The organism is Enterococcus villorum (assembly GCF_007990225.1).
GTDB lineage: Bacteria > Bacillota > Bacilli > Lactobacillales > Enterococcaceae > Enterococcus_B > Enterococcus_B villorum.
The window spans coordinates 1-53,518 of record NZ_BJWF01000016.1 but is presented as its reverse complement, the minus strand read 5'-3'; the positions used below and the strand labels follow the sequence as shown (position 1 = coordinate 53,518).

Below are 53,518 nucleotides of genomic sequence, written 5' to 3'. Positions count from 1 at the left end.
TTTGAATTATAGTACAGCTTCAATCGAGTCAATCATTTTTATAGGTATCGTTTTCGGAGCAAAGCGTTCTACCACATTTCCATCTTTATCAACTAAGAATTTAGTGAAATTCCATTTGATTGCATTTGATAATGTACCCGGTGCCTGTTTTTTTAAATATTCGAAAAGAGGATCGGCATTAGACCCGTTAACATCAATTATCTGATGCATTGGAAAGGTGACGCCGTATGTGGTTCGACAAACCTGAGCCGCATCACTAGCAGTGGCTACTTCTTGCTTGAATTGATTGGAAGGAAATCCTAGAATAACTAAACCTTGTGATTGATAGCGTTCATAAAGTTCTTCTAACTGCTCAAATTGTGGCGCTAATCCACATTTTGTGGCAGTATTGACGATAATCATTGGGTGTCCTTTGTATTTATCTAATGAATAAGTGGTTCCATTTTCTAAAGTGACTGTGAAATCATAGATGTTCATAAAAATCCCTCCTTATTAATAATTCCAAAAGCTCTAAACGTCCAACAAAATCACTTGTTTTCGTTTAGAGCTTGGTTTAAAACGATGTTTATTTATCAGTCATAATTTTTAGCGATTTTAGGTTCGAGTACAAAAAGATAAACATAAAAGAATAGTTTTGAACACTATAAATATAAAGTATGATCTACAGTGAACTTTATCTTAACGATTGACTCAACCTTTATGCTTCGACTTCTGACCATTCATCACGCTTTTCTAAAAATTCACGAGCTAATTCTTGAGCACCTTCTAGTGTATGACTTGCAGCCCAGCCACATTGTTTTTCATTACTTGCAGGTACTTCTGTTGCTTCGAGCACGTCTTTCATTGTTTTTTCTAAAACATCTAAAATATCTTCATAACTTTCGTGGTTTAAAACAGTTAGATAAAAACCAGTTTGGCAACCCATTGGAGACCAGTCAACGATATAGTCAGCATGATTACGAATTAATTCTGCAGTTAAATGTTCTAAAGAATGTAAACTTGGCATATCCATGTGTTCTTTATTTGGTTGTTTAAAACGGACATCATATTTAATGATGACGTCTCCGTGTTCACCTGTCTTTCGATCAGCTACTCTGATATATGGTGCTTTTACCTTCGTATGATCAAGGTTAAAACTTTCAACATTCATTTTCATGTCTTATTGCTCCTCACTATTGGTAATCGATTTTGTTTATAGAGATCAAATAAAGAGTAACTTGATTTCTACAAATAGGTAACATCCATTTAGATTCTATCACTTATTTCTTTCAAGGTGTAGCAATCTGAAATGTTTTTTGCTTTTCTTTCAGAGTTTAGCTTTCTTTTACTGATCCAAATGCTTGGTTTAAGTCATCCAATAAATCATCGACATATTCGATTCCTACAGAAAGGCGGATAAGTCCATCTTTAATACCTGCTTTTTCTCTTTTTTCTTTTGGAACAGAAGCATGAGTCATAACGGCGGGGAGTTCGACGAGACTTTCTACTCCCCCCAAACTTTCAGCTAAAATGAATAATTGAAGCGACTCAACAAAAGGAATTGCAGCTGGTTCATTTTTTAAAGTAAAAGAAACCATTCCGCTAAAACCACTCATCTGTGAACGTGCGATTTCATGATTTTGATGGGAAGACAAACCTGGATAAAAGACTTCTTCTACTTCGGGATGTTTGTTTAATAATTCTGCTACCGCAAACGCATTTTTTTGATGTTCTTCCATTCGGACACTTAATGTCTTGATTCCTCTTTGGAGTAACCAACTATCTTGGGGGCCTAATACTCCACCAATCGCATTTTGATAATAACCAATTGCGTTGGCTAATTCTTGATCGTTAGTAGTAACTAATCCTGCAACAACGTCACTATGGCCACCTAAATATTTTGTGCCACTGTGTAAAACGATGTCGGCCCCTAGTTCTAAAGGCTTTTGAAAGTAAGGAGTGGCAAAGGTGTTATCCACAATTGTAATCAACTGATGTTTCTTTGCCAGTTTGTTGCTTTTTTCAAGATCAGTGATTTTTAATAAAGGATTGCTAGGCGTTTCTAAATAAAGTGCTTTGGTGTTCGATTGAATCGCTTGTTCTACTTGAGACAAGTCACTTGTATCGACAATCGTATACTCTAAACCGTTCTTAGTAAGTACTTTATCAAATAAACGGAAAGTGCCACCATATACATCGTCACCAAGTAAAATATGATCTCCAGCTTGGAAAAGGGAGAAAACGGCATGAATACCAGCTAATCCAGAAGCAAATGCAAAGCCTTTTACTCCGCCTTCTAAATCAGCAATTAATTCTTCTAACGCAAAGCGTGTTGGATTACCAGAGCGAGAGTACTCATATTGTTTTGGATTTCCTACGCTATTTTGTCGATAAGTCGAGGTTTGATAGATGGGCACGCTGACAGCTCCTGTTGTCGGGTCTTCGCTAATGCCACCATGGATAAGTTTTGTTTGAATATGCATTGTCTATTCCTCCTAATTTTAAAAAGCTCAATTGAAATTTTACAGTAAAGTGCAGGTGAATGGCTTAGAGATAAATCGCTTTAGATAAGTAACGATCAGCAGTGTCTGGGAAAATAGTCACTACTGAACTTCCTGCAGGTAATCGTTGGACTTCGTGTAACGCAGCAGCAAAAGCAGCTCCGCTAGAACTACCAACTAATAAACCTTGATTTTTTGCTAGTTGTCTTGTATAAGCAAAGCCTTCTTGATCTGAAATTGTTTCAAATCCATCAATTGAAATGTCTGAAAGAAAAGGAGGGACAAACTCCACACCAATTCCTTCAATCTTGTGGCTATGGGATTTTCCCCCGTTTAAAATGGATCCTTCTGGTTCGACTCCAATTAATCGAATCAAAGAATTTTGTTCTTTCAAGTATCTAGCCACTCCAGAAAAAGTACCGCCACTCCCAATACCAGCGACAAAGCTAGTAATTTTTGTCCCAAGTTCCTTACTGATTTCTGGTCCTAATGTATGATAATAAGCTGCAGGGTTTTCTGGATTTTCAAACTGCATGGGTAGAAAACTGTGTTTGATTTCTTTTGCTAATTCCTTACTTTTTTTAATCGCACCGGTTATGCCTAGATCGCTTGGTGTATGGATAATGGTTGCTCCTAATGCTTTCATTATTTGTTGTTTTTCTAAACTGAACTGTTCTGGAACTACAAAAATTGTTTTTAGATGAAAGCTTAAAGCAGCTAAGGCTAATCCAATTCCAGTATTGCCAGCTGTTGGTTCAATAATTGTTGTATCTGCTGTTATTTTCCCTGTTTGCACCCCGTGTTTAATCAAATAATAACCCAAACGATCTTTGATGCTACCACCAGGATTTAAATACTCCAATTTCGCGTAAATGGCTGAATGTTCAGGCATTGGATAATCTTTATTGGTAAATTTAAAAACAGGTGTATGACCAATTATATCTGTGAGCGTTGTAATAACCATCATGACCTCCTAAAAAGTATAAAATAAAAAGGAACTGACTATTCAATCAGCTCCTTGGAAAAATCATTAAATAAGTATTGTACGAAAAAGAAGAGAAAAACAATACTGATTTATGAGGGGCTATTAATAGACATGACAAATCGTATGCTGCTTTTTTGCACCATACAACAACAAAGATTCATTTGTTTTCGTTTGCTGTTTGTCATGTGGAACCCCTCCTAAAAATAATTTCATTAAAAATAGCATGAAAAAAAGAGAAAGTCAAAGATGAAATCTTAAAAATAGATAATTTCCTAGTTTTCTAAGCGGTTGTCTGATACAATAAAGTTGATTATGATTAAGATAAGAAGGAGCAAAAATAATGATCTCAGCAAGTGATTTAAGAGCCGGTATGACATTTGTTCAAGACGGTAAATTAATTAAAGTTTTAGACGCAAGCCACCATAAACCTGGTAAAGGAAATACAGTGATGCGTATGAAATTAAAAGACGTTCGTTCAGGTGCTACTTACGATACAACTTTCAGACCAGAAGAAAAATTCGAAAAAGCCCATATTGACACAAAACCAGTACAATATTTGTATACAATGGACGATACAGCTTTCTTTATGGATTTGGAAACATATGAACAATATGAAATTCCAGTAGAATCAGTGGAAGAAGAAATGAAATACATTTTGGAAAACATGGAAGTGAAAATTCAGTTCTTTGGTAGTGAAGTGATTGGTGTCCAATTACCAACAACAGTTGTCTTACGTGTAGTGGAAACTCAACCTTCTATTAAAGGTGCGACAGTAACAGGATCTGGTAAACCTGCTACAATGGAAACAGGACTAGTAGTCAATGTTCCTGACTTCATCGAAACAGATGAATTACTTGAAATTAATACAGCAGAAGGTTCATACGTGAAACGTGCATCTAAATAATTTTTAAAAGAAAGACTTTTGAACAAGCTCATTAAAATGGGGTTTGATCAAAAGTCTTTTTTTATTATAGTTTTTGTTGGAAGCAAAAGAGAAATCAGTTGATCCATTACAAAAAAGAATGAAGAGTACGAAGGAGTAGTGTTTTTTACTTGCTATTTTAAACATTAAGTTTTAATATAGTTTTGAAAACTAGATGTAAAAGTCTTATAAACAGTTTATAATGGAATTAGTGGAACTAGTCAACAATGATTGGAGGAAATACAAAATGGAAGTGGAGTTTAGTCGGAAGTATCAGATTGTGAATGAAGTGTTGAATGCTGTCACTCATGGAATTGCCGCATTATTAAGTATTATTTGTTTTAATATGTTGATGCAACGAGCACATTCAACGCTCGATTATATTGCTTTTATTATTTATGGGAGTTCGTTGTTTTTGCTTTTTTTTACTTCTACGCTCTTTCATAGTCTAATTTTTACGAAAGCAAAAAAAGTATTTCAAATATTTGATCATTGCTCAATCTATTTATTGATTGCGGGAACCTATACACCTTTTTGTTTATTGATTGTGCAAGGACTTTCTGGTGTTTTATTGCTTAGTGTGATTTGGGCAACGGCTGTTATTGGGATCATTTATAAATGTTTGACATTATCCAAGGCCAGCCAAGTCTCTAAAGTGTCAACGATTATTTATAATGTTATGGGCTGGGGGATCGTGATTGTTTTACCTAAACTTTATGAGAATATCAATTTTACGGGATTGATACTTTTGGTTGCAGGTGGCTTAGCTTATTCTATTGGATCTGTTTTTTATAGTATGAAAAGTAAGAAATTTACTCATGTTATTTGGCATCTATTTGTCATGTTAGGTGCATCTTTAATGTTTTTAGCTGTGTATGTTGGTTATGTTTTATAACCAACTTGTCCTCATTTGATGAAAAAATTAAATTTATAAAAAATGAGAGAATTTGAGAATAACCTCAAATTCTCTTTTTTTATTTATGCAATATTTTGTATGAACAAGCATTTTTTTAATAAAAGTGAAGATATAGTAGACAATTTATAAGTTTTTGTTTAATATTATTCAAATAAAATTAAAATATTTATTAAAAATCTATTTGTTTTTGATAAAAATCATTTTTGAAAAGAGGTAATTCTAAATGTCAGAGTTAATGATCGGTGAAATTCCTGCAAGTTAATTAGTCAAGCAATATCAAAGCCCCCTTTATGTGTACGATGAGAAAAAATTGAAAGAAACGATAAAGGCATTTAAAGAAGGATTTCAATCCGATCATTTTAAGACAAAGGTATTATATGCTTCAAAAGCATTTCAAACAGTCGCAATGTTAAAGCTGATTCAATCTTATGGATTAGGTTTAGATGTTGTCAGTGGTGGTGAAATCTACACTGCTTTGAAAGCCGAATTTCCAGTAGAAACGATCTACTTTCATGGAAACAATAAAACGCCTGCTGAACTACGTTATGCTATCGAAAATGGAATAATTCACTTTGTGGTAGATAATCGGATGGAAGTGGAATTATTGTCAATTCTTAGTCAAGAATATGACAAAAAATTACACGTGATGATCCGTTTAAATGTGGGGATCGAAGCGCACACGCATGAATATATTGTAACAGCTCATGTTGATTCTAAGTTTGGGATGCTTTACGAAAGTGAAAACTGTCAACAAGCCATTCAAATCGTGCAAACGAGTGATCATTTAGTTTTGGAAGGATTTCATGCTCATATTGGTTCGCAAATTTTTGAAATGACGGCTTGGTTAGCTGAAATCGATAAATTAGTCGGTTATCTAAAAGAGTTTGATGAAGAACTTTCACTGAATCTCGGAGGCGGTTTTGGGATCCGTTACACCGAAAGTGATCGACCTTTACCAATTGAGGAAACGGTGAAAGAATTAGTTCGCTACACGGAAGAGGCACTACAAAAACAAGGGGTAACCATTCAGCAACTAATGATTGAGCCAGGAAGAAGTATGGTAGGAGAAGCAGGAACCACGCTTTACACGGTAGGCTTTATCAAGCAAACTCCTCATAAAAAATACTATTTTGTTGATGGTGGAATGACTGATAACATCCGTCCCGCACTATATCAGGCAACTTACCGATGTGATCTTGCAACAAAACTGACAGCAGCGAAAACAGAGAAAGTGACAGTAGCTGGAAAAATGTGTGAATCGGGCGATGTTGTGATCCAAGAAACTTTCTTGCCACCTGCTGAGCCAGGCGATATTTTAGCCGTTTATGCGACAGGAGCTTATGGATACTCTATGAGTAGCAATTATAATCGTGCTTTGACACCAGCAGTGGTTTTTGTCAACGGCGATACGTCTAGATTAGTTGTACGTCGACAAGAATATGCAGATTTGTTAAGAGGTGAAGTTCTATGATCATCCATAAATACAATGGCTGTGGCAATAACTTTATTGTACTGGATTATGAGGAAGAAACAGATTATAGCCAATTTGCCGAAAAATGGTGTGGAAAAGATCAGTTTGATACCGATGGATTGATTGCAGTCAAAACCCAGCCACTAGAAATGATCTATTATAACAAAGACGGAAGCCGTGCACCGATGTGTGGCAATGGTATTCGCTGTTTTGCTCGTTATGTGTGGGAAAAGAACATCGTGAAAAGTTTGCAATTCGATGTACAAACATTAGCGGGGACAATTTCTATCGAAATCTTAGAACAAGAGCCATTTTATTGTGTGGCTCAAATGGGTACGCCAGATTATTCTATCAAACGCTTAGCAGTGGCACAGACAAATTCAGATTCGATCGTTGATCAAACATTGATAATTGATGAGGAAGAAGTTCAGCTGACTTGTTTATTTATGGGAACCATCCATACGGTTGTCTTTGTAGAAGATGCACAGGCGCAATTAAAAAAAGACTTAGGAGAAAAGATTTGTCATCATCCGATGTTTAAAGAAAAAACAAATGTGAATTTTGTTCAGCTAATTAGTGAAACAGAAATGTTCGTTCGTACGTATGAACGCGGTGTTGGTTGGACACTTGCTTGTGGAACGGGTTGCTGTGCGGCTTATGTAGTTGCTAAAGATCACGGTTATTTATCAAAAGATGAAGTGACTGTTTATCTGGAACAAGGTGCATTAGTGATTACAGGGGACCAACAAATTCAGATGATGGGACCAGCTGTAGTGGAATGGTCAAAAGAATTGGAGGGATGAGCTATGTTGAAAGGTTCAATCGTAGCATTAGTTACACCAATGAATAAATTTGGTGAAATTGATTATGAGGGACTTGGAAAATTGATTGATTTTCACCTGTTAGAAAAAACAGATGGTTTATTAGTACTAGGAACAACCGGAGAAGGCTCTACTCTTTCAGATGAGGAAGAAGAGGAAATTTTACGATTTACGGTAAAAAAAGTCAATCAAAGAATTCCTGTCATTGCAGGTGCCGGATCCAATAATACGAAAAAAGCAATCGAAAAAGTAAAACGTTTTGCTGCACTTGGCGCAGATCAATTACTTGTGATCACGCCTTATTATAATAAAACGAGTGATGCGGGTCTATTGGCTCATTTTACAGCGATTGCGGACCAATCACCTTTACCTATTCTTTTATATAATGTGCCATCAAGAACAGGAATGACTATCCCAATCCCTATTCTTAAAAAATTAGCAAAACACCCACAAATCATCGGTATCAAAGAAGCTTCTGGGGATATTGCTTATGTAATGGAAGTCGGACGTCTGATAGAAGAATCATTTGTTCTATACAGTGGCAATGACGATACGATTTTACCTGTATTAAGTGTAGGAGGGATCGGTGTGATTAGTGTCTGGGCGAATATCCAACCTAAACGAGTCCATGATTTAGTAGAAGCTTTTGAGCAAGGAGAAATGAAAAAAGCCCAGCGTCTTCAACTGGAGGCATTACCATTAATCCATGCTTTATTTAGCGAAACAAACCCGATCCCAGTAAAAGCAGCGATGGATTTAATGGGGCTTCCTGCTGGGCCCTTACGTTTGCCGCTTGTTCCTTTAGCAGATGAAAAAAGAGCGCAACTTGCACAAATTTTGGATTAGAAAGGGCGGGATCGTTGATGAAAATTGGTGTGATAGGAAATGGAAAAATGGGGCAAAAAATCCAAGAGATCATTGGTAACTATGGGCATGAAGCTGTTCTTCTTGAAACGTCATTAAGAAGAGCTGCGACAGTCGCTTTTCCTGAAAAAGTAGAAGCGCTCCTTGATTTTTCTCATCCCAATAATCTAGAGAAGATACTTTCTTATAGCATTCAGCATCAACTTCCGATAGTTATCGGAACGACTGGCTATAGTGAAACACAATTACAAACCATTCAAGAAGCGGGGCAAACCATCCCAATCTTATACGGTACAAACTTTTCATTAGGTATCTTAGTGATGAACAAACTTGTAAAACAAGTAGCAAAAACACTGGGAAATTGGGAAATCGAATTGATTGAAAAACACCACGATCAAAAAAAAGATGCACCTTCTGGAACAGCAAAAACATTAATTGCCAGTCTGCAAGAAGCAAGAAAACTGACCCCGGTTTTTCAATGGGAAGATCAACCACGAACAACAGATAAAATTGGTGTACACAGCATACGGGCTGGTTCCATACCAGGAGAACATGAAGTGTTGTTTGCTACAACCAATGAAGTCTTATCTATTAAGCATGAATCCTTTTCCAATCAGATTTTTGCGGATGGCGCAATCAAAGCCACACTTTGGTTAAAAGATCAATCGGTAGGATTTTATCACCTAGAAGATATGGTGAACATTTAAAGGAGTGAAAAAGAGCATGGACGCACAAGAAATCATTCAATTTATTCAAAAAGCAGAGAAAAAAACACCAGTAAAAGTATATCTGAATGTCACTGAACCAATTGAATTTGAACATGGCAAAGTATTTGGGGAAGGAAAGAGCCAAATCGTTTTTGGTGATTATAATGAAATTGCGCCAATTCTACAAAAAGAATCAGAAAAAATCATTGATATTGAGATAGAAGTAGCGGCTAGAAATAGTGCGGTTCCTTTGCTTGATTTAAAAACAATGAATGCTCGAATCGAACCGGGTGCGATCATCCGGGATCAGGTATCCATTGGGGATCATGCGGTGATTATGATGGGCGCAATTGTTAATATTGGCGCTGTAATCGGAGAAAATACTATGATTGACATGGGGGCAATCTTAGGTGGTCGAGCAATGGTGGGAAAAAATTGTCACATTGGCGCAGGAGCAGTTTTAGCTGGTGTGATCGAACCAGCTTCGGCAAAGCCAGTAGTGGTAGAAGATGGTGTATTGGTTGGGGCAAATGCAGTCATCGTTGAAGGGGTCCATATTGGGGCAAATGCTGTAGTAGCTGCCGGAGCGGTAGTTCTTAGAAGATGTAGCAGCAGATACAGTCGTAGGGGGGACACCTGCACGTGTTTTAAAAATAAAAGACGATCAAACGAAAAAAAATACCGCACTAATTGCTGCACTACGCGAATTATAGAAAGGATGAAAAAGATGCGCGAAATAGATACCTGTATTGTGGGAGCGACTGGCCTAGTCGGACAAATGATGTTGAAAGTGTTAGAAGAGTATGACTTTCCAGTTGGACGATTGAAGCTTTTAGCTTCCAAACGTTCGGTTGGTAAGAAGTGTCTATTCAAAGACGAAGAATATACGGTGGAAGAATTAACAAAGACATCATTTGAAGGGTATGATTTAGCGCTTTTTTCAGCTGGAGCGGGAATTTCTCAGGAATTTGCTCCGATTGCAAAAGAACGAGGACTACTCGTTATTGACAATTCTTCAGCATGGAGAGAAGATCCGACTATTCCTTTGATCGTACCAGAAGTAAATCTCATTGACCATGAGATGGATCGATTAATTGCTAACCCTAATTGTTCAACGATTCAAGCTGTTTTACCTTTAAAAGCTTTGCAACAAACTTTTGGCATCAGTCGTGTTAATTACTCTACGTATCAGGCGGTTTCTGGATCTGGACAAAAGGGAATGGAAGATTTATGGGCGACGAGAAATGGGCAAGCGCCTACCCTTTATCCATATGATATTAGTCAAACAGTGATTCCAGAAATCGATGTAGCCTTAGAAAATGGGTATACCAAAGAAGAACAAAAAATGATGAATGAAACTAGAAAAATTTTGCATCTACCTGACTTGCCTGTTTCCGCCACCTGTGTCCGTGTGCCGATCGAAGTAGGGCATGGGGTATCGATAGCCGTACAGTTAGAAGAACCATTTTCAATTGATGCCATTCAACAATGTTTACAAGACTTCCCTGGAATACAAGTAGTAGACGATCTACCCACACATCGTTATCCAACAAGCGTGCTAGCCAAAGGGTGTGATGACGTATATGTTGGGCGAATTAGGCGTGATATGGCAGTGGAAAATGGGGTATTGCTTTATACTGTAGCGGATAATGTCCGTAAAGGTGCTGCGGCCAATGCCGTGCAAATAGCGACAGCTTTGCTCCCTCAATTAATGGAGGTAGCAAAATGAAAGTAGCAAAATTTGGTGGTTCTTCGATGTCTCATGAAGACCAATTTAGAAAAGTAAAATCTATCATTACTTCAGATTCAAAGAGAAAAGTAGTGGTTGTTTCTGCTTTAGGAAAACGAACCAAGAAAGATGATAAAGTAACAGACTTATTGTATTTGATTCATGCCTACCTTCAACATGGGGTTGATTGGACACCTTTGTGGGAAAAAATTTGTGAACGATTCATTCAGGTAAGAGATGTCTTAACATTAAATTTTCCAATCGAAAATGAATTACAACACATCCAAGAAAAGTTAAAAAAAGAAAAAGTTTCACAAGATTATTTAGTCAGTCGAGGCGAATACTTAACTGCTCAATTAATGGCAGAGTATATAGGCTATACGTTTGTGGATGCCAAAGAGTTGATTTTCTTTGATTATTCAGGAGAAGTTGATGAAAAAAGCACATCACTTGCTATCACAAATGCTTATCACGAAGGAAAACGATTAGTAGTTCCCGGCTTTTATGGTTCCAATCCAATGGGAAAAGAGAAACTATTAGGACGTGGTGGTAGTGATATCACTGGAGCGATTTTAGCAAAAATGTTACAAGCAGAATGTTATGAAAATTGGACGGATGTCTCTGGTATCATGATGGCAGATCCACGAATCATTGATTCGCCGAAAGTGATCGAGGAAATTTCTTTTAGAGAATTGCGAGAAATGGCCTATATGGGCGCAAATGTTCTACATGAAGCTGCTATTTTTCCTGTTCAAGAAGCAGGTATCCCTATCCAAATAAAAAATACCAATGAGCCAGAAGCCAAAGGGACGAAAATTTCAAATTATGAAACCGAAAAAGAAAATGGATTAACAGGCATTGCCGGAAAAAAAGATTTTCTTTCCATTACATTATTTAAACGGCATATGTCAGATGAGATTGGTTTTATTTGGAAGGCCATGAGTATTTTTGCTAATCATGGCATTTCCATCGAACACATTCCTTCAGGGATCGATAATATTGGTGTGGTGGTTTCTGCTGAGGCGATCGCAGAGAAACTTTTTTTGATTACTAAAGAATTAAAAGAAAAATTAGGAGTTGAAGAAGTCGAAGTTATTGAAGATTTGGCATTAATCTCAGTAGTCGGAGGGCCCCACAAAGAATTAATTGGCTTATCAGGAAAAGTATTGTCAATCTTGAATCAACTTGAAATTCGCACCTCCATTTTGTCGCAAGGAGCCCAAGAATTGAACTTGATTATCGGTGTCAAAAACACGGAATATGAAACAGTGGTACAAGGAATTTATGAGGGGATGGTGAATGCAAGTGCTAGCCAAACATCGCATGGCGTTACATCAAATTCCTGAAATAGGTTTTCACGAGTTTAAAACCAAAGCATATTTATACGAGCAAATCAAAGATAGTGGGGGAATCTTACACGAAATAGGAGAAACTGGATTGTTATTGTATTTTGACAATCAGCAAAAAGAGACCATTGCTTTTCGTACAGATATTGATGCGTTACCAATCAAAGAAGAAACGGCACTTCCTTTTGCATCCATTCATGATGGTTTTATGCATGCTTGTGGACATGATGGTCATATGGCCATGTTATTGGGGTTAACAGAGTATCTCTCTTTGAACAAAAAGGAGTTACCGTATAATGTTGTTTTGATTTTTCAGCCTTCAGAAGAAATTTCGGGCGGGGCGGAAAGTGTCATTCAAAGTGGTCTATTGGATCATTATCAAGTTCAAGCCATTTTTGGGTTTCATCTCTGGCCAGGTTTGCCAGAAGGAGAAATTTATTCACGACCAGGTGCGTTTATGGCACAAAGCAGTGAAACAGATATTATCATCAGTGGAAAATCAGCGCACATTGCATCTAGTGAGTCTGGTATTGATAGCATTGAAGGAGCAGTAGGATTTATGAAAGAAGTTTATGCCTTTGAACAAGCTCTGCCAAAAGAATGGTTACATCTAGTAAAATTTGGACAGATCAAAGGTGGAACGATTCGGAATGTACTAGCGAGTGAAGTCATTATCTCTGGAAGTATCAGGTCTTACAGCCAACAAATTCAAAATGAAATAAAAACACAATTATCAATTTTAGCAGAAAAATTTCAAAAAAAATCGAATGTGTCGATTCATTTCCGTTATAATGATGGATATCCAGCAGTCATCAATGATCCTCACTTATATTCAGCTTTAAAGCGCTCAGAAAAATTGCATGAACTTGAACAACCTGTTTTACAAGCAGAAGATTTTGGTATCTATACTCAGAAGTATCCTTGTGTTTTTTTCTTTTTAGGTATAGGGAATACACCCGCACTTCACGATGCACAATTTGATTTTAATATGTCTGTTTTAGAAAAAGGTGTTGCTTGGTACAAAACGATCCTTAATACGAACGGACTTGTGAGTATTTCACGGAAAAAGGATCAGTAACAAAGAAAGGGGAAATAAATGAATTTAACGAATCGTTTTAATCGAAGACTTGCAAAAGTTGAAATATCAAAAATCAGGAGCTTTGATCAGCAGATTTCTTCCATACCCGACATCATCAAATTAACCTTAGGAGAACCTGATTTCGATACACCGCAGCATGTCAAACAGGCAGGAATGACTGCTATTGCAGAAAATTATTCCCATTATACTGGTATGAGAGGACTTCCTGAGCTATGTGAAGCTGCTTGTTTGTTTCAAAAAGAACGCTATGGATTGGACTATGATCCACAAACCGAAGTACTAACTACTGTCGGTGCAACCGAAGCAATCGCCGCATCATTATTATCTATTTTAGAAGAAGGAGATAAAGTCTTAATCCCTGCACCAGCCTATCCTGGTTACCAGCCAATTGTCGATTTAGCAGGAGCTGAACTGATTACGATTGATACGTCAGAGACCGATTTTATTTGCCAACCAGAACAATTAGAATCGGCTTTTGAAACCTATGGTACGTCAATTAAAGCGATTATTTTGAATTATCCAAGTAATCCAACAGGAACATTATTGTCTTCAGAACAAATGGCTAAATTAGCAGAAGTCATTAAAAAACATCCTGTTTTTGTGATCAGTGATGAAGTGTATTCAGAACTGAATTATATAGGGGATCATGTCTCAATGGCTTCTTATCTTCCTGAACAAACTATTGTAATTAATGGGTTGTCTAAATCTCATGCCATGACAGGATGGCGTATTGGATTTATCTTTGCCTCAAAATATTTGATTGATGAAATCATTAAAGTCCATCAATATTTAGTGACTTCCGCTACTACAAATTCACAAAAAGCTGCGATTGAAGCACTGACAAGAGGTATGTATGATGGTGAGAAAATGAAAGAACGCTACGTTGAAAGACGAGATTATCTTTTAGGTGAACTGACTAATTTAGGTTTTAAAATCTCTCCACCAGATGGGGCGTTTTATCTGTTTTGCAAATTACCAGAAACGGTTACCTTAAATTCTTGGGGATTTTGTCTAGAATTAGCAGAAAAAGGTAAGGTTGCTTGTATCCCAGGGTCTGCTTTTGGTCCAGAAGGAGAAGGATATATTCGCATTTCTTATGCCAGCAGTCTAGAGGAGTTAACCGAAGCTTGTCATCGGATCAGTGAATTTTTAACAAAACAATAAATGAGTAAATAAAAGCTTTGTTCAGGGGAAAGTGAACAAAGCTTTTATTTTTTAACTTTATATAAATAGACATGCGTGATAATTGAGGTAGAAAGTAGAAAAAGAAGTTCTGTAAATATAGTACACGATAAATTTCCTATTATTTAACGAACAATAAATTTTTAAGAAAAAAGTTGACTACTCTTTTATTCTAATGATTTCTCTGTTCGCATTATTTTTATGATATTTTAGAACGCATAACTTTTGATTTATAAAAAATCGAATGTTATGTTTAATTTGTTTAGAATAATTCTAAATAATTGAACAAGGGGGTTTCATTAATGGAAAAAACTAAAGTTATTATTGTCGGCGCCTCACACGGGGGGCATCAGTCTATCTTAGAATTGCTCTCTAGGTATGGTGAAGATGTAGAAATTACTTTATTTGAAGCAGGAGATTATGTTTCTTTCATGTCTTGCGGAATGGAATTGTATTTAGAAGATCAAGTAACAGATGTAAATGATGTACGAAATTTTAGACCAGAAAACTTTCCACAACCTAACGTTCATATATTGAATAATCATGAGGTAAAAGCAATAAATGCAGATGAAAAAACAGTAACGGTTACTAGTCTAGAAGATCACACTTCTAAAGACTATGAATACGATAAATTAATTTTAAGTTCAGGTGTAAAACCGAATTCACTGCCTGTTCCGGGCGCTGATTTGGAAAATGTATATTTGATGCGTGGCTATAATTGGGCAACAAAAATCAAAGATAAATTAACTGATCCGGCAATTAAAAATGTAGCGGTTATTGGCGCAGGTTACATCGGGATCGAAGCTGCAGAAGCCTTTCGCAAAGCTGGAAAAGAAGTCACTTTATTAGATGTGATTGATCGACCATTAGGTACTTACTTAGATAAAGAAATGACGGATATTTTAGAAGAACATTTAAAAGAGAAAGGAATCAAGGTTGTAACAGGCGCAAAAATCAAAGCCTTTACAGGCGATCAAAAAGTAGCCGCTATACAAACAGAAAATGAAGAAATGGCAACTGATTTAGTTATCCAAGCAGCAGGAGTAAAAGCCAATACGGAATGGCTAAAAGGAGTAGTAGATCTCGATGATCGAGGATGGATCGTAACCAATGAGTATTTACAGACAAATCTTCCTGATGTTTATGCAGTAGGCGATGCAACGCTGGCTTATTCAATCCCAGCACGAACTAAAATGCCGATTGCGCTCGCTACCGTGGCGAGAAGAGAAGCACGGTATGTAGTGAAACATCTATTTGAAAAAATCCCAAGTCAACCATTTGGCGGAGTAGTTGGTTCTTCGGCATTAAGTGTTTTTGATTATCATTTTGCAGCGAGCGGGCTCAATAGTTTTACTGCTTCAAAAGCTGGTGTAGCAATCAGTACAGCTTATTATGAAGACACATTACGTCCTAAATACGTTCCTGAAAAATATGGCAATACTAAAGTTTCGATTCAGTTGTTCTTTGACCCAATCACGCATCAAATTTTAGGTGGAGCTGTTTTATCGACTTATGATGTGACTGCCCAAGGAAATGTCTTAGCTTTAGCGATCCAACAAAAATTAACGATCGAAAACTTAGCAGAAGCTGACTTCTTCTTCCAACCGGGCTTTGACCGCCAATGGAGCATGCTCAATCTAGCTGCCCAACAAGCATTAGGGGAAGAACCATTTGTGGAATAATAAAGTGGACATTTACCGTTTATACAGAGGTGGTAAAGAGTGGATAAACGGAAATCGAAAATATGAAAAAGAACGAATGAGTGGCGTCTTCAAGGAGAGGTTAGGAATATGAATGTAACCTGCTATCCAAAAATTTCTTACTTTCTCTAGGTGTCATAGTGTACTATTGTGTGACGTTTTGTTGCTTATTTTGGGTAAGAGAATCATTCATTACGCTACTTTTTAGATTCATTCACTAAGCTAGTTCTTTTTATGTCATTAGGCATTCATCACCTTTTCTCTAACATTAGGTGATGGATGCCTTTTTATATACCGGTGCCATTAGATACTCCAAAAAACATAAATAAGAGGTAGTTCCAGTTTTTTCTATATGTACATGGATAGTAAAAAAACACATGATTTAAAAATGGTTGTTTTGTTAACTTTTGCTGTTAAAAAATAAAAGAGCTATACTAGCATATGAGAGTTATGCGAAGTTCACATATGAACGAAAGGTGTTTTTTATGAAAAAAATTATTTTATTTTTGCTTTTATTTTTAGCAGCTATTGGTATTGATTATGAAATAAATTCGATTAGTGTGATTCATCTATCAAATGTAAATGCCTTATTTTTATTGGTTGCCATTTTATTGCTAAGTTTGTATATCATTCCCGTTATTTTTTTGCTTTCTTGCTATAAAAAATATTTTTCTACCCCCATATATCTTCTAAGTATAAGTTTAGTTTTTGGTTGTTTTATTCCTGGGTGGATGGCCGCGTATGGCAATGAAACAGCTAAATTCGTAACGGATTTTTTTATTCAAGGATCTTCAAGTTTAAATGCGTGGATTAATGCCCTAACAACCTCGTTGACAGAAGAGATACTAAAAGGTGCCTGTGGAATAGGTGTTATTTATCTGCTAGGGAAACGGAATTTATCCGATGTTTTTATTATTGGAACCTGTGTGGGTCTAGGGTTTCAAATCGTAGAGGATATCTCTTATATCGTTAATCAAGCGAGTGAATCAATGAAAGAGATTTTTCCACAAACGATGTTACGAATTTCTGGTGCTCTTAGTTCTCATTGGGCTTACACTGGTTTATTTGTTTTAGGTGTGTTTTGTTTAAGGAATAAAAATTGTGGTATTTCATCTAAAAGAAAATATTTATGGGTGCTAAGTCCAATAGTCTTACATTTTCTATGGAATTCGCCTTTAAATGAATGGATGCTTGGTGATATACCAATGGTTTCAGCACTCTTGACAACTGTAACGCTACTATTGATTATTCAAACGGTTCACTACTTTTTACAAATAGAAAAAGATCATAAAACAGTGAAAGTCTGAAAAAATTAATTCTCTTTGCTAATTTTTCGTGGTCGCTCATCGTTTCCTATTGTTTGAAAAAGAATGGTAGTAGTTCATTTGTTAATATATTTATTTCTTGAAGCGACCACCAAAAAATGGTCTGAGTATCTTCTTTTGACGAACACTTAAAAAAATAAAACCATCATTTGAAACTTAGTAAAGAAAATGATTGACTTCTTTCAGAAATCACTCTATACTAAAATTATTCTTATATCAGTTTGGAGCGATTATTATGAAAATCACACGTAACTCACAACTGAATAATTATTACTTTAGCTATTTTAGATAGGTTTGTATTCATAAAAATTATGGGTACAAACACAGCATTTGTTTGTATCTATGATGGCTAAGGATGTTTGAGATGACTTGCTCGCCGCATAGATGAAAAATCTATAGTGGCTTTTTTATTTGATTATTTCAGGGCCCACTGTAGATTTTCTAATCTACGGTGGGCTTTTTTTATACATAAAGGAGGAACGAGACGTATCTAAATTGAAGTAAAAAAGCAAATAAATAGTTGGTTTGTGAGAATTTGTGTCGCTAGATGAAGTATTTAGAAACCGCAATAGGTAACATAAAATAAAAAACAAAGGGAGTTATTCTATGATTTTAATTATTAAACCAGGTGTCCAAAAAAATGAGTTGTTGCCAGTGATTACACGCATTAAAGAAGAAGGGCTAGACGTCCAAATTAACCATGGAAAAGATCGTTTTGTCTTAGGATTATTAGGAGATCCTAAAGTAATTCGTGATGTTCCATTTGAAAGATATGACATTGTTGAACGTGCGGTTCCGGTTTCTAATACGTACAAATTAACTTCACGAGAATTTCATCCACAAGATACGATCGTTAACGTAGATGGTGTAAAAATCGGTGATGGTAGCTTTGTAACTATGGCTGGACCATGCTCAGTCGAAGGAGAAGAGCAAATCATGGAAACAGCTCGAATGGCTAAAGCAGGAGGGGCAAAAATTTTACGTGGGGGAGCCTACAAACCAAGAACGTCACCGTACGCTTTTCAGGGATTAGGAGAAGATGGACTGAAAATGATGCGTAAAGCTGCTGACCATTACGGCTTGAAAGTGATTACTGAAGTAATGGATAAAGCGCATATTGATGTGGTTTGTCAATATGCTGACATTATTCAAATTGGCGCAAGAAATATGCAAAATTTCCGTTTATTAGAAGCAGTTGGTAAAACTGGCAAGCCGATTGGATTAAAACGAGGGATTTCCGGTACAATTGAAGAGTGGTTGAATGCAGCAGAATACATCGCTGTCCAAAATAATTCAAATATCATTTTCATTGAACGTGGGATTCGCACTTACGAAACAGCTACTAGAAATACCTTTGATTTAAGTGCTGTTCCATTGATTAAAAAATACAGCCACTTTCCAATTATCGTTGACCCAAGTCATGGAACGGGTGTATGGGATCTAGTCACACCAATGGCACGAGCAGGAGTAGCCAGTGGGGCTGATGGGATGATCGTAGAAATTCATCCTGATCCAATCAATGCTTGGTCTGATGGACAACAATCATTAAACGAAAAGAATTACTTGAATATGATGAAAGAAGTGGACATTTTAGTAGAAGCAATGAAAAAAATCAATGCTTTATAGAAAAGAGGAACGCTTATGTTAGAAGTTATCTTGCCAGAAAAAAGCTATGAAATTGTTATTGAACGGCAATCGCTAAATCAAGTAGCGAATTGGCTTGAACGCCTATGGAAAGATAAAAAAATTGCGATCATCAGTGATGAAAATGTTTTCCCACTTTATGGAGAAAAAATAAAACAGCAACTGAAAGAACGTTATGAAGTGACGACATATGTTCTACCAGCAGGTGAAAAAAATAAATCACTTGAAATGGCCACAAAGTTATATGATTTTCTAGCAAGCGAGCAGTTCACGAGAAGCGATGGCATCATTGCTTTAGGTGGTGGGGTAGTAGGTGACTTGGCTGGTTTTGTGGCATCAACTTATATGCGCGGGATTGCTTTTGTACAAATACCAACGTCGTTACTCGCACAAGTTGATTCTAGTATAGGTGGTAAAACAGCGGTCAATGCACCAAAAGCCAAAAATATGATTGGGACATTTGCCCAGCCAGATGGAGTACTGATTGATCCAGAAACACTGAATACTTTACCGGAAAATAGGATCCAAGAGGGGATCGCTGAAATCATCAAATGCGCAGCGATTAAAGATGAAAGTTTATGGAATGATCTCACTCAATTTTCTGGGATCGAAGATTTATTGGCTCATAGTGAAACAGTGATTGAAAAAGCTTTGCGAGTGAAGAAAGAAGTGGTGGAAGAAGATCCATTTGATCAAGGAAACCGTTTGTTGCTTAATTTTGGTCATACGATTGGTCATGCCATTGAAAATACTGCAGGATATGGACAAATTAGTCATGGAGAAGCGGTGGCTATTGGGATGGTTCAAATCAGTCGAACTGCTGAAAAAAGAAAAGAAATGCCTGATGGAGTTACGGCACAACTTATTGCGATGAATCAAAAGTATCATTTGCCTGTTTCCTACAAGCCATGGAATGAACAAGCGTTGTTTCAAGCAATTACCCATGATAAAAAAGCAAGAGGAAAAAATTTGAAAATTATTTTGTTGGAAAAAATTGGCAAAGGAAAAATCCAATCTATCCCAATGAAAGCAATCAAAAATTATTTAGAAGAAGGTGAGTAAATGCGCTACTTAACTGCAGGAGAATCACACGGGCCAAAACTTACAGCGATTATTGAAGGTGTTCCAGCTGGTTTAACAGTCTCCATTGAACAAATCAATCAAGAATTGGCCAGACGACAAGGCGGCTACGGTCGTGGTGGTCGTATGAAAATTGAAAAAGACCAAGTGGAAATCACTTCTGGATTACGGCATGGGAAAACATTAGGGTCGCCTCTTACGATGACGGTAGAAAACAAGGATTGGAAAAACTGGCAAACAGTAATGTCGGTCACTCCTGTTTCTGAAAAAGACGAAAATTTGCGACGTGTGGCAAAACCACGTCCAGGACATGCTGATTTGGTTGGTGGTATGAAATATCAACATCATGATCTAAGAAATGTGTTAGAGCGATCTTCCGCAAGAGAGACTACGATGCGGGTGGCGATCGGCGCACTAGCTAAACAAATTTTAGCAGCGTTAGATATCGAGATTGCCAGTCATGTTGCTATACTTGGTGGAATCAAGGCCATGGTTCCAATGGTCTTACCAGTCGCTGAAATCAAACAAAAAACGGCAATGTCAGAAGTAAATATGGTGGATTTAACAGTGGAAGAGCAAGTAAAAGAGTTAATCGATACGACCAAAAAAGCAGGAGACACTTTAGGTGGAGTGGTGGAAGTACGAGTGGAAAATGTGCCTGCTGGTTTAGGTAGTTATGTTCAATGGGACAAAAAATTAGATGGGAAATTAGCTCAAGCCATGCTAAGTATCAATGCATTTAAAGGAGTAGAATTTGGGATCGGATTTGAAGCAGCTTCTCTTCCTGGATCAAAAGTGATGGATGAAATCGTTTGGGAAAAGAGTGGTTACCGAAGAACGACGAATCATTTAGGCGGTTTTGAAGGAGGCATGACAAATGGCGAACAAATCATTGTGCGAGGAGTAATGAAACCTATTCCTACTTTATACAAACCGTTGATGAGTGTAAATATTGACACCAAAGAACCTTATAAAGCCAGTGTAGAACGCTCAGATAGTACAGCTGTTCCTGCCGCTTCAGTTGTGGCAGAACACGTCATTGCAACAACGATTGCTATGGAGATTCTTGATCATTTTCCAGCAGACAATATGCAAGAATTGAAAAAGGCTGTTGAGAATCACCGTAAAATGATTCAAGAATTTTAAACGGAGGTAATGATGGAGAAAAAGGTATTTGTCATAGGGTTGGGTCTGATTGGTGCTTCTTTATGCCGAGCAATCAAAGGGTCATCACTGACACTATATGGTTGGGATCATTCAGAAGAAACCAGAAGAATAGCAAAAGAAACACAAGTAGTTGATCATGTCGTTACAGGAATAGAAGCAGCTAGTCAAATGGATGTTATTTTACTGGCAGTTCCGATACAAGCCAGTTTAGAATACCTCAAGCAACTAGCTAGACTTTCACTAAAAAAGACAGTACTAGTGAGTGATACCGGCAGTACCAAAGTGACCATCATGGAGCTTGCACGAACTTTGCCATTTGATTTTATCGGAGGACATCCCATGGCTGGCTCTCATAAATCAGGCGTAAAAGCAGGAAATCCTTATTTATTTGAAGAAGCCTATTATATCTTAACGAATGACTGTCAAAGTGATCGTATGGAAGAATTAATGTCTCTTTTACAACCAACACGAGCGAAGTTCGTTCATTTAGACGCAAAAAGCCATGATGAAATCGTCGGTGTATTAAGTCACCTCCCTCATGTCGTTGCTGCTGCTTTAGTGCAAGCAAGTGAGAACTTAAATCAAAAATATCCTCGTGCTTCTCAACTAGCTGCTGGTGGATTTCGTGACATTACACGGATTGCTTCTTCGGATCCAAACATGTGGACGGATATTTTAATAACCAATCAAGAAATCGTGTTAAAGCTACTAACAGATTGGCAAGTAGCGATGGAGAACTTGAAGCAAGAACTAACGAATAAAAACCAACAAGCAATCCATCAGTTTTTCACTCAGGCAAAACAAACACGGGATCAACTTCCGCATAAAAAACAAGGAACAATTCCGGCTTTTTATGATTTATATGTGGATATCCCTGATATCTCTGGCGCAGTCGCCAAAGTGACGACAGCATTAAGCCAAGCAAATATCTCTATCATCAATTTAAACATCCAAGAAACGAGAGAAGATATCTTTGGCGTATTGGAATTATCTTTTAAAAATCAAAGTGATTTATTAAAAGGAAAGACACTTATTGAAGCTGAAAATTTTCATTGTTGGATAAGGAGTTGAAGCAATGCGATTATTGACAACAAAACATGGAATCAACGGTAAAGTGGTGATCCCTGCGGATAAATCGATTTCTCACCGTAGCATTATGTTTGGTGCGATCAGTCATGGGAAAACAATCGTTAAAAATTTTTTAAAAGCAGAAGATTGTTTAAGTACAATAGAGGTGTTTAAACAACTGGGAGTAAGGATTACAGAAGAAAACGAACAAATAATAATTGAAGGAAAAGGATTTGAAGGTTTAACTGCTCCAAGTGGCCGATTAAATGCGGGCAATTCTGGTACCACCATGCGTTTAGCATTAGGAATTTTGGCTGGACGACCGTTTACTTCTGAGATTGCTGGAGATGCTTCTTTAAACCGCCGACCAATGCAACGTGTGATGCAACCGTTGCGGGAGATGGGAGCAGAGTTACATGGAATCGAGCATGCTGATTTGCCACCACTTCGAGTGACAGGGGAAATGTTACAGGGCATTGAATATGCCATGCCGATTGCTAGTGCGCAAGTAAAATCAGCGATTCTTTTTGCTGCTTTACAAGCACACGGAAAAACAACCATTATCGAAAAAGAAAAATCAAGAAATCATACGGAAGAAATGATCAACCAATTTGGCGGTAAGATTAAAGTAACAGGCAAAGAGATCATATTAGAAGGACCTCAAAACTTAATTGGTCAAGAAGTCACGGTTCCTGGCGATATTTCTTCAGCTGCGTTTTATTTAGTCGCAGCAACTATTTTACCAAATAGTGAGGTGTTGCTAGAACAAGTTGGTATCAATCCTACTCGTACAGGTATCCTTGATATTTTGGCGCAAATGGGAGCAATGATTGAAACAAAACGGATCGATCAAAAAAATCAAGCGGCTGATTTGGTTGTACGTTCGGCTGCATTAACTGGTTGTGAAATTCAAGGCGAAATTATCCCAAGATTGATTGACGAATTACCCATCATTGCATTGGCTGCTACTCAAGCTTCTGGGACAACAATTATTCGTGATGCACAAGAATTAAAAGTGAAAGAAACCAATCGAATTGATGCAACGGCTGAAGAATTAACAAAAATGGGCGCAAAAATTGAACCAACAGAAGATGGGTTGATTATTCATGGACCAACAACATTACATGGCGCAAAAGTTAACAGCCACGGTGATCACAGAATTGGGATGATGCTTCAAATTGCTGCTTTGTTGACAGATGAGCCAGTTGAATTGATTAACCCAGAAGCTGTAAATATTTCTTATCCTGATTTTTTCTCTGATCTAGCGAAATTAATTAAGGAGGAACCTGCATGAACCCCATTGTTTTGATTGGTTTTATGGGTGCGGGAAAAACAACGGTCGGTAAAAAACTAGCAAGCAAACTTGGGAAATCGATGATTGATATGGATGATCAGTTAGTCAAACGTTTAGGCTGTCCTATTGACTCTTACTTTGCCACTTTTGGAGAAAGTGCCTTTCGCCTACATGAAGCAACGCTTTTAAAAGAAGTTTTACAAAAAGATGCGATTATTGCTACAGGTGGAGGGGCTATCTTATCAAAAGAAAACCAATTATTGCTAAAAGACCAATGTACCGTCTATTTAAAAGCAGAAGCAGATATTTTGATTGAACGGATACGCCAAGATCAAAAAAATATTCGACCTCTTGCTTTAAAAAACAATGATTTAGAACTAAAAAAAATGATAGTAGAACGTGGGAATTTATATGAACAGTTGGCAACTATTACGATTGATACTTCACAAAAAATACCAGAAAAAATTATTACAGAAATCATAAAGCGGGTTGAATATGATGAAAATCGGTTATCTAGGTCCTAAAGGTTCATTTACGTACAGTGCGGTAAAAAATTATTTTCGAAAAGGAGAATTTCTTCCTTATCAATCACTGATTGAGTTAATTGATGCACAACGAAATCAAGAAATTATGTATGCGATGGTTCCCATTGAAAATACGATTGAAGGATCTGTTCTTCCTACGCTTGACCATGTTTATGAGACGCTACCATCCATTCAAGGAGAAGTGGTGTTACCAATTCGTCAACAATTAATGGTTCATCCGTCACATAAGGACGACTGGAAAAAGCTGACGAAGATTTGTAGTCACCCACAGGCATTGGCACAATCCCAACTTTTTTTACGTACGCATTTTCCCAAAGTCGAGATTGAACAACATGGTTCGACTGCTCAAGGGGCGCAACAAGTAGCTATGCACCCTGAACAATGTATAGCAGCTATCGGTTCTAAAGAAGCTGCGGAGGAATTTGGCTTAGTGATCGTACAAAAGGACATCCAGATGGTTTCGACAAATGAAACCCGTTTTTGGTTGTTAGGAGACACATCAATAGATGCAACCTTGAAAGTAACAGGCTACAAAGCTACGTTATTTATTGATTTACCAGAAAATAAACCAGGTGCGTTGTATCAAGTGTTATCGTTTTTTGCCGAACAACAATTAAATCTAACTAAGATAGAATCTAGACCGCAAAAAACGCATTTAGGGGAGTACTTTTTCGTCATTGATGTGGCTATTGAAAAAGAAGAAAACAAACTAACAAAGATCATTCAGGCATTAAATGAAAAGTCATTTTCCACCCATTTGATGGGTTGTTATCCTGTGTATCATACCAGTATCTAATCGTACGGATAAAAAATAATAAACAAAAAGCGCACAAACAGATGATTTGCACACTTTGTTGAATTCCTTTAGGCTTAAATTAAGCGATAAGAAAGGAAGAGAAAAAATGGCAAAAAAAGTTGCAACAATCGTCACTGATTTAGTGGAAGATGTTGAATTATCTTCACCAAAGGAAGCTCTGGAAAAAGCTGGACATACAGTCACGTTGATTGGTTTTGAAGCAAATCAAACAATCAAAGGAAAAAAAGGCACAGAATTCAAGGTTGAAAAAAGTATTGCGGATGTTTCTCCTGAAGATTTCGATGCGCTTTTGATCCCAGGTGGTTTTTCACCAGATCAATTACGAGCAGATCAACGTTTCGTTGATTTTGTTTCTTACTTTTTAAAAAATAATCAACCGTTATTTGCTATCTGCCACGGCCCACAATTATTTATTCAAACAGGATTGACTAAGGGACGAACAATGACCGCTTATGATACGGTACGTCCAGATATTGGTTATGCGGGAGCAAATGTGAAAGACGAATCAGTAGTCGTTGATCAAGCATTGATTACTAGCCGAAATCCTGACGATCTGCCTGATTTTAATCAAGCGATTGTCGAAGCTTTAGCTTAACAAAAAGGACTTCGCTAAACTAAAAGATAGATAAACTAAAAAGTAGCGACTCATGTATAAAGTGAAAACATGAGTCGCTACTTTTTTGCTGATTAATTATTGCTATTTTTTTGAATTACTTTCCAATTAGTCAATCAAAATTTCATTAATTAGAGAGTAAATATAAATGACTATTTCCTGGTTCTAAACGAGAATCATTTGTATGTAAATGTTCACCATCAAAAACTTGATACGAATCATTTTTTGTTTTACAAAGTTCTTTTATTTTTCTGACTGTATTTGTGCCTTCGACTAAAACACCAAAGTCATGTTCGCAGGAATAGTTATATACTACTGCAGAGGGATGCTTGGTAATGCCCATTTCTCGTGCAATTTTTTGATCAGAGAAAAAGACTTCTTTGACAAATTCTGATTGACGGTCTTCTTTGAACATCGAAATATCACCGCCGACTTCTGCAAAAAGATTTTCTGCAAGTGCTGGAGAATAAGGTATTTGATGACATCCCACAGCTTCTTGTAACTTAATTAAAAATTGCCGCCCTTTTTTCTTTCCTTGAAACTGGGCAGCTTTGCAGTCTAGTGCAGCAGAATAAGTGGTTGAAAATAAGTGATTACGCGCAGCTAGATCTTTTTTAGATATCCCGTTGCGTTGCATGACATCCCCGATTGTCTGCAAGTTAACTAAAGGAAGGAAACGAAACTGCATTTTTTCTTGTGATGATTCTCCGTACTCTTCTTCGATAAATTGTAATAATTGTTGCTCGAGTTTAAAACAACTTTTCCCCAAAGGATTAACAAATAGATAGATTTCGATCATATGAATCTCCCCCAAAATAGATTCTATACAACTCGTGAATTCTTTTATTCACAACGTATAACTTAACAGAAAAGTGAAAAAAAATGAACTTAAGTGCCTTGTGAAAATGATAGAACTTTAATCTTTCGCTTCGATCATCCGCTGAATTTTATTTTTAGCAGGACGATAGGGAAGAAAAAAGCTCTTTAAAAATGCTAAAAAATCAGCTTTGCCAACTATTGGATCAGTTACTTCTAATTCTAATTCAAAGTCATGCAATTGTTTTCCAAAGCTTTCATCAATAGCCAATAAACCCTCTTTAATGTGAAACTCTGCACGTTTAGTCGTTAATTCACCTATAGCGTGCAACTTTTCTGACTGAATATTTAGCTCCGCTAGTTTTTGAAAGACCACACCGTTTAATGGTAATTTTTGGTGTTCAATGAAGGAAATAGCTTCCTCTTTTTTCAGAATGTCCGTTGTTTCAAGCTTGCCTTTTTTTGTGGGAGATTTTAAGGTATATTCTGCATGAGTTTCAAGCAGTCGGATACGTAACCCACACTTTTTTTTGGCTAATTGTGCATCAGTTGTATCAAAATAAACATTCGTTTGAACTGTAAAATCAGTTGCTTTTAATTGGTAATGTTGAATCAATTGTGCGTATTCTTTTTGTGTCAGCATGGACTTATATTCGATTTCTAACATTTCAGACATAGGTATCGCTCCTTTTATTCATTTTGCCTAAATTTTCTCTTTTGGTCAACACAAAAAGTTGAGAGGTACGAAAAAACGACATTTATATGTTAAAATAAAAAAGAATGCTAATAAAGTAGAGGGATCAGCTATGGAACGAGATTGGGAAGAATTTTTAGCACCATATGAACAAACTGTATCAGAATTAAAAGTAAAATTACGTGGCATAAGAAAGCAATTCAGAGAACAAAATCGCCATGTCCCGATTGAATTTGTCACTGGGCGAGTGAAACCGGTCGATAGTATCATCACAAAATCACAATTACGCCATATTCCGATGGGGCGTTTAGAAGAAGAAATGTCTGATATTGCTGGACTTAGAATCATGTGTCAATTCGTTGAAGATATTCATCAGGTGGTGGATATCATTCGTAAAAGAAAAGATATGAAAGTGATTCAAGAAAGAGATTATATTACGAATAAGAAAGCAAGTGGCTACCGTTCATATCATTTAGTGATTGAATATCCTGTTCAGTTAATTAGTGGCGAAAAGAAAATTTTAGCTGAAATTCAAATTCGCACATTAGCGATGAATTTTTGGGCAACGATTGAGCACTCATTGAATTACAAATACCAAGGAGTATTTCCAGAAGAAATGAGTGAAAGACTACAACGTGCAGCAGAAGCCGCTTATCAGTTAGATGAGGAAATGTCTAATATCCGAGAAGAGATTCAAGAAGCCCAACGTTTATTTTCCCATGGAAGAGGGAAACGTGATGATGTGTATTATCGAACCATATTAAATCGAGAAAAAAAGGAAGAGGAGTCCGCTGATGAAAGTAGCGATCGTCCATAACCAAGAAAGTAAAACATTGCAAGTGACAAAACGATTGAAAAATCTTTTGGCACAAGCGAATATTCAAATTGACGAACAGCAACCAGAATTGGTCATATCTGTAGGTGGTGATGGCACCTTGCTATCTGCTTTTCATCGATATAGCCATTTGTTAAATGACGTTCGTTTTCTAGGTGTTCATACTGGACATTTAGGTTTTTATACCGATTGGCGAGACTATGAATTAGAAGAATTGGTCGCTAGTTTGCAAACAAATCGTGAACAGAGTGTTAGTTACCCTTTATTAGATGTGCGGATTAGTTATTTAAATAATCAGCCAGAAAAACATTTTTTTGCTTTAAATGAATCAACGATTAAACGCTCAAATCGTACGATGGTAGCAGATGTTTATATTAAAGATGAATTATTTGAAAGCTTTAGAGGTGATGGCTTAGCTGTATCTACGCCAACAGGTTCTACGGCTTATAATAAAAGTGTCGGCGGGGCAGTGATCCATCCTAGTATCAATGCCTTTCAATTAGCAGAAATTGCTTCATTAAATAATCGAGTCTTTCGTACATTAGGCTCGCCCATGGTTATCGCACAAGATGAATGGGTCGAAATCAAATTAGAAAATACAGAGGATTATCTTATTACCGTTGATCAACTGGATATTGCTGAAACAAATATTCGCTCCATCTATTATCGAATTGCCAAAGAGCGAATTCATTTCGCTTCTTATCGTCATATGCATTTTTGGCATCGTGTAAAAGATTCCTTTATTGGTGAGGGGTAACATGGAATTTGTTTGGAACTATGAGAAAGATTATCCGCAACAAGTAAAATATTTCTTAAAAGAAAAAGGTATTTCTAAAGGGTTATTAGCTAAAATAAAATTTCAAGGTGGAGAAATCAAGGTGAATGGTAAAACTGAAAATGTCTTGTTTTCTCTCACGTGTAATGATAAGGTAACCATTGTGATTCCTGCAGAAGGAGAACATGAGTCGGTTCTTTTAGATGACACGCCAATTGATATTGTTTATGAAGATGCGCACCTTTTAGTGGTGAATAAACCAGCAGGAGTTTCTTCTATTCCTGCGCAGTATCATCCAAATCAAACGATGGCTAATCGAGTGAAAGCTTATTACAAACAACAAGGTTATGAAAATCAAGTCATTCATGTTGTCACAAGATTAGACCGAGATACATCGGGATTGATGTTGTTTGCGAAACATGGATTTGCTCATGCAAAATTAGATGTACAGTTGCGAGAAAAGAAATTCGTTAAGAAATACCAAGCGCTTGTCAGTGGGGAGCTAACTAAATTAATGCCCCATGGTTGGATTGATTTACCAATTGCCAGGGATGTTTCCTCTTTATTAAAACGAATGGTTTCACCATCTGGTCGAAGTGCACAAACAGAATATTGGTTAGAAAAGCGAACGGATGAAGTGGCGTTGGTGGATATCCAGTTACATACGGGAAGAACCCATCAAATCAGAGTCCATTTTTCGGAGATTGGTTGTGCGCTTTTGGGTGATGACATATACGGTGGTCGGATGGATCTTGGCATAACTAGGCAAGCATTGCATTGCTATGATCTTCGTTTCTACCATCCATTTACACAAGAATTACTAGAATTTAAACAACCTTTGGCAACGGATATGGCGACTGTTCTCCAGCATTTTGAAGATTAGGATGAGGTGAGATTGGTTTGGATGAAAATCAAGAACTAGAGGAACGATTTGCTCAGCTATTATGGGATTTAAGGGAAAATAATATTCAAGAATTTAGAAATAGCTTCTTGGAAATGCATATTTATGAACAAGGGCAGTTTTATCAATCTCTTAATGAAGAAGATCGTCAACTGATCTATGCCTATTTATCTCCTAAAGAATTAGCAGATATGTTTGATGTTATCGAAGAAGATAACGAGCATATGAAAGAGTATTTAGCTGAAATGCGTCCTAGTTATGCGGCAGAAATGCTTTCAGAGATGTATACCGATAATGCGGTAGATTTACTGAATACCTTAGACAAAAAACAAGTAGCAAAATATTTAAGTTTGATGACGACAGATGATGCCAGTGAAATCAAAGAATTATTGCATTATGAAGATGAAACAGCTGGCGCCATCATGACGACTGAATTTGTATCAATTGTAGCCAATCAAACTGTTCGCTCAGCTATGTATGTGCTGAAAAATGAAGCAGATGTAGCAGAAACGATTTACTATATTTATGTGGTGAATCAAGAAGGACAATTGGTTGGGGTCATTTCTTTACGTGATTTGATTATCAATGATGATGATACGATGATTTCTGATATAATGAGTGAACGCGTCTTATCTGTCCATGTCGGCGATGATCAAGAAGACGTTGCTCAAACTTTTCGAGACTATGACTTTCTAGCATTGCCAGTGACCGATTATGATGATCATTTACTAGGGATTGTGACAGTTGATGATATTATCGATGTAATTGATGATGAAGCTGCTAGTGACTATTCTGGTTTAGCTGGGGTCAATGTCGAAGAAATTGATGAGAACCCAGTAAAATCAGCAGCTAGACGTTTGCCTTGGTTGATCACACTTTTATTTTTAGGCATGTCTACCGCCTCTCTTATTAGTCACTATGAAGAATTAGTGAGCGAAGCAAGTATCTTAGCTGTATTCATTTCACTAATTACTGGTACTGCAGGAAATGCAGGAACACAATCTTTGGCGGTTGCTGTCCGACGCTTAGCAGTTTCTGACGATAAAAATGCGGGATTTTTACGCTTAATTTTAGCAGAAGTATTAACCGGGTTAGTAACAGGAGCAGTGACAGGTTTGACCATTTTTTTAATTGTAGGGATTTGGAAGCATAATTTCATCCTTGGTTTTGTCATTGGTATTGCCATGTTGTTTGCCATTACTGTAGCCAATTTAGCGGGAAGTTTGATCCCTATGTTGATGGATCGCCTAGGGTTTGATCCGGCGGTAGCCAGTGGTCCGTTTATCACAACTTTAAGTGATTTGACTAGTGTATTGATCTATTTTAATATTGCCTCATTATTTATGGGATATTTTATGTAAGTCATTTTTTGAAAAGCTATAAATAATTATCAAACGAGTAAAAAACGTAAGTAGCAAATTTTTTTCTTTGCTGCTTACGTTTTTTATTTTTAAATTCATTTAATCCAATGGAACAATTTTTGTGCCGTGAACTTCATTGATTCCTAGTTTTTCTGCGACGAATTCTGCATTTTGGTGATCAATCTTTCCGCCAGGCAGGATAATCAAACGACCATCCGCATAATCAATCAATTTTTTTAATTGTTCAAAATGGGTTTCGATTGGTTCATTTGCCTCTCCACCATGTGTTAAGATACGGTCTACACCATGATCAGCCAGCCAATCAATGGCTTCAAATTGACGTTCTTTAGGAATCTGATCAAATGCCATATGGAAAGTGATTTGTAATCCTTCGGCTGTCTCAATCAATAATTCCATTGCTTCCTCATCAATCCAACCAGAAGGGGTTAAACAACCGATAACCACACCATCTGTGCCTAGTTTTTTCGCTTCAATCAGATCGGTATGCATGATTTTTAGTTCAATATCATTGTAGACAAAGTCGCCACCTCTTGGCCGAATAATAGTCATTACAGGTATTTCTTTTTCATTAGCATAACTTAAAGTTTCTTCAATCACACCTGTGCTAGGAGTTGTACCACCAACAGCTAAGTTATCGCATAATTCAATACGATTTGCTCCTTTAGCAATGGCTAAAGGGATAGAAGTGTAATTTTCTGCACAAAATTCTTTGATCATTTGTTTGCTCCTTTATCATTCGCCTTCTTCCAGAAAATTGTAACATATTTTTTGTAGTTGCTAAAGTTTTGTTCTAACGTTAAGATGAAAGAGTAATGAATGATTAAAATGAGAAATGAGCAAAAAAATGTTAAAAAAAATTGATCAAGGACGCCAATTTCTACAAAAAAATAAGGACATGTTCCGTTGTCCGATTTGTCATACAAATGTAGTGTTAACTGAAAATGGTTTGGTGTGTCAGAATAATCATCATTTTGACTTATCCAAAAAAGGCACGCTTTATTTTTTAAACCACGGCATAAAAACAGAGTATGATCAAAGCATGTTTGGTCCCAGACGTCGCATGATTCAATCGGGGATGTATCAACCAGTGATTGAATTGTTAGCACAACAATTATCTTTAGACTCAGAAGTATTAGATGTTGGCTGTGGCGAAGGTAGTTTCTTAACTGAACTTATCAAACGTCAACCATTAAAAAAAGCTATTGGCTTTGATATTTCTAAAGAAGGCGTATATGCAGCTACAGCTCATCCAGTCGACGCGTTTTGGTGTGTCGCAGATTTAACTAACCTTCCCTTTGGCGATCAAAAATTTACACATATCCTAAATATTTTTTCTCCATCACAATACAAGGAATTTCAACGCGTACTAACTGACGATGGTGAAGTCTTAAAAATCGTACCACAAGAAGGATATTTAAAAGAATTACGACAAGCTTTTTATCCTGATCAACCAGCAAAGCAGCAATACTCAAATAAACGTGTGGTGGCTAAATTTGCTGAATCCTTAGAATTAATACAACGTCAACGTGTGACTTATGAATTTGAAATCCCCGAAAAAAATCAACAAGATCTCTTAGCGATGTCACCTTTAGAATGGCAAGTAAGTAAAGAAATAAAAGAACAACTATACAAGAACCCTGTGAAAAAGATTACAATTGACGTAGAATTATTAAAAGGAAATAAGAGAAAACGATTGCAATAAAATTATTCTTGACCAAAGGTTGCAAAAAGAGTTTGTTGATGATATAGTAACGACAAGTTGTTTTTTCATTGGTTTTTATCAGGTTCCTGTTCTGATAAAAGTTAGTGAGAAGAGCTTCACTAACGTAACGACTCGCAGTGACTGACACCGAGTTGATACGTTTTTTTTTATGCAAAATTTACGATTAGATAGTTAACATATAGATGAGAGGATTGTGCCATATGAACCATATCGTTTTATTTGAACCGTTAATCCCAGCGAATACTGGAAATATTGCTCGAACATGTGCCGCTACGAATACGCCCCTTCACCTGATTGAGCCACTAGGATTTTCAACGGATGATAAACAGTTGAAACGGGCAGGGCTAGATTACTGGAATGATGTAAATATTACTTATCATAAAAATTTAGAGACCTTTTTATCTTATTTAGGAGATCGTAACCTTCATTTAATTTCAAAATTTGCCCATAAAGTTTATAGTGACGAAAATTTTGCGGACGGTGAAGATCACTTCTTTTTATTCGGCAAAGAGACCACAGGACTACCAGAAGAATTTATGCGAAAAAATGAAGAGAAATGTTTAAGAATCCCAATGAATGATGAACATGTTCGATCATTGAACTTATCAAATACAGCAGCTATGATTGTCTATGAAGCCCTACGCCAACAAGGTTTTCCAAATTTAGAATTAACACATCATTATGAAAATGATAAGCTAGACTAGAGGCTATTTTACAAGTGCCCTGATTCAAGCATTAAGGAGCAACAAAGGAAAACAGCATTCCATGTTTTGCATTGTTGGGAGTTAATGCCGAAGAATCAACTTGAAAAATGCCGTTTAAAAAAAAGGCTATTTTGCAAGTTCTCTGATTCAAGCATAAGTGAAAATATTCTTGCTTTTTATGAACGAGTTCTTTGTCTTTAGGGAATAACTCGAATAAAATAATGAACATAATCGTTTTACGAACATATAAGGAGTTCGATGCAAATGGAATTATATTTTACACGTCATGGAAAAACGCAATGGAATCTTGAACGCCGCTTTCAAGGAAGTAATGGAGATTCTCCGCTTTTACCGGAAAGTTATGATGAAATCAAAGCTTTTGGTAAAAAAGTGAAATATGTGCCATTTGAAGCTATTTATTCAAGTCCGGCTAAACGTGCTCGAGATACAGCAGAAGGCATAAACAAAGAATTAGCGCAGTCAGTAGAAATTATTTATACCGATAAATTAAGAGAATTAGGATTAGGCGAATTAGAAGGACAGTTGATTGATGAAATGTATAAGCAATATCCTGAGAATTTACCTAATTTACGCAATCACTTAGATCGTTATGATCCCACTCCTTTTAATGGAGAAAGGATCGAAAGTGCCATTACACGTATTGAAACTGTTGTAGCTGATGCAGTCGTTTTACATGAAGGACCTATTCTTTTTGTTGGACACGGAGCGGCTTTGACTGCTGCGATCCAATGGATGATCGGAAAAGAGTTAAGTCAACTAAGAGAAATGGGTGGATTATATAATAGTAGTCTAACCATCTTAAAAACAGGAGAACCTAAGAATTTATTGCCTTATGAACTCAAAGTTTGGAATGAAATTGACTTTTTAGGAAAAGAAACAAAACCTGAACCCTTACTATAATCGAAGGAGGCGGCACTATGCAGCCAGAAGAAATGCCTTATTTTGTTGGCACAGTTGCCGCAATCTTTTTTCAAAATCCTAGTAATTTTTATAAAGTTTTATTAGTTCGGATTAGTGAGACTACCGCTGAGTATCGTGAAAAAGAGATCGTGGTTACTGGTAGCTTTGGTGAGATTCAAGAAAATGAACTTTATCGTTTTTATGGGGAATTAGTTGATCATCCTAAATATGGCAGACAATTAAAGGTAGAACGTTACGAGCAGGAAAAGCCCACAACGGTCAATGGATTGGTCGGTTATCTTTCTAGTGAAAAATTTCCTGGAATTGGCAAAAAAACAGCTGAAAAAATTGTCGAACAGTTAGGCGAGGAAGCGATTGAAAAAATCATCGAAGATCCCATGGTATTAAAGCAAATTGCTGGCTTAAATCAGACAAAAAGAGAGATGATCGTGGAGACTATTCGTCTAAATCACGGCATGGATCAAGTGATCATGGGGTTAAATCGTTATGGATTTGGCAGTCAGCTAGCCTTCAGTATTTATCAAGCGTATAAAAATGAAGCTTTAGATATCATTCAGGAAAATCCTTATCAACTGGTGGAAGACATTGAAGGAATCGGATTTAAACGAGCGGATAATCTAGCGGAACAATTAGGTATTGAAGCGAATTCTCCACGACGTATCCGTGCGGCCGTTTTGCACCAAATTTTTCAACAGGCGGTCCAAACTGGGAATACATATGTTCCAGCTGAAACACTTCTTCAACAAACAATCAAAATATTAGAAACGAGTCGTCCAATTGAAATCCAACCTGACCAAGTAGCAACAGTGATTATTCAACTGGTGGAAGAAGGTAAAATTCAACAAGAAGAAACGAATTTATATGAAAATAGTCTGTATTTCTCAGAATGGGGGATTGGCAATTCGATTCAACGTTTGCTCAGTCGGAAAAAAGAAATCAAGTATGAAGAAAAAGCCATACAAAAAAATATCCGACGTATCGAAAAATTATTTGGCATTCAATATGGACAGTCACAAGAAAAAGCAATTGCCGAAGCTATACGTTCACCTTTATTCATATTAACTGGTGGACCAGGTACAGGGAAAACGACTGTAATCAATGGGATTGTTCATTTATTTGCAGAATTAAATGGATTAGAATTAGATCCCAATAAATACACACAAGAAATTTTTCCAATATTGCTAGCAGCGCCAACGGGACGTGCGGCTAAACGAATGAATGAAACGACGGGACTCCCAGCTAGTACGATTCATCGTTTACTTGGGTTAAACGGTCGAGAAAAAGCGCCAACAGCAAGCACCAAAGAGCTTGAAGGTGGCTTGTTGATTATTGACGAGATGTCAATGGTTGATACGTGGCTAGCCAATACCTTATTTAAAGCCATCCCAACTAATATGCAGGTTATTTTAGTAGGAGACAAAGATCAACTGCCATCTGTAGGTCCTGGTCAAGTGCTTCATGATTTACTTGAAATTGAACAGATCCCTAAAGTCGAATTGAATCAAATATACCGACAAGAAGATGGTTCTAGTATTATTCCATTGGCGCATGAAATCAAAGAGGGACGTTTGCCCGCAGATTTTACGAAAAATCAAAAAGATCGCTCGTTTTTTAAAAGTGATGCTTATAACATTGAACCTTTAGTAGCAAAAATTGTGTCAAAAGCCAAAAACAAAGGATTCACTGCCCAGGATATCCAAGTGTTAGCACCCATGTATCGTGGACCTGCTGGGATTGATGCACTAAATAAGATGATGCAAGAGATTTTTAATCCAGGTGGAACTGGGCGAAAAGAAGTACATTGGAATGAGACGATTTATCGAATTGGTGATAAAGTGCTACACTTAGTAAATACGCCTGAATTAAACGTATTTAACGGTGATATGGGTGAAATCACAGGAATCATTTTGGCCAAAGATTCAGAAGACAAAGTCGATGAGTTAGTCATTCAATTTGATGCGAATGAAGTAACCTATAAACGCAATGAATGGAACAAAATTACCCTTTCTTATTGTTGTTCGATTCATAAATCACAAGGCAGTGAGTTTAAGATGGTTATTTTACCAATGGTTCACCAATATCAACGGATGTTGCAACGTAATCTTCTTTATACAGCTGTCACTAGAAGCAAAGAACTGTTGATTTTATTAGGGGAAGAACAAGCTTATGTGACATGTGTAGTAAATGAGTCAGCCAGCCGAATGACGACGTTGAAAAAACGCATTGAAGAAAATGATCGTATGAGCCTCACAACCCGAACAAAATTAGTGGCTTATGAAGATTCTCTTGTCGGTAATGATCCTTTTGAAGAAGGAACGTATACCAATGCTGGAGAAACAATAAATTCAAAGGAAACGGTTGAAAGTAAAAAACATGAAAAGAAAAATGTCGAAAAACTGACGGAAAAAGAAGACGAAAATCTCTTCACGTTAGCCGAAGAAGAGATAAAAAAAGAAACGCCTGAACCAGTGGAAGAGATATCATCTGAGCAACGGTCTAAAAACTATATTTTGACCACCGAAGCAATTGAAAAGCAATGGCTTGATCCGATGATTGGGATGGAATAAGTGGAAATGAAATAGAAAAGATATCTCAACAGTTATGAAGAAAAACTGACTAACTGGTTTTTCTTTTTGCAACTGAATCACTTAATAGCGATTGATTTGAATACTGTTTATTAAAAATATATTATAGAGGTATTTAAACCTCGATCGATTAGCAAAAAATCTCACAGCAGTTTTATCTGGTGTGAGATTTTTTTGTTCTTATATGAAAAGCAGTAGAATGAAACATAAATCAACGCAAGACTTCACACCAAAACAATTGTTTCTTTGTCGATAATTGCAGATCAAAAGGCTGTTTTTCCATATCCTCACCATCTTCTTGTCCATATTGAGGAACGGTAGAAAGGATCCGTAATTTACTTGTGGTGAAATGATGGAAGTTTTTGGATTTCATTTGTTTTTTTTGTAGTAACAAAAGAACGATCCAAAGAATTTTAAATAAATTGATTCGCTCAACGACGACCAAATCTATCGTTGACTTAGCAATTTCTGCTGTAGGGGCAATGGCCACTCCCCCACCAAAATAGGGGTGGTTTGTGGCGGTACATAAAAATGCTTTGTCAAAAGCAATTTGTTTCCCGCCGATATCAACTAAAATTGGAAAGCCCTTTTGGCAAAAAAAGACACGTAAAATAGATAAAAGATAGGAAAATGATCCTAGATGGTATTTATTCAACTGTTTTTTTGCATTGGAGTGATTAGTCGCATGGACAATTGCAGCATCTAATCCAATCCCAAAGTTATTAACTACAATTCCTTGTTTTTCACTTACCTTTTCTTCGTAAGATAAGAGATTAAATTCTTGAGGTTGATGAGTGCTCAAGATATTTTCTAAAGCTTTTACAGCGTTTCTAGGTAAGCCAATCCCTCGAGCAAAATCATTGCCCGAACCAGCTGGAATATAGGCAACAGGGAAGTCAACGCCTAGATGATAAAAGGTATTTAATACTTGATGCAATGTACCATCGCCACCAATGACAACAAGTAGAGGGAATATGTTATCTTGTTCTTGCACTTCTTCTGTCCAGGCTATTAATGTTTTTTTAGCTAATTCTTCAGCAATTTGTGCATCGTGTCCTTTATACTCGCTATAATAGATAGAATAAGTGAGCTTTTTTTGCTCAAGTAATGGAATGATTTTCTCTGCTACTTTTTTGCCAGTCCCACTTCCAGCAGCTTGGTTAACTAATAGATAGTAATGGAAGTTCATTTTTGCCTCCTGCGACACATTTCAGAAAAGAAATACAACATAATATCAATGATAAAAATAAAAAAGTTTCCATTGATTTTTTTGTATAAACCTCTTAACAGTTGCAACTAAAATGTTTATTGTCGGTTTTCCATAGTTTATTTCCTACAAAGATAAGAAAATAAATATTATTTTTACCTTTGGATATTATAGCAAAGAAGAAGGGTTTTGAAAAAGAACAGCTTGCGGAAATAAATCGTTGTCTAGTTATTGAGCATTCGTTTGAATGGGAGTTTTACTAAGACTGATTTCATAAGTGTATGAAAATAAAAAAATTAAAATAAAAAATCTAGCAAGTTATTTTCTTTCAGTTGCTATGAAGAAAATTTAAGAGTTCTAAGTTTCATTACATATACTTAGTTCTTAGACAGTTTGCTAGATAATAATATAAATGTTTATATGTTTAATAAAAGTTGAAGTATATCTTCGTAATGTTCTATACGTTTAGTTATTTTACCTTTCGAGTATTCTAATAAGGTCGGGGTTGAGGAAATTCCATAGTTTTCAACTAATCTTTCATTTTTTTCTTCATCAATATTTATACCTAAAATAATTTGAGCAACATCTTCTTTGCTGAGACTTTCTTTCAAGAAAATACACTTAGCACAGCTATCAGAGTAGAAATATAGATATACTTTATTCTCTATTAAATAGGTATTTAACTCATTAGCATCTATTGAATGATAAAAATTTTCATCAACAATATTTCTCAAAAAAAGAAAGAGTGTTGATGAAAGAATTATAATACTTACAATACTTGTAGAAATAATTTTTTTCATAGATTTTTTCCATTTCTCAAAGTTTGATCTCTTTGAATATATTTTTCAACTTCTAGCATATTTAAGTTTAGTTTATTTTATTTACATTCTGTAGAAACACTTACTCCAGATTTTGCCCATTTCCATGATCCAGAGAATTTTTTTCCTTGATATACTGTACACCAAATAGCTAGTCCTGTCGCAATAACAAGTGCTAATACCATAATTACTGCAAGTAACACAAGAAACCAAGCATCATATTTAATAAGAGCATTGTCTAAAGAACGAACGATTCTCGTTTTCTTTTTTTCAAAAAAACACTTTGTTTGAAACAATAAATGATTTGTTTTATTGCTAATTACTTCTGTCAAGTTTTTTCCTCCTAAAGTGATTATAGATTGCGTGTAAGATACTTCTTCCATCTCCGAAAATTGGAAATAAAAAAAGTAGATGAGCTAAATATAAATATGCTAGAAAATTGATAATACCTGAGTTTAAAAAGTAATTAATGAACAATAATAAGAATCCGATAAGTCCAGAAAAAAAAGGTCCTGATAAAGAGATAATTATTTGGACTTTTGGTGTCATTTTTTTTAAAGTTACAAAAGACATTCGCCAAGGTTTGACATCTAAAAAATAGGGGATTTTTAGATAGTCTAATAATTTAAAATGAGCCCATTCATGTATAATAAATGAGCCAATCACTCCAATATAGTAGATAATTATGAAATGAAAGGTTATTGCAATGAGTGTGAAATCATAAGCGAATATACTAAGTAAAATTAAAAAAAAGGCACAGAACAAAAAAATAATATTAATTATTTTTACAGTTTTTAGAATTGTTTTCAAAATAAGATACATAGAACTTGAACCATTTACTTGCCTAATAAGCGAGAGCGTCTTTCTTTCAAGATGGAGTGAAAAGTGCTTGTTAAGGTAAAGAAAACGGTAAATAATAGTATTGAAATTAGTATAGGCAGGATTTCTCCTGTAAAACCTAAACTAACGGTAATACTACCATCTGGGTTTGTTATATTTTCAAAAAACATTGTTTTAAAATAAGCAAGATATTTTCCGGGTTCAGGAGAGGAAAACAACACTACAAGAAAATGAACAGCCATCAAAATAGCAACAAGAGTGGTGGAGATAATAAAACTCGAAAGAATTTTTTTTATCATAATAACTAACCATTCCTTTCATATTGACTTAGGATGCGAATGCTTTGAACAACAATAGCGATCAAGAGAAAAAATATCGAAAAGACTTGTACTGTCTGGGTTAAATTTAAAAATATAAAAATTAATACGATTAAAAAGGAAAAAATGGTTGTAATTGTTATTCCTAAGGTTATGCTAATAGGATTATCAAAGGTAGGAGGAAACATAATGCTGATCATTGTAAAATAAATAACTAATACAAATGCGAACAAAATAAACAATAGTAGTTTTTTTATATCTCTTACTAAAAAGGCTTCTGAAATAATAAAAGGTGAAGAAAATAGATAAGAAAATAACAAATTTGAAACGATTAAAAAAAGATATTCTTGTTTGGCAGAATAGATTTTGTGAATCTTTAATAAAAGTCGAAGTTTATCTGTTTGTGTGACAGAATATAAGCTGTTAAAAGTTAGGAGTAAGAATACATCTGAGGACACAATAGAATGATTTAAGTATCCAATAGCATAAGCGATGAGACATAACCCGAATATCAAATAATTTTCTTTTAATCTAAATGTACGTTTTACATAAGCTAATTTCCAATTAAAGCTTTGGATTGATTTTTCTGTAATCTGGAAATATTTCTTATTTTCTATTACTTGGTTAGAGGAAATAACACTAGTAAAGATAAGAAGTAACGTATTTAAAATGAAGCAAATGCCCATTGCTATTGTAAAAGTATATTTCTTCGATAAGTCATTGAAAATCAAAGGTAAAATAAATTGTCTTTTTTCACCGTAGTAATTTGAAATCAAATGTTCGCCCCATTTTTTATATTGATTAATTCCGACTAATAATAATAAAGATAAACTTAATATAGTAATGAAGTAGTGATTGAGTGGTACATTAATTTTTTCAAAAAAATAGAAAAACAAATGATAGAAAAAATTCAATACACAATAGGTGGTTAGGATAACAAATAAAGTGTTTGTGAGAATACTAGTTAAGAAACTTATATTCGTTTTCAAAATGAATCCAATAATCAAAGGAGAAATCAATCCAAAAACAAAAGAAAAAACGATAATAAATTCGAAAAGTAGTAAGGAATTTCTTCTAGATTTATTTGATACGGGTAATTGAATGGTTATGATCAATAAATCATAGGATTTGAGAAAAAGAACTTTTACAAAACTAAAAGAAACAATTGAATAGATAAATGTAGTTAGAGCGTAGAAATTGATAATAAGAGTAAAATTCTCTTCTAACTGGATCATCGAATTAAAAAATGAGTAGGATAAAAATATTACAGCAAACCATACTAAAAAAAGGATAGAGAGGATAAAATATTTGTTTATCTTTTCTTTAAGAATTCCAGCATTTAAAACTTTTCTTCGAAAAAAGGATAGATAAAGTAATAATAACTCTTTGGAATCAGTCCAAATCATAATCAATATCTCCTGTTTTTATCATATCGTAAAATATTTCTCGTAGATTCTGATGATTATTGAGATATTCATTAGAATCATAATAAATTTCACCATTATGAATTAAGATAGCTCGAGATTTAAGTTCCTCCACCAAACTAAAATCATGTGTACACAGAAAAATTGCGGTATGCTTTTCTAGGAGTTTTGTTAAGAGTCTCTTCGTAATTTCTCTCGCTTCAATGTCTATGCCATTTAACGTTTCGTCAATAATTAATAAATTAGGCTGAATAATAAAAGCACAAATTAATTGCAATTTTTTCTTTGTTTCATGAGAGTAACTCTCAATTAATTTATAAAACAAATGATCCATAGAATAGTAATTCAAAAGTTTCGATAGTAAAAGTTCATTATTATTTTTTTTATACAGGGATAATAATAACAATAAATATTCTTGTCCTGTCAAAAATTCTGGCAACACATCATCGCTTGAAAGATACATGACCTCTTTTTGTACCTGGGGTAGTGTATTAAGCTTATGATTTATTTTTATTTCTCCAAAAGATGGTTCTAAAATATTCATGATAGCTCTAATTAGAGTAGTTTTTCCACTTCCGTTTGGTCCTACCAAACCAATAATTTCATGAGTGGCAAGAGATATTGAAACTCCTTTCAAAATCGGCGTCTTTTCATAAGAAAAATGTACATTTGCGACAGTTAACATGTTATATCCTCCCATTCAAATCATTACTACTTATCCAAGTTTCAAAATCATTTAGGTCGGCTCCTTTTTCAGGAGTCCATTCTATTTTAGAAAATAGTTTACCATTTTTAAATCTTGCTAATGCAGGGGTATATTGGATACCAAATGTGTTTTTAAACGTGTTCCATTCTTTTTCATTTTTCCTAATTTTTGCTATATTTAGATAGTAAATTTTATTTTCTAGATGTTCACGTTTAATTATTTCAATGAATTTTGGTTCAAAAATGAGACAATCACTGCAAGAAGATCGCCCAACATAGACGATTATTTCTTCTCCATTTTTAACCTCTTCTAGGAATTTTGAAGGTAATTTTGAAGGTAAGTAATCATAAATTTGTGGATACGACTGTTTTAATGTTATTATTTCTTTTTTTGTTCATTATTTACTTCTTTTAAGCAGTATCTAGAATAAAATAAGATACTGTTACTTATTAAACTAGATAAGAGCAAAAAGGAATAAAAAAATTTTTTCATAAGATACTCACTTTACAAATAGAAATTTTAAAAAATGGTTATGTTGATCTTTTCGTGGAATTTGAAAATAATGCAACTATAGGATGAATTTATGTGAAGATACCTCCTTTTCTTTTTTTTCTTTCTCAAGTATTATTATAAAGAGAAATAATGATTTTTTTTCTTTTGGTACATATTTTCTCATAAAAAAAAATAAATAATAGGAGGTATTATGGAAATCCATGAATTGTTAAGGAAAATTCGTAAAGATAGAGGGTTTTCTCAGAAAAATTTAGCACATAATATAACTAGTAGAGAATCTATCGCAAAGTACGAAAACGGCGAAAGAAATATACCGTTCACTATTTTATTGGAAATATTAGATCGATTGAATGTGAATGTGGATGAATTTTTGTTTTATTTAGAAGATGATTCCATTGAGAGAAAAAACATAGAAATGAATGCAATAATGAAAGTAAATAATAAGGAGAAAATTTCTTCAAAATATCATTTGCAAAAACTTAGAAAAAAAATAGCTGTTTCCAATGATATAGCCGATGTAAGAAACTATTTGATCGTTAAAACTTATCATTGGTCCAATGGATTAGAAGATGAAAGAAGTTTAAATAAAAAGGATAGAGAATATCTAAAAATTTTAAAAGATTATTTGGAAAAAGTAGAGGAGTGGGGACGATTTGAAATGGTCAGTTTTGCTTCATTACTTTTTTTATTTGATACAGCTTATATTCGCCAACGCATTTCAGAAGTCAATCATAAGTTAGCTAAAATCAAAGGGAATGAGATTTTCAATCCCGTTTTATCTTATCTTTATCATCAGGCATTTCTTTTAATGCTAGAGAGAAAACACGGTCATTTAGCGAAGCAATATCTCGAAAAATTTCACGAAATGCAGCATGAATCATTTATTGTACATAATAGTAGCATAACTTATCGTTTCTACCATGCATTAATTCTTTACTTAGAAAGAAAAGGTCGCCAAGAAAAAAAGCAGATATTAACTATTATGAAAGGGTTAGAGCTGATAGGAGAAAAACAATTAATAGAAGAAATTAGAAATAAGTTAAAGAAATTTGAAAAAATCTATCATATCACCCCCCAATTTTTTGAAGAGCTGACTGCTTATGAGCTATCGTTTTTTTAGGGAATTTAGTAGAATAGTGAGGATTTTTATAACAATCTACGGTATTCAAGAAGCAATTCCTTTGAAAAATAAGCCGAAATTCACAAAAATTTAAAAAGTAATTTGCATGAATTTTTTCTTATCTCTCGGAGCTAAACTCTTCTATTCCAGTCTTTTTTAGTATAGACGCTGGGATAAACATTGATCAAGGAAATAAATAATGAAAATACTGTTATAACAAGATTTTCACGCCATAGAGAATATGCTATAATACCCTTTGCGGTTCATCAACCATCCCGCGTTAAAAAAACTAGGAGAAATGAGGATTTTTATGCAAAAAACAAGAGAACGCCAGCGATTGACGGTCGTTGTGGTGAATGGAATTATTATGGCTTTATATTTGGCACTTACGATTTTAGTGGCACCAGTCTCTTCTGGTCCCATTCAATTTCGTATTTCAGAAAGTTTAAATCACTTAGTGGTCTTCAATCGAAAATTACTTTGGGGTGTTTTAGGCGGAGTGATTGTTTATAATGCATTTTTTGGTTTTGGATTATTAGATGTTATGTACGGCGGAGGCCAAACTTTAATTTCGTTAGGCTTGACTGCTTTGTTACAAAATAGAGTAAAAAGTGTTAAAGTACGCCTGGTATTGAATACAATTTTCTTTACAGTTGGTATGGGGACGATCGCATACATGCTTGTACCAACAGGCGGAAGTGCTTTTTGGACCACTTATGGTACGTTAGCATTGAGTGAGTTTATTGTTATGGCGATTTCTGCACCATTAATGTATTACTTGGATCGCACATTAGATTTTGAAAAACGAGTGTAAATTGTGAATAAATAGTAATTTTTAACATTTTTACAAAGTATTTGATTTTTAAGAATAAAAAATAGATGAACAAAATAATTGAAACAGAAGATAAAAAAGTTTTTCTTTTATCTTCTGTTTTTTTACATATTCACAAAGCTTTGTTCCTTCAACTGGAAAAATATTCTAGCTGTGGGAAAAAAGATGGTTATCAAAAGTCGTTACATTGTAAATTTATTCGGGATTTTGTAAATTTTCGATTTCGATGACTTTATAATTTTTCTTTTCTAAGTGGTTAACGATAGTCTCACAGACTGATTGTTCGGTATGTGCAGGCAATGTAATTAAGGTACGGCGGATATATTCTTCTTTTTCGATATCTAAAGTAATGCAACTTGCGATACTGCTGTGTTTTGATACGATTTTTGCAATGGCTGCTAGGTCCCCTTGTTTTCCAGTGGAGGCAATCGTTAAAACATAACTTCCTTGCTCAACACTCCAAGATTGAGAAAGCATGTTTAACAACGTACTATGTGTCAAAATGCCATAGAAATGATTGTCATTGTCCAAAACAGCAATATAAGGTAATTCTTTGATAGTGAAAAATACTTTAAAAAAGGAAGTATCTAAATAGATAAATTTTGTTGCATTTTTTAAAAGATGAGTGACAGGCAAGTTCATATCCCCACCATTTGCTTTATGGCGATAGATATGCATTTTATAAATATTTCCTCGGAAGATATTCCCTGAAGCATCTAAAATAGGCACACAACGATAGCCAGATGATTCTAGAACTTCTAAGGCTTCTTGTAAAGTATTCATTTCTGTAACGGTTGTTAGATCCTTTTTCTTATATACCAGTGTTTTTAGTAACATAGTTTTACCTCCATATATCTCATTTTTACTTAATTTCAAATTAATCATATCATAATTAATTATAAAACAATAGGTTCTTTAAAGACGAATTGACAGAAAAACTTTTCCGTGATACTGTAAATGAGTACGATTTTGGTTTTCAGTGAGGAGGTAGGAGCAGATGGCAAAGAAAAAAGCAGCATTAGCTTGTTCCGTTTGTGGTTCTCGAAACTACACCAAATCGGTTAGTGAAGGAAAAAGTGGCGAACGCTTGGAAATTAATAAATTTTGTAAATATTGTAATCAATATACCTTACATAAGGAAACAAAATAGAGCATAGGAGGATGAAGGAATGAAGTTTCTTAAAAGTGTAAAAGACGAAATGAAACAAGTAACTTGGCCTAACCGTAAACAGTTGCGCAAAGATACATTGATTGTCATCGAAACATCCATTATCTTTGGTGTGATGTTTTTCATTATGGATACAGCTATTCAAAGCTTGTTTAGCTTAGTCTTAAAATAAGACGCTAGTAAAAACAGCTAAACAGTGCTATAATCAGTTTGAAGAAAAACTTCTGGAAACTGGGGTTTTTTTATTTTACAACGAAATGAGGAGCCTTTAATGGAATCTTTTGAAAAAAATTGGTATGTATTACATACATACTCTGGTTATGAAAACAAAGTAAAAGCAAATATCGAATCACGTGCTCAAAGTATGAAAATGGCTGACTTTATTTTTCGTGTGGTTGTTCCTGAAGAAACTGAAACAGAAGTTAAGAATGGTAAAGAAAAAGAAATCGTTCATAAAACATTTCCGGGATACGTATTAGTAGAAATGATCATGACCGATGCTTCGTGGTATGTTGTTCGTAATACTCCAGGCGTGACAGGATTTGTAGGTTCACATGGTGCAGGTAGTAAACCAGCTCCGTTGTTACCAGAAGAAGTAAGTCATATTTTACGCTCAATTGGTATGAGTTTACGACAAACAGAATTAGAAATTGAAGTCGGCGAAGTGATCAAGATCATCGAAGGTGCTTTTGCCGGATTAGAAGGTCAAGTAACTGAAGTGGATGAAGAAAAAGAAAAATTAAAAGTCAATATCGATATGTTTGGTCGTGAAACCAGCACCGAACTTGACTTTGACCAAGTGGATAAAATCGACTAAGAGAAATAAAAAGTTCCTAGAAAATGGGATAGGAAGCGACTACAAATAAATGTCACTTCCAAAAATAAACCGAGATTTGCAAAAATTATTTTTATATTTTTGTGAGATTTCGGTTTATTTTTGTAGAATTTCTTTAGACAATAACGAACAAGCAAGCCTAAAAGATAGGGAATGTAAAATATGGGTCCTTTTGGTAATCAAAAGAGTGGTCTATATAGTTTTTATAAGGGGGACACAATGAAAAAACGGAGAAAATGTGGTGGGATTGGCTTGTTGTTACTGATTAGTTTATTCTTTATTAGCAGTTGTCAGTCGAAAACTGACCAGCAAACAGCACAAACAACTCAGTCAACAAAAACGGTCGAAACAACCGAAAAAACAAAAGAAAAGAAGCAGCAATCTACTATACCCACTTTATTTTTTCACGGATATAGTGGCACGGTCAATTCTTTTAAAGGGATGATCCAACGATTGGAAGAATCTGAAAGTGGTAAAAAAGAGTTAACGTTAACGGTTGATGGAAATGGAAATGTGCAAGGTGAAGGGGCACTTTCTAAAAAAGCAGATAATCCAATGATTCAAGTATTATTTTCAGATAATAAAAACAATGAATGGAATCAAACTGAGTGGATCAAAGCTTGTTTGGTCTACTTACAGGCAACGTATGGAATTGAACAAGTGAATTTCGTTGGTCATTCCATGGGCGGGGTGAGTGGATTGCGCTATCTAGCAACGTATGGTCAAGATACTTCATTACCTAAAGTAGAAAAATTTGTTGCGATTGGGGCTCCTTTCAATGAGTTTGAAGACAATAGTGCCCAAAGTTTAACCGATGAGTTAGAAAATGGCCCAGCCGTCGTTTCAAGTCGTTACCAAGACTACCAACAACTGATTAATAATGTGCCTACCACTACTCAGTTTTTGTTGCTCGCAGGACAACTGAATGACACGGATTTAAGTGATGGAACGGTACCATTAAGTAGCGCTTTGGCTGTTTATGCGTTATTGAATCAACATGGAAATGCGGTAGAAAAAAGAATAGTCAAAGGGGAGAATACTACACACAGCATGCTCCATGAAAATCAGGAAGTAGATACACTTATTCGTCAATTTATTTGGGACATCAACTAATATGGTGAAAATCAAGTTTGACGAATACCTGATTGGTTGTATATGATGATTCACCTTTTGATAACCGCTTTATAAAATAAACCTTTAACAGGAAAAGCCATACTCGGTCTTTTTTTGTTAAAGGTTTATTTTGTTCTTTTTTGTTCATTTAATTGTTGTAGATTTCGGATACCTTTTTTTTGAATTTGTCTGCCAATAAAGGCAATGTCTTTGGTCGTTAGATTAATATCTGTGTATTTAAATAGATTCTTTTGTGAAGCAGGAGTGACATTACCAATAATCAGATCAAAAGATTCATTTAACATCGTCAAAGAGAAAGAGTCAAGCGGATTCAAAACTGTAATTGCTAATTTATAGGGAATAAACTGTTCGATTTTCGTTTTAATAAATTCTGCATGTGAACTCGTCGTGTCATAAAATAAAGCTAATTTGAAATCGGCATTTGCATCAATGATTTCTTTCGCAAAATTAGGGAATGAAGTATGAAAAATATAAATCAAATGATTGATTGTATTGGAACGAATAATCGGCAAATTTGAGCGAACAAGTAAGTGTATAATATCTTGGTTGACTGCTTGTTGCACAAAATCACAGTTGTTGACGAAACGAGAAAAGCGATCATCCAAGATACAGTAAGGTACTTTCAAGTTAATACCTGCAAAATACGTAAAGACGACAGCATCCAACTTTTCAGCAAAGTCCTCCTCATGATAGTTATATTTTTTAAAAATACGCTTGGTTAATTGATAAAACGTATTTTTTGTTTCACGAAAAATTTGGGGATCTTGAATGACATGTTCTACTGCATAACCGACCATTTTTTTGACAGAGGAGCGATTATAGCCAGCAAACTCATTGAGATCAATTTTTTCAAGAAAATACTCGATATGGTCTGTGGTTGCCTGTGTCTTGGTAAGGCGATCGCGCTTTGTATTAATATAAATGACAAAAGCAATTTTTTTGATATCAGAAAAGTAAAGCTTCAAAGGAGTCATTGTGGCTACTACGTGAGCAATCTTCAAAAATTCCTGTTCTTGGTTTTTATTTGCATCAACGAATTCATGTTGGTATTTCTCTAAGAAAAAAACCAAAAAAAAACTGACGAATATTCTTTTCGTTTCCTTTTAACTGGATGGGTTTGGTAGCAATAAAAAAATCATAAGGTGCTAAAACTAGATTGATTTTTTTGATTAAACGAATAATGGATGATTTACTTAAATTTAACTCAAGTGCTAGCATTTCATAACTCGTAAAGTTTGATGAAAATAATAGCTCTAGTAACTGGAACGCCGAAGCATGAATTAAAAAATAACTATAAACGTCCATCAAAGTGGCAAAAGGCCGCAACTGAATTTGAACAAAAGAGAAATCATCCATTTGCACATCAAGAAAAGAAAAATCATTGGCAATTTCGATAAGGTAATTTCTAGTTGCTGTCATTGAAATCGAAAATTTTATTGCTAAATCATGGAGACTTGTTTTTGAACCATCCAATAAATACTCAATAAGTTGCAATTTTTTCTGCGAAGTAGATGATAATAAATTTCTCAATGGAATTCCCTCCCACCCCTTTTGTGTAAATAGTATCATGTTTTCCAAGTACTCAAAAAAAATACGCTCGTCATTTTTTTTGAATACTTCATGCTTCTTTTTTTTGGCAAAATAATGGTGAGGGATAGATGCTAAATAGATTGAGAATAAGGTGCATGAAATAGAAATCTATTCATTTTTAATAGAAGAAAGGAGGAAAAGAAATCAGTATTTTTCGGTGACGTATGATCAGTGTTGAACAATGAAACTTAGTGAAATAATTTCCAAAACCAGGTGAATAAAAGCCAGAATCATACACAAAAAGGGTGAATTAATATGAAAAATAAATTTTCTATTTATATATATATTATTGGACTACTAGGAGCGATTTTTTGTGAGCCAGCAATCGTTCTTGCCGAGGCATTGTCCTCATCTGAAAGTAGTCCGAGAACCGCAGAAACGATGCCTAGTAATCAAACAACCGCCGATGGACTTGCTAAGGAGCCTACAACTGACTCCGCCGGCGCACAAACGCAATCATCAACTACACAGCCAATTGAAAACGCCACTCCAGAAACCGAGCCAAGCAGTGCACAAGAAGAACAGCCATCTGATACAATTAATCAAAATACGATCCAACCTCGAGCACCTGACGAAAGTACAGTCAGTACAAGAGAGGCGCTTAATGCCAATTTGAATGAACGTGGGGTTCAACTTTTCCAGAATGTTCGTGTCACTGATTTAAGTGATCAACCGTTCACTGCAGAAAATCCACCGATGTATAATGGAAACATTAAGATCCATTTTGATTGGGCATTGGCAAATGAAGAAGAAATTCAGGCAGGAGATTATTATACCTATCAACTTCCAGAATATTTTGCTATCCATAATGAAGTGAGTGGAGAGCTGGCTCGTGCTGGGGGACAATCGTTAGGAACATTTACTTTATCAAATGACGGCGTTTTGACAGTAACCTTTAATGAGGCGGCACAAACACTATCAAATCGTTCAGGAAGTATTGATTTAGTTACTGAATTAAATGTGTCTACTGTGACGGAAGAAGTTACAATCAGCACGGGTATTTATGATCAAGATGGACATGAGATCATCATTACTTTGCCAATTTATGAAATAGATATTATGAAGAAAGGAAATGTGACATCTAGCGGGTCAGTTGTCTGGGAAATTATCTTTAATCAGACAAAACGAGAATTACATGATGTTGTCGTGACTGATCCAATGCCCCAAGGATTAGCATATAGTACTACTTCAACAGGTTACCTTTATGATGAGCGTATCGATGAATGGGTACGTACTGATGGACTGTATACTTTTAATAGTACCAACAATACGTTTACCTTTAATCAAACGGTGACAGGACCAGTCCGTATTGTCATTAATAGTGCGGTAACCAATCCTAGCGCCTCTTCTTTCAAGAATACCGCTACTATTACTAGTAGTGATTTTAAAGAAAAAACAGCAGAAGCAACTGTCACTTATGATCAACAGTCTGAGTACAAGCGATTTACGGGCTATAATCAAGAAACAAAACGTGCATCTTGGGAACTTTCTGTGACATTAGATAAAGATCAAGCAAAAGTGTTAGATCAAACTTATTCGGGAAATGGTCCTAATACTGCTACACATTTTTTTGTGAAGGAAAGTTTGAAGATTACAGACAAAGATGGAGTGACTGTGCCAGCTGAGGATTGGTCATTTGATCCGACGTATGAACTGAGCAAAAATGGCGAAGTGGTTCGTTTTAGTCTCACTTTTGCAAAAGCAGGATATTACAAGATTCAATATGATACACAGTTATATGAGTCGGTTTTATCAGATACGAGAATTAACAATTACGCCTCAATTCGTGACAATCAAAATACTTCTTTAACTGGCAGTGGTACGGTCAATCCATCAAAAACGATCGGAGTGGTTAAAACTGGCGGTACTAAAGATTATGAGAACTTGACGGTTCCTTGGAAAATTGAAACCAATACTAATCAACAAGAAGTAAGTAACCTCATTATTGAAGATCGTTATCAATTGATTTCAGGTGCAAATAGTAGCGCTTTAGAATTACTAGCGGATACATTAGTTGTAACAGCAAGTGATTCCACAGAACCATTGACACTAAATACCGATTACACGGTTTCGATCGTCAGAGAAACGAAAACACTCGCAGATGGTACCACCTCAGAAATGGAAACTGGTTTTCGTATTGAAATGATAGGAGCTTACCAAACAACTTCGGCGACGATCACTGCTAATTTCAAGACTAGATTTGACGTGCCAAAACAAATAGCATTAGGTAGTTCTAGTAGTCGATTTAGTAATTCAGCTTTTGCGCATTATACTGATGTAGCTGGAAACCAACAAACTGAAGCTTCAGAAACCAATACATGGTTAGATGCAAATTGGTTAAAAAATGCTCTGAAATATGGATTGTTCATTTCTCAAGGTGAAGATGTAGCCAAAGCGATACAAGCAGCATTTGGGCGTAACCTGGGTAACATTTTTGGTGAAACTACTGTCTCAAGCGATCAAGTCTACTGGATGGCTTTGTTCAATACCTACCATACAAAGATTAACAAAGATGCTGTTATCGTTGACCAATTACAAGAAGGACAAACTTTTAAAGATCTGGCTGTTTATACTGCTTCCACCACTGGTTATACAACTCAGATACGTTCGTTAAAAGAAAAATTAGTTCTTGGTGAAGATTATAGTTACACTTACGATCCAAACACTAAAGAAGTACGTATCACTTTACTAAAAGAAACGACTGAAACACTAGCTGTTTTTCTTTCAGCAGAAGCTGCAGAAGATGTTTTTACCTATAAAAATACCATTACGCTGACTGATCAAGATACAACATTGAAGGCGGATGGACAAGTCGACAAATCCGCTAAAACGGATTGGTTAATGAAAAATGGTAGTCAGAATGCAGAAAATAAACGTCTGATTGATTGGGAAGTAATGATCAATGCCGATAGTCGCAAGATCCATAATGCTATTGTAAAAGATACAATCAACTACAACCAACAAACCTTTTTACTTGATAATAATGGTTCCCCTGTTGTAGAAGTCTATGAAGCAGTATTGAATAATGGAACTTGGGAAAAAGGATCGAAAATCAACTTTAATCAGGTAGATAATCCAAAAATCACCACAGATGTAGCTGCCGGTACTCAATCGTTAGTTTTGGCTTTTGAAGAGACAATAGATAAACCATATTTTGTCGTTTACCAAACTCAACTTGACCCAGGTATCTTAAATAATGAACGAGTAGCTAATAATGTTAGTTTGACAGGTAGTGAAATTGAGATCCATACTGTGACCAAAGAAATCACTATCAAATCAACAGACGGTAGCAGAGAAACAGGAATTGGTAAAGAAGCGATCTTCCAGTTAAGTCGTAAAAATGCACAAAATAATTATGAAGTTATTTTGTCAAATTTAATTGTTAAAAATAATCAAATCATGAGTGATGGTGTGGCACTTGATCGTATCGATAACCTACGTTATGGCGATTATATGATTCAAGAGATCACTGCTCCAGATGGCTATCAGAGAGATGCAACACCTTATACTTTTACCATTTCTAACGAGCAAGTCAATTATGTTTTTGAACTGGCAAACCAAAAAGAAATCAAAGAGATAGACCATGTTTTATCTGCTCAAAAAATTCTTAACGGACGTGAATTGAAAGATAGCGAATTTATCTTTGAACTACTGAATGATGACGGTAGCGTTATACAAACGAAAAAAAATGATGCTACAGGACAAGTCAACTTTGATCCGATCACTTACAATGATGTAGGAGAATATCACTATACGATTCGTGAAAAAGCTGGAAATGATCAAACTATCACCTATGATACCAAAGAGTTAAAAGTAACCGTCAACGTTGCTGAAAAAGACAATCAGCTTGTCGCTACAGCGACATACGAAGGCAATCCAGTG

General features: G+C 35.5%; 51 protein-coding genes and 2 pseudogenes. 36 read left to right on the top strand and 17 right to left on the bottom strand.

Annotation, left to right across the window (positions count from 1 at the left end; all coding sequences use genetic code 11):
- Positions 1-6: 6 nt before the first annotated feature.
- The 4 genes from EVI01_RS07545 to EVI01_RS07530 all read right to left on the bottom strand — a co-directional run bounded on the left by EVI01_RS07545 (position 7) and on the right by EVI01_RS07530 (position 3,444).
- The gene (locus tag EVI01_RS07545; RefSeq protein WP_010751915.1) at positions 7-477 is read right to left on the bottom strand and encodes a glutathione peroxidase; all 471 of its coding nucleotides are present in this window, start codon (positions 475-477) and stop codon (positions 7-9) included.
- 220 nt (positions 478-697) lie between these two features.
- Positions 698-1,156 (bottom strand): S-ribosylhomocysteine lyase, encoded by a 459-nt coding sequence (locus EVI01_RS07540; RefSeq protein WP_010751914.1) that lies wholly within the window; start codon positions 1,154-1,156, stop codon positions 698-700.
- A gap of 157 nt (positions 1,157-1,313) precedes the next feature.
- Positions 1,314-2,462: a cystathionine gamma-synthase gene (locus tag EVI01_RS07535; RefSeq protein ID WP_010751913.1), complete on the bottom strand. Its 1,149-nt coding sequence runs from the start codon at positions 2,460-2,462 to the stop codon at positions 1,314-1,316.
- A 64-nt stretch (positions 2,463-2,526) separates the two neighbouring features.
- Entirely contained in the window at positions 2,527-3,444 is a 918-nt protein-coding gene (locus EVI01_RS07530) for a PLP-dependent cysteine synthase family protein (RefSeq protein WP_010751912.1), read from the bottom strand.
- Between the two features lie 361 nt (positions 3,445-3,805).
- Here EVI01_RS07530 and efp point away from each other — a divergent pair, with 361 nt between their 5' ends.
- The 21 genes and pseudogenes from efp to EVI01_RS07425 all read left to right on the top strand — a co-directional run bounded on the left by efp (position 3,806) and on the right by EVI01_RS07425 (position 25,757).
- Positions 3,806-4,369: an elongation factor P gene (efp, locus tag EVI01_RS07525; protein ID WP_010751911.1), complete on the top strand. Its 564-nt coding sequence runs from the start codon at positions 3,806-3,808 to the stop codon at positions 4,367-4,369.
- 265 nt (positions 4,370-4,634) lie between these two features.
- Positions 4,635-5,282, top strand: a complete 648-nt coding sequence (gene trhA / locus EVI01_RS07520) for a PAQR family membrane homeostasis protein TrhA (RefSeq protein ID WP_010751910.1) — start codon at positions 4,635-4,637, stop codon at positions 5,280-5,282.
- A 244-nt stretch (positions 5,283-5,526) separates the two neighbouring features.
- Positions 5,527-6,774, top strand: a pseudogene (lysA, locus tag EVI01_RS07515) (diaminopimelate decarboxylase).
- On the top strand, positions 6,771-7,577 hold the full coding sequence (gene dapF, locus EVI01_RS07510; protein ID WP_010751908.1) for a diaminopimelate epimerase: 807 nt from the start codon (positions 6,771-6,773) through the stop codon (positions 7,575-7,577). Before lysA ends, dapF begins: the two are co-directional and overlap by 4 nt.
- A 3-nt stretch (positions 7,578-7,580) precedes the next feature.
- Positions 7,581-8,441, top strand: a complete 861-nt coding sequence (gene dapA, locus EVI01_RS07505) for a 4-hydroxy-tetrahydrodipicolinate synthase (RefSeq protein WP_010751907.1) — start codon at positions 7,581-7,583, stop codon at positions 8,439-8,441.
- 17 nt (positions 8,442-8,458) lie between these two features.
- A complete protein-coding gene (gene dapB, locus EVI01_RS07500; RefSeq protein ID WP_010751906.1) occupies positions 8,459-9,166 on the top strand; it encodes a 4-hydroxy-tetrahydrodipicolinate reductase in 708 nt (235 codons plus the stop codon).
- Positions 9,167-9,182: 16 nt separating this feature from the next.
- Positions 9,183-9,879: pseudogene (gene dapD / locus EVI01_RS07495) on the top strand (2,3,4,5-tetrahydropyridine-2,6-dicarboxylate N-acetyltransferase).
- 14 nt (positions 9,880-9,893) lie between these two features.
- A complete protein-coding gene (locus tag EVI01_RS07490; RefSeq protein ID WP_025480703.1) occupies positions 9,894-10,895 on the top strand; it encodes an aspartate-semialdehyde dehydrogenase in 1,002 nt (333 codons plus the stop codon).
- On the top strand, positions 10,892-12,241 hold the full coding sequence (locus tag EVI01_RS07485; RefSeq protein ID WP_010751904.1) for an aspartate kinase: 1,350 nt from the start codon (positions 10,892-10,894) through the stop codon (positions 12,239-12,241). The genes EVI01_RS07490 and EVI01_RS07485 overlap by 4 nt, the downstream gene beginning before the upstream one ends.
- Positions 12,201-13,319 (top strand): M20 metallopeptidase family protein, encoded by a 1,119-nt coding sequence (locus EVI01_RS07480; RefSeq protein ID WP_025480702.1) that lies wholly within the window; start codon positions 12,201-12,203, stop codon positions 13,317-13,319. Before EVI01_RS07485 ends, EVI01_RS07480 begins: the two co-directional genes overlap by 41 nt.
- A gap of 18 nt (positions 13,320-13,337) precedes the next feature.
- A complete protein-coding gene (locus EVI01_RS07475) occupies positions 13,338-14,504 on the top strand; it encodes a pyridoxal phosphate-dependent aminotransferase (RefSeq protein WP_010751902.1) in 1,167 nt (388 codons plus the stop codon).
- Positions 14,505-14,824: 320 nt separating this feature from the next.
- Positions 14,825-16,204, top strand: coding sequence for an FAD-dependent oxidoreductase (locus tag EVI01_RS07470; RefSeq protein ID WP_010751901.1), 1,380 nt, complete (start codon positions 14,825-14,827; stop codon positions 16,202-16,204).
- A gap of 503 nt (positions 16,205-16,707) precedes the next feature.
- Positions 16,708-17,529, top strand: coding sequence for a PrsW family intramembrane metalloprotease (locus tag EVI01_RS07465; RefSeq protein ID WP_010751900.1), 822 nt, complete (start codon positions 16,708-16,710; stop codon positions 17,527-17,529).
- A gap of 624 nt (positions 17,530-18,153) precedes the next feature.
- Complete coding sequence (gene aroF, locus EVI01_RS07460) at positions 18,154-19,173, top strand: 3-deoxy-7-phosphoheptulonate synthase (RefSeq protein ID WP_010751899.1); 1,020 nt, start codon at positions 18,154-18,156, stop codon at positions 19,171-19,173.
- 15 nt (positions 19,174-19,188) lie between these two features.
- Positions 19,189-20,253 carry a 3-dehydroquinate synthase gene (gene aroB / locus EVI01_RS07455; protein ID WP_010751898.1) on the top strand — a complete coding sequence of 355 codons (1,065 nt, stop codon included), beginning with the start codon at positions 19,189-19,191 and terminating at the stop codon, positions 20,251-20,253.
- On the top strand, positions 20,254-21,417 hold the full coding sequence (gene aroC, locus EVI01_RS07450) for a chorismate synthase (RefSeq protein WP_010751897.1): 1,164 nt from the start codon (positions 20,254-20,256) through the stop codon (positions 21,415-21,417). It begins immediately after the preceding gene.
- A gap of 12 nt (positions 21,418-21,429) precedes the next feature.
- The gene (locus EVI01_RS07445) at positions 21,430-22,509 is read left to right on the top strand and encodes a prephenate dehydrogenase (protein WP_010751896.1); all 1,080 of its coding nucleotides are present in this window, start codon (positions 21,430-21,432) and stop codon (positions 22,507-22,509) included.
- A gap of 4 nt (positions 22,510-22,513) precedes the next feature.
- On the top strand, positions 22,514-23,800 hold the full coding sequence (aroA, locus tag EVI01_RS07440) for a 3-phosphoshikimate 1-carboxyvinyltransferase (RefSeq protein WP_010751895.1): 1,287 nt from the start codon (positions 22,514-22,516) through the stop codon (positions 23,798-23,800).
- A complete protein-coding gene (locus EVI01_RS07435; protein WP_010751894.1) occupies positions 23,797-24,324 on the top strand; it encodes a shikimate kinase in 528 nt (175 codons plus the stop codon). The genes aroA and EVI01_RS07435 overlap by 4 nt, the downstream gene beginning before the upstream one ends.
- Positions 24,299-25,141 (top strand): prephenate dehydratase, encoded by an 843-nt coding sequence (gene pheA, locus EVI01_RS07430; RefSeq protein WP_025480701.1) that lies wholly within the window; start codon positions 24,299-24,301, stop codon positions 25,139-25,141. The genes EVI01_RS07435 and pheA overlap by 26 nt, the downstream gene beginning before the upstream one ends.
- Positions 25,142-25,247: 106 nt before the next feature.
- Entirely contained in the window at positions 25,248-25,757 is a 510-nt protein-coding gene (locus tag EVI01_RS07425) for a type 1 glutamine amidotransferase domain-containing protein (protein ID WP_010751892.1), read from the top strand.
- A gap of 145 nt (positions 25,758-25,902) precedes the next feature.
- Here the strand turns inward: EVI01_RS07425 and EVI01_RS07420 are convergent, their stop codons facing one another.
- Together EVI01_RS07420 and EVI01_RS07415 are read right to left on the bottom strand one after the other, a co-directional pair.
- The gene (locus tag EVI01_RS07420; RefSeq protein ID WP_010751891.1) at positions 25,903-26,574 is read right to left on the bottom strand and encodes a ClpXP adapter SpxH family protein; all 672 of its coding nucleotides are present in this window, start codon (positions 26,572-26,574) and stop codon (positions 25,903-25,905) included.
- Between the two features lie 117 nt (positions 26,575-26,691).
- Complete coding sequence (locus EVI01_RS07415) at positions 26,692-27,267, bottom strand: CYTH domain-containing protein (RefSeq protein ID WP_010751890.1); 576 nt, start codon at positions 27,265-27,267, stop codon at positions 26,692-26,694.
- 130 nt (positions 27,268-27,397) lie between these two features.
- Between EVI01_RS07415 and yjbM the strand changes: the two genes are divergently transcribed.
- From yjbM to mgtE, 4 genes are read left to right on the top strand one after another with little or no spacing between them, the layout of a single operon-like run.
- Entirely contained in the window at positions 27,398-28,102 is a 705-nt protein-coding gene (yjbM, locus tag EVI01_RS07410; protein ID WP_010751889.1) for a GTP diphosphokinase, read from the top strand.
- Complete coding sequence (locus EVI01_RS07405) at positions 28,080-28,877, top strand: NAD kinase (RefSeq protein ID WP_010751888.1); 798 nt, start codon at positions 28,080-28,082, stop codon at positions 28,875-28,877. The genes yjbM and EVI01_RS07405 overlap by 23 nt, the downstream gene beginning before the upstream one ends.
- A gap of 1 nt (position 28,878) precedes the next feature.
- On the top strand, positions 28,879-29,778 hold the full coding sequence (locus EVI01_RS07400) for an RluA family pseudouridine synthase (RefSeq protein WP_010751887.1): 900 nt from the start codon (positions 28,879-28,881) through the stop codon (positions 29,776-29,778).
- A gap of 17 nt (positions 29,779-29,795) precedes the next feature.
- A complete protein-coding gene (gene mgtE / locus EVI01_RS07395; RefSeq protein ID WP_010751886.1) occupies positions 29,796-31,157 on the top strand; it encodes a magnesium transporter in 1,362 nt (453 codons plus the stop codon).
- A 99-nt stretch (positions 31,158-31,256) separates the two neighbouring features.
- Here the strand turns inward: mgtE and EVI01_RS07390 are convergent, their stop codons facing one another.
- Positions 31,257-31,895, bottom strand: a complete 639-nt coding sequence (locus EVI01_RS07390) for a copper homeostasis protein CutC (protein ID WP_010751885.1) — start codon at positions 31,893-31,895, stop codon at positions 31,257-31,259.
- A 127-nt stretch (positions 31,896-32,022) separates the two neighbouring features.
- Here EVI01_RS07390 and EVI01_RS07385 point away from each other — a divergent pair, with 127 nt between their 5' ends.
- The 4 genes from EVI01_RS07385 to recD2 all read left to right on the top strand — a co-directional run bounded on the left by EVI01_RS07385 (position 32,023) and on the right by recD2 (position 37,114).
- Positions 32,023-32,880: a methyltransferase domain-containing protein gene (locus EVI01_RS07385; protein WP_010751884.1), complete on the top strand. Its 858-nt coding sequence runs from the start codon at positions 32,023-32,025 to the stop codon at positions 32,878-32,880.
- Positions 32,881-33,101: 221 nt separating this feature from the next.
- The gene (gene trmL / locus EVI01_RS07380) at positions 33,102-33,605 is read left to right on the top strand and encodes a tRNA (uridine(34)/cytosine(34)/5-carboxymethylaminomethyluridine(34)-2'-O)-methyltransferase TrmL (RefSeq protein WP_010751883.1); all 504 of its coding nucleotides are present in this window, start codon (positions 33,102-33,104) and stop codon (positions 33,603-33,605) included.
- A gap of 264 nt (positions 33,606-33,869) precedes the next feature.
- Positions 33,870-34,526, top strand: a complete 657-nt coding sequence (locus EVI01_RS07375; protein ID WP_010751882.1) for a histidine phosphatase family protein — start codon at positions 33,870-33,872, stop codon at positions 34,524-34,526.
- Between the two features lie 17 nt (positions 34,527-34,543).
- Positions 34,544-37,114, top strand: a complete 2,571-nt coding sequence (recD2, locus tag EVI01_RS07370; RefSeq protein WP_010751881.1) for an SF1B family DNA helicase RecD2 — start codon at positions 34,544-34,546, stop codon at positions 37,112-37,114.
- A 229-nt stretch (positions 37,115-37,343) separates the two neighbouring features.
- Here the strand turns inward: recD2 and EVI01_RS07365 are convergent, their stop codons facing one another.
- The 7 genes from EVI01_RS07365 to EVI01_RS14265 all read right to left on the bottom strand — a co-directional run bounded on the left by EVI01_RS07365 (position 37,344) and on the right by EVI01_RS14265 (position 42,796).
- A complete protein-coding gene (locus EVI01_RS07365) occupies positions 37,344-38,321 on the bottom strand; it encodes a diacylglycerol/lipid kinase family protein (RefSeq protein ID WP_010751880.1) in 978 nt (325 codons plus the stop codon).
- 434 nt (positions 38,322-38,755) lie between these two features.
- Complete coding sequence (locus EVI01_RS07360) at positions 38,756-39,139, bottom strand: thioredoxin family protein (RefSeq protein ID WP_010751879.1); 384 nt, start codon at positions 39,137-39,139, stop codon at positions 38,756-38,758.
- 77 nt (positions 39,140-39,216) lie between these two features.
- A complete protein-coding gene (locus tag EVI01_RS07355; RefSeq protein ID WP_010751878.1) occupies positions 39,217-39,489 on the bottom strand; it encodes a hypothetical protein in 273 nt (90 codons plus the stop codon).
- 504 nt (positions 39,490-39,993) lie between these two features.
- A complete protein-coding gene (locus tag EVI01_RS07350) occupies positions 39,994-40,296 on the bottom strand; it encodes a hypothetical protein (RefSeq protein WP_010751876.1) in 303 nt (100 codons plus the stop codon).
- A gap of 5 nt (positions 40,297-40,301) precedes the next feature.
- Entirely contained in the window at positions 40,302-41,720 is a 1,419-nt protein-coding gene (locus EVI01_RS07345) for a hypothetical protein (protein WP_010751875.1), read from the bottom strand.
- Positions 41,707-42,423, bottom strand: coding sequence for an ATP-binding cassette domain-containing protein (locus tag EVI01_RS07340; protein ID WP_010751874.1), 717 nt, complete (start codon positions 42,421-42,423; stop codon positions 41,707-41,709). Before EVI01_RS07340 ends, EVI01_RS07345 begins: the two co-directional genes overlap by 14 nt.
- Before the next feature lies 1 nt (position 42,424).
- Positions 42,425-42,796: a DUF6568 family protein gene (locus EVI01_RS14265; RefSeq protein WP_477181429.1), complete on the bottom strand. Its 372-nt coding sequence runs from the start codon at positions 42,794-42,796 to the stop codon at positions 42,425-42,427.
- 351 nt (positions 42,797-43,147) lie between these two features.
- Here EVI01_RS14265 and EVI01_RS07330 point away from each other — a divergent pair, with 351 nt between their 5' ends.
- Both EVI01_RS07330 and EVI01_RS07325 read left to right on the top strand, forming a co-directional pair.
- Positions 43,148-44,077, top strand: coding sequence for a helix-turn-helix domain-containing protein (locus EVI01_RS07330; protein ID WP_010751873.1), 930 nt, complete (start codon positions 43,148-43,150; stop codon positions 44,075-44,077).
- A gap of 310 nt (positions 44,078-44,387) precedes the next feature.
- On the top strand, positions 44,388-44,891 hold the full coding sequence (locus tag EVI01_RS07325; RefSeq protein ID WP_010751872.1) for a QueT transporter family protein: 504 nt from the start codon (positions 44,388-44,390) through the stop codon (positions 44,889-44,891).
- A gap of 213 nt (positions 44,892-45,104) precedes the next feature.
- Here EVI01_RS07325 and cbpA read toward each other — a convergent pair whose 3' ends face one another.
- Positions 45,105-45,746, bottom strand: coding sequence for a cyclic di-AMP binding protein CbpA (cbpA, locus tag EVI01_RS07320; protein WP_010751871.1), 642 nt, complete (start codon positions 45,744-45,746; stop codon positions 45,105-45,107).
- A gap of 160 nt (positions 45,747-45,906) precedes the next feature.
- On the opposite strand from cbpA, the gene rpmG reads away from it, so the two are divergent.
- The 4 genes from rpmG (at position 45,907) to EVI01_RS07300 (ending at position 48,025) form a co-directional block, all read left to right on the top strand.
- Positions 45,907-46,059, top strand: coding sequence for a 50S ribosomal protein L33 (gene rpmG / locus EVI01_RS07315; RefSeq protein WP_002294578.1), 153 nt, complete (start codon positions 45,907-45,909; stop codon positions 46,057-46,059).
- A gap of 19 nt (positions 46,060-46,078) precedes the next feature.
- Positions 46,079-46,249 carry a preprotein translocase subunit SecE gene (secE, locus tag EVI01_RS07310; protein ID WP_010751870.1) on the top strand — a complete coding sequence of 57 codons (171 nt, stop codon included), beginning with the start codon at positions 46,079-46,081 and terminating at the stop codon, positions 46,247-46,249.
- A 99-nt stretch (positions 46,250-46,348) separates the two neighbouring features.
- Complete coding sequence (nusG, locus tag EVI01_RS07305) at positions 46,349-46,894, top strand: transcription termination/antitermination protein NusG (protein WP_010751869.1); 546 nt, start codon at positions 46,349-46,351, stop codon at positions 46,892-46,894.
- 237 nt (positions 46,895-47,131) lie between these two features.
- A complete protein-coding gene (locus EVI01_RS07300; protein ID WP_025480697.1) occupies positions 47,132-48,025 on the top strand; it encodes an alpha/beta fold hydrolase in 894 nt (297 codons plus the stop codon).
- A 125-nt stretch (positions 48,026-48,150) separates the two neighbouring features.
- On the opposite strand, the gene EVI01_RS14075 is transcribed toward EVI01_RS07300, so the two are convergent.
- Both EVI01_RS14075 and EVI01_RS14070 read right to left on the bottom strand, forming a co-directional pair.
- Positions 48,151-49,020, bottom strand: a complete 870-nt coding sequence (locus EVI01_RS14075) for a hypothetical protein (RefSeq protein ID WP_244150173.1) — start codon at positions 49,018-49,020, stop codon at positions 48,151-48,153.
- 64 nt (positions 49,021-49,084) lie between these two features.
- Positions 49,085-49,576, bottom strand: a complete 492-nt coding sequence (locus tag EVI01_RS14070) for a helix-turn-helix domain-containing protein (protein WP_010751866.1) — start codon at positions 49,574-49,576, stop codon at positions 49,085-49,087.
- A 315-nt stretch (positions 49,577-49,891) separates the two neighbouring features.
- Between EVI01_RS14070 and EVI01_RS07290 the strand changes: the two genes are divergently transcribed.
- A partial coding sequence (locus tag EVI01_RS07290; RefSeq protein ID WP_146811590.1) for a collagen binding domain-containing protein occupies positions 49,892-53,518 on the top strand: 3,627 nt, incomplete at its 3' end.

Coding starts and splice junctions, on each gene's coding strand:
- EVI01_RS07545 (WP_010751915.1), bottom strand. CDS start 477: ATGAACATCTATGATTTCACAGTCACTTTAGAAAATGGAACCACTTAT.
- EVI01_RS07540 (WP_010751914.1), bottom strand. CDS start 1,156: ATGAAAATGAATGTTGAAAGTTTTAACCTTGATCATACGAAGGTAAAA.
- EVI01_RS07535 (WP_010751913.1), bottom strand. CDS start 2,462: ATGCATATTCAAACAAAACTTATCCATGGTGGCATTAGCGAAGACCCG.
- EVI01_RS07530 (WP_010751912.1), bottom strand. CDS start 3,444: ATGGTTATTACAACGCTCACAGATATAATTGGTCATACACCTGTTTTT.
- efp (WP_010751911.1), top strand. CDS start 3,806: ATGATCTCAGCAAGTGATTTAAGAGCCGGTATGACATTTGTTCAAGAC.
- trhA (WP_010751910.1), top strand. CDS start 4,635: ATGGAAGTGGAGTTTAGTCGGAAGTATCAGATTGTGAATGAAGTGTTG.
- dapF (WP_010751908.1), top strand. CDS start 6,771: ATGATCATCCATAAATACAATGGCTGTGGCAATAACTTTATTGTACTG.
- dapA (WP_010751907.1), top strand. CDS start 7,581: ATGTTGAAAGGTTCAATCGTAGCATTAGTTACACCAATGAATAAATTT.
- dapB (WP_010751906.1), top strand. CDS start 8,459: ATGAAAATTGGTGTGATAGGAAATGGAAAAATGGGGCAAAAAATCCAA.
- EVI01_RS07490 (WP_025480703.1), top strand. CDS start 9,894: ATGCGCGAAATAGATACCTGTATTGTGGGAGCGACTGGCCTAGTCGGA.
- EVI01_RS07485 (WP_010751904.1), top strand. CDS start 10,892: ATGAAAGTAGCAAAATTTGGTGGTTCTTCGATGTCTCATGAAGACCAA.
- EVI01_RS07475 (WP_010751902.1), top strand. CDS start 13,338: ATGAATTTAACGAATCGTTTTAATCGAAGACTTGCAAAAGTTGAAATA.
- EVI01_RS07470 (WP_010751901.1), top strand. CDS start 14,825: ATGGAAAAAACTAAAGTTATTATTGTCGGCGCCTCACACGGGGGGCAT.
- EVI01_RS07465 (WP_010751900.1), top strand. CDS start 16,708: ATGAAAAAAATTATTTTATTTTTGCTTTTATTTTTAGCAGCTATTGGT.
- aroF (WP_010751899.1), top strand. CDS start 18,154: ATGATTTTAATTATTAAACCAGGTGTCCAAAAAAATGAGTTGTTGCCA.
- aroB (WP_010751898.1), top strand. CDS start 19,189: ATGTTAGAAGTTATCTTGCCAGAAAAAAGCTATGAAATTGTTATTGAA.
- aroC (WP_010751897.1), top strand. CDS start 20,254: ATGCGCTACTTAACTGCAGGAGAATCACACGGGCCAAAACTTACAGCG.
- EVI01_RS07445 (WP_010751896.1), top strand. CDS start 21,430: ATGGAGAAAAAGGTATTTGTCATAGGGTTGGGTCTGATTGGTGCTTCT.
- aroA (WP_010751895.1), top strand. CDS start 22,514: ATGCGATTATTGACAACAAAACATGGAATCAACGGTAAAGTGGTGATC.
- EVI01_RS07435 (WP_010751894.1), top strand. CDS start 23,797: ATGAACCCCATTGTTTTGATTGGTTTTATGGGTGCGGGAAAAACAACG.
- pheA (WP_025480701.1), top strand. CDS start 24,299: ATGAAAATCGGTTATCTAGGTCCTAAAGGTTCATTTACGTACAGTGCG.
- EVI01_RS07425 (WP_010751892.1), top strand. CDS start 25,248: ATGGCAAAAAAAGTTGCAACAATCGTCACTGATTTAGTGGAAGATGTT.
- EVI01_RS07420 (WP_010751891.1), bottom strand. CDS start 26,574: ATGATCGAAATCTATCTATTTGTTAATCCTTTGGGGAAAAGTTGTTTT.
- EVI01_RS07415 (WP_010751890.1), bottom strand. CDS start 27,267: ATGTCTGAAATGTTAGAAATCGAATATAAGTCCATGCTGACACAAAAA.
- yjbM (WP_010751889.1), top strand. CDS start 27,398: ATGGAACGAGATTGGGAAGAATTTTTAGCACCATATGAACAAACTGTA.
- EVI01_RS07405 (WP_010751888.1), top strand. CDS start 28,080: ATGAAAGTAGCGATCGTCCATAACCAAGAAAGTAAAACATTGCAAGTG.
- EVI01_RS07400 (WP_010751887.1), top strand. CDS start 28,879: ATGGAATTTGTTTGGAACTATGAGAAAGATTATCCGCAACAAGTAAAA.
- EVI01_RS07390 (WP_010751885.1), bottom strand. CDS start 31,895: ATGATCAAAGAATTTTGTGCAGAAAATTACACTTCTATCCCTTTAGCC.
- EVI01_RS07385 (WP_010751884.1), top strand. CDS start 32,023: ATGTTAAAAAAAATTGATCAAGGACGCCAATTTCTACAAAAAAATAAG.
- trmL (WP_010751883.1), top strand. CDS start 33,102: ATGAACCATATCGTTTTATTTGAACCGTTAATCCCAGCGAATACTGGA.
- EVI01_RS07375 (WP_010751882.1), top strand. CDS start 33,870: ATGGAATTATATTTTACACGTCATGGAAAAACGCAATGGAATCTTGAA.
- recD2 (WP_010751881.1), top strand. CDS start 34,544: ATGCAGCCAGAAGAAATGCCTTATTTTGTTGGCACAGTTGCCGCAATC.
- EVI01_RS07365 (WP_010751880.1), bottom strand. CDS start 38,321: ATGAACTTCCATTACTATCTATTAGTTAACCAAGCTGCTGGAAGTGGG.
- EVI01_RS07360 (WP_010751879.1), bottom strand. CDS start 39,139: ATGAAAAAAATTATTTCTACAAGTATTGTAAGTATTATAATTCTTTCA.
- EVI01_RS07350 (WP_010751876.1), bottom strand. CDS start 40,296: ATGATAAAAAAAATTCTTTCGAGTTTTATTATCTCCACCACTCTTGTT.
- EVI01_RS07345 (WP_010751875.1), bottom strand. CDS start 41,720: ATGATTTGGACTGATTCCAAAGAGTTATTATTACTTTATCTATCCTTT.
- EVI01_RS07340 (WP_010751874.1), bottom strand. CDS start 42,423: ATGTTAACTGTCGCAAATGTACATTTTTCTTATGAAAAGACGCCGATT.
- EVI01_RS07330 (WP_010751873.1), top strand. CDS start 43,148: ATGGAAATCCATGAATTGTTAAGGAAAATTCGTAAAGATAGAGGGTTT.
- EVI01_RS07325 (WP_010751872.1), top strand. CDS start 44,388: ATGCAAAAAACAAGAGAACGCCAGCGATTGACGGTCGTTGTGGTGAAT.
- cbpA (WP_010751871.1), bottom strand. CDS start 45,746: ATGTTACTAAAAACACTGGTATATAAGAAAAAGGATCTAACAACCGTT.
- rpmG (WP_002294578.1), top strand. CDS start 45,907: ATGGCAAAGAAAAAAGCAGCATTAGCTTGTTCCGTTTGTGGTTCTCGA.
- secE (WP_010751870.1), top strand. CDS start 46,079: ATGAAGTTTCTTAAAAGTGTAAAAGACGAAATGAAACAAGTAACTTGG.
- nusG (WP_010751869.1), top strand. CDS start 46,349: ATGGAATCTTTTGAAAAAAATTGGTATGTATTACATACATACTCTGGT.
- EVI01_RS07300 (WP_025480697.1), top strand. CDS start 47,132: ATGAAAAAACGGAGAAAATGTGGTGGGATTGGCTTGTTGTTACTGATT.
- EVI01_RS14075 (WP_244150173.1), bottom strand. CDS start 49,020: ATGACTCCTTTGAAGCTTTACTTTTCTGATATCAAAAAAATTGCTTTT.